The organism is Paenibacillus sp. JNUCC32 (assembly GCF_014863545.1).
Classification (GTDB): Bacteria; Bacillota; Bacilli; order Paenibacillales; family Paenibacillaceae; genus Paenibacillus_AQ; species Paenibacillus_AQ lautus_A.
This window is the reverse complement of record NZ_CP062260.1, coordinates 1,556,450-1,614,120: the sequence shown is the minus strand read 5'-3', so window position 1 is coordinate 1,614,120 and position 57,671 is coordinate 1,556,450. Positions and strand designations below refer to the sequence as shown.

44 protein-coding genes and 1 riboswitch (2 of these 45 running past the window's edge) are annotated in these 57,671 nt (G+C 52.6%); of the genes, 7 read left to right on the top strand and 37 right to left on the bottom strand.

The annotated features are described in order from the left end of the window. The 8 genes from iolD to JNUCC32_RS07440 all read right to left on the bottom strand — a co-directional run. Positions 1-1,343, bottom strand: partial view of a 3D-(3,5/4)-trihydroxycyclohexane-1,2-dione acylhydrolase (decyclizing) gene (gene iolD / locus JNUCC32_RS07475; RefSeq protein ID WP_192571528.1) — the 5' portion only. The gene continues 523 nt to the left of window position 1, outside the view; the window shows 1,343 of its 1,866 coding nt (coding positions 1-1,343); it begins with the start codon at positions 1,341-1,343; its stop codon lies off the left edge, out of view. 127 nt (positions 1,344-1,470) lie between these two features. Beyond that, a complete protein-coding gene (locus JNUCC32_RS07470; RefSeq protein ID WP_192571527.1) occupies positions 1,471-3,693 on the bottom strand; it encodes a glycoside hydrolase family 88/105 protein in 2,223 nt (740 codons plus the stop codon). Next, positions 3,690-5,465: a hypothetical protein gene (locus JNUCC32_RS07465; RefSeq protein ID WP_192571526.1), complete on the bottom strand. Its 1,776-nt coding sequence runs from the start codon at positions 5,463-5,465 to the stop codon at positions 3,690-3,692. Before JNUCC32_RS07465 ends, JNUCC32_RS07470 begins: the two co-directional genes overlap by 4 nt. Positions 5,466-5,490: 25 nt before the next feature. After that, entirely contained in the window at positions 5,491-6,366 is an 876-nt protein-coding gene (locus JNUCC32_RS07460; protein ID WP_096774181.1) for a carbohydrate ABC transporter permease, read from the bottom strand. Between the two features lie 26 nt (positions 6,367-6,392). Beyond that, positions 6,393-7,295 carry an ABC transporter permease gene (locus JNUCC32_RS07455; RefSeq protein ID WP_036660881.1) on the bottom strand — a complete coding sequence of 301 codons (903 nt, stop codon included), beginning with the start codon at positions 7,293-7,295 and terminating at the stop codon, positions 6,393-6,395. Positions 7,296-7,379: 84 nt separating this feature from the next. Then, positions 7,380-9,005, bottom strand: coding sequence for an extracellular solute-binding protein (locus JNUCC32_RS07450; RefSeq protein ID WP_430623454.1), 1,626 nt, complete (start codon positions 9,003-9,005; stop codon positions 7,380-7,382). A 460-nt stretch (positions 9,006-9,465) separates the two neighbouring features. Further along, a complete protein-coding gene (locus tag JNUCC32_RS07445; protein WP_228468892.1) occupies positions 9,466-11,772 on the bottom strand; it encodes a helix-turn-helix domain-containing protein in 2,307 nt (768 codons plus the stop codon). A gap of 199 nt (positions 11,773-11,971) precedes the next feature. Then, a complete protein-coding gene (locus tag JNUCC32_RS07440; RefSeq protein WP_192571524.1) occupies positions 11,972-13,021 on the bottom strand; it encodes a Gfo/Idh/MocA family protein in 1,050 nt (349 codons plus the stop codon). Between the two features lie 190 nt (positions 13,022-13,211). Between JNUCC32_RS07440 and JNUCC32_RS07435 the strand changes: the two genes are divergently transcribed. Then, the gene (locus tag JNUCC32_RS07435; protein WP_192571523.1) at positions 13,212-14,099 is read left to right on the top strand and encodes a helix-turn-helix transcriptional regulator; all 888 of its coding nucleotides are present in this window, start codon (positions 13,212-13,214) and stop codon (positions 14,097-14,099) included. 161 nt (positions 14,100-14,260) lie between these two features. Here the strand turns inward: JNUCC32_RS07435 and JNUCC32_RS07430 are convergent, their stop codons facing one another. The 9 genes from JNUCC32_RS07430 to JNUCC32_RS07390 all read right to left on the bottom strand — a co-directional run bounded on the left by JNUCC32_RS07430 (position 14,261) and on the right by JNUCC32_RS07390 (position 26,413). Continuing rightward, positions 14,261-16,630: a DUF4962 domain-containing protein gene (locus JNUCC32_RS07430; RefSeq protein WP_192571522.1), complete on the bottom strand. Its 2,370-nt coding sequence runs from the start codon at positions 16,628-16,630 to the stop codon at positions 14,261-14,263. Then, positions 16,614-18,848 carry a heparinase II/III domain-containing protein gene (locus JNUCC32_RS07425; RefSeq protein WP_192571521.1) on the bottom strand — a complete coding sequence of 745 codons (2,235 nt, stop codon included), beginning with the start codon at positions 18,846-18,848 and terminating at the stop codon, positions 16,614-16,616. Before JNUCC32_RS07425 ends, JNUCC32_RS07430 begins: the two co-directional genes overlap by 17 nt. Before the next feature lie 8 nt (positions 18,849-18,856). Further along, entirely contained in the window at positions 18,857-19,624 is a 768-nt protein-coding gene (locus JNUCC32_RS07420; RefSeq protein ID WP_192571520.1) for an SDR family NAD(P)-dependent oxidoreductase, read from the bottom strand. A gap of 15 nt (positions 19,625-19,639) precedes the next feature. Further along, positions 19,640-21,511: a cache domain-containing sensor histidine kinase gene (locus tag JNUCC32_RS07415; RefSeq protein WP_192571519.1), complete on the bottom strand. Its 1,872-nt coding sequence runs from the start codon at positions 21,509-21,511 to the stop codon at positions 19,640-19,642. Continuing rightward, complete coding sequence (locus JNUCC32_RS07410; protein ID WP_192571518.1) at positions 21,508-22,557, bottom strand: response regulator transcription factor; 1,050 nt, start codon at positions 22,555-22,557, stop codon at positions 21,508-21,510. Before JNUCC32_RS07410 ends, JNUCC32_RS07415 begins: the two co-directional genes overlap by 4 nt. 110 nt (positions 22,558-22,667) lie before the next feature. Continuing rightward, positions 22,668-24,245 carry an extracellular solute-binding protein gene (locus tag JNUCC32_RS07405; protein WP_192571517.1) on the bottom strand — a complete coding sequence of 526 codons (1,578 nt, stop codon included), beginning with the start codon at positions 24,243-24,245 and terminating at the stop codon, positions 22,668-22,670. 125 nt (positions 24,246-24,370) lie between these two features. Next, positions 24,371-25,243 carry a carbohydrate ABC transporter permease gene (locus JNUCC32_RS07400; RefSeq protein ID WP_036660892.1) on the bottom strand — a complete coding sequence of 291 codons (873 nt, stop codon included), beginning with the start codon at positions 25,241-25,243 and terminating at the stop codon, positions 24,371-24,373. Between the two features lie 18 nt (positions 25,244-25,261). Next, positions 25,262-26,224, bottom strand: a complete 963-nt coding sequence (locus JNUCC32_RS07395; RefSeq protein ID WP_192571516.1) for an ABC transporter permease — start codon at positions 26,222-26,224, stop codon at positions 25,262-25,264. A gap of 6 nt (positions 26,225-26,230) precedes the next feature. After that, positions 26,231-26,413, bottom strand: a complete 183-nt coding sequence (locus JNUCC32_RS07390; protein ID WP_009590941.1) for a tautomerase family protein — start codon at positions 26,411-26,413, stop codon at positions 26,231-26,233. A 271-nt stretch (positions 26,414-26,684) separates the two neighbouring features. Here JNUCC32_RS07390 and JNUCC32_RS07385 point away from each other — a divergent pair, with 271 nt between their 5' ends. Then, positions 26,685-27,878: a glycoside hydrolase family 88 protein gene (locus JNUCC32_RS07385; protein WP_096774191.1), complete on the top strand. Its 1,194-nt coding sequence runs from the start codon at positions 26,685-26,687 to the stop codon at positions 27,876-27,878. 19 nt (positions 27,879-27,897) lie between these two features. On the opposite strand, the gene JNUCC32_RS07380 is transcribed toward JNUCC32_RS07385, so the two are convergent. The 13 genes from JNUCC32_RS07380 to JNUCC32_RS07320 form a co-directional block, all read right to left on the bottom strand. Further along, a complete protein-coding gene (locus JNUCC32_RS07380) occupies positions 27,898-28,983 on the bottom strand; it encodes a sensor histidine kinase (protein WP_192571515.1) in 1,086 nt (361 codons plus the stop codon). Beyond that, entirely contained in the window at positions 28,980-29,672 is a 693-nt protein-coding gene (locus JNUCC32_RS07375; RefSeq protein WP_036660898.1) for a response regulator transcription factor, read from the bottom strand. The genes JNUCC32_RS07380 and JNUCC32_RS07375 overlap by 4 nt, the downstream gene beginning before the upstream one ends. A 160-nt stretch (positions 29,673-29,832) precedes the next feature. Next, the gene (locus JNUCC32_RS07370) at positions 29,833-30,666 is read right to left on the bottom strand and encodes a sugar phosphate isomerase/epimerase family protein (protein WP_192572613.1); all 834 of its coding nucleotides are present in this window, start codon (positions 30,664-30,666) and stop codon (positions 29,833-29,835) included. A 3-nt stretch (positions 30,667-30,669) separates the two neighbouring features. Next, positions 30,670-31,743 (bottom strand): Gfo/Idh/MocA family oxidoreductase, encoded by a 1,074-nt coding sequence (locus JNUCC32_RS07365; RefSeq protein ID WP_192571514.1) that lies wholly within the window; start codon positions 31,741-31,743, stop codon positions 30,670-30,672. A 185-nt stretch (positions 31,744-31,928) separates the two neighbouring features. After that, entirely contained in the window at positions 31,929-32,948 is a 1,020-nt protein-coding gene (mglC, locus tag JNUCC32_RS07360) for a galactose/methyl galactoside ABC transporter permease MglC (protein ID WP_096774194.1), read from the bottom strand. Further along, complete coding sequence (locus JNUCC32_RS07355) at positions 32,920-34,458, bottom strand: sugar ABC transporter ATP-binding protein (protein ID WP_192572612.1); 1,539 nt, start codon at positions 34,456-34,458, stop codon at positions 32,920-32,922. The genes mglC and JNUCC32_RS07355 overlap by 29 nt, the downstream gene beginning before the upstream one ends. A gap of 117 nt (positions 34,459-34,575) precedes the next feature. Beyond that, positions 34,576-35,601, bottom strand: a complete 1,026-nt coding sequence (locus JNUCC32_RS07350) for a galactose ABC transporter substrate-binding protein (protein ID WP_374705882.1) — start codon at positions 35,599-35,601, stop codon at positions 34,576-34,578. A gap of 201 nt (positions 35,602-35,802) precedes the next feature. After that, a complete protein-coding gene (locus tag JNUCC32_RS07345; protein ID WP_192571513.1) occupies positions 35,803-36,801 on the bottom strand; it encodes a substrate-binding domain-containing protein in 999 nt (332 codons plus the stop codon). Then, positions 36,794-38,626 carry a cache domain-containing sensor histidine kinase gene (locus JNUCC32_RS07340; protein ID WP_192571512.1) on the bottom strand — a complete coding sequence of 611 codons (1,833 nt, stop codon included), beginning with the start codon at positions 38,624-38,626 and terminating at the stop codon, positions 36,794-36,796. Before JNUCC32_RS07340 ends, JNUCC32_RS07345 begins: the two co-directional genes overlap by 8 nt. A gap of 7 nt (positions 38,627-38,633) precedes the next feature. After that, positions 38,634-40,268: a response regulator gene (locus tag JNUCC32_RS07335; RefSeq protein WP_192571511.1), complete on the bottom strand. Its 1,635-nt coding sequence runs from the start codon at positions 40,266-40,268 to the stop codon at positions 38,634-38,636. A 196-nt stretch (positions 40,269-40,464) separates the two neighbouring features. Continuing rightward, complete coding sequence (locus JNUCC32_RS07330) at positions 40,465-41,823, bottom strand: MATE family efflux transporter (protein ID WP_192571510.1); 1,359 nt, start codon at positions 41,821-41,823, stop codon at positions 40,465-40,467. A gap of 317 nt (positions 41,824-42,140) precedes the next feature. Further along, positions 42,141-43,301 carry a phosphoribosylglycinamide formyltransferase 2 gene (gene purT, locus JNUCC32_RS07325; protein ID WP_096774198.1) on the bottom strand — a complete coding sequence of 387 codons (1,161 nt, stop codon included), beginning with the start codon at positions 43,299-43,301 and terminating at the stop codon, positions 42,141-42,143. 82 nt (positions 43,302-43,383) lie between these two features. Next, positions 43,384-43,465: riboswitch (ZMP/ZTP riboswitch) on the bottom strand. A 60-nt stretch (positions 43,466-43,525) separates the two neighbouring features. Continuing rightward, on the bottom strand, positions 43,526-44,401 hold the full coding sequence (locus JNUCC32_RS07320; RefSeq protein WP_096774199.1) for a LysR family transcriptional regulator: 876 nt from the start codon (positions 44,399-44,401) through the stop codon (positions 43,526-43,528). Positions 44,402-44,512: 111 nt separating this feature from the next. Here JNUCC32_RS07320 and dapA point away from each other — a divergent pair, with 111 nt between their 5' ends. From dapA to JNUCC32_RS07305, 3 genes are all read left to right on the top strand, one after another. After that, on the top strand, positions 44,513-45,388 hold the full coding sequence (gene dapA, locus JNUCC32_RS07315; protein ID WP_192571509.1) for a 4-hydroxy-tetrahydrodipicolinate synthase: 876 nt from the start codon (positions 44,513-44,515) through the stop codon (positions 45,386-45,388). Positions 45,389-45,654: 266 nt separating this feature from the next. Next, positions 45,655-47,097, top strand: a complete 1,443-nt coding sequence (locus JNUCC32_RS07310) for a PAS domain-containing sensor histidine kinase (RefSeq protein WP_192571508.1) — start codon at positions 45,655-45,657, stop codon at positions 47,095-47,097. A 24-nt stretch (positions 47,098-47,121) separates the two neighbouring features. Beyond that, the gene (locus tag JNUCC32_RS07305) at positions 47,122-47,577 is read left to right on the top strand and encodes a hypothetical protein (protein ID WP_096774202.1); all 456 of its coding nucleotides are present in this window, start codon (positions 47,122-47,124) and stop codon (positions 47,575-47,577) included. A gap of 27 nt (positions 47,578-47,604) precedes the next feature. Here JNUCC32_RS07305 and JNUCC32_RS07300 read toward each other — a convergent pair whose 3' ends face one another. The 5 genes from JNUCC32_RS07300 to JNUCC32_RS07280 form a co-directional block, all read right to left on the bottom strand. Further along, the gene (locus tag JNUCC32_RS07300) at positions 47,605-48,237 is read right to left on the bottom strand and encodes a YdcF family protein (protein ID WP_192571507.1); all 633 of its coding nucleotides are present in this window, start codon (positions 48,235-48,237) and stop codon (positions 47,605-47,607) included. Positions 48,238-48,383: 146 nt separating this feature from the next. Beyond that, complete coding sequence (locus JNUCC32_RS07295) at positions 48,384-50,930, bottom strand: diguanylate cyclase domain-containing protein (RefSeq protein WP_192571506.1); 2,547 nt, start codon at positions 50,928-50,930, stop codon at positions 48,384-48,386. Positions 50,931-51,031: 101 nt separating this feature from the next. Beyond that, on the bottom strand, positions 51,032-51,553 hold the full coding sequence (locus JNUCC32_RS07290) for a GNAT family N-acetyltransferase (protein ID WP_192571505.1): 522 nt from the start codon (positions 51,551-51,553) through the stop codon (positions 51,032-51,034). A gap of 189 nt (positions 51,554-51,742) precedes the next feature. Next, positions 51,743-52,213: a DinB family protein gene (locus JNUCC32_RS07285; protein ID WP_192571504.1), complete on the bottom strand. Its 471-nt coding sequence runs from the start codon at positions 52,211-52,213 to the stop codon at positions 51,743-51,745. Positions 52,214-52,341: 128 nt separating this feature from the next. Further along, positions 52,342-53,256, bottom strand: a complete 915-nt coding sequence (locus JNUCC32_RS07280; RefSeq protein ID WP_192571503.1) for a LysR family transcriptional regulator — start codon at positions 53,254-53,256, stop codon at positions 52,342-52,344. Between the two features lie 375 nt (positions 53,257-53,631). Here JNUCC32_RS07280 and JNUCC32_RS07275 point away from each other — a divergent pair, with 375 nt between their 5' ends. Further along, a complete protein-coding gene (locus tag JNUCC32_RS07275; protein ID WP_192571502.1) occupies positions 53,632-54,852 on the top strand; it encodes a peptidase in 1,221 nt (406 codons plus the stop codon). A 95-nt stretch (positions 54,853-54,947) separates the two neighbouring features. Here the strand turns inward: JNUCC32_RS07275 and JNUCC32_RS07270 are convergent, their stop codons facing one another. Beyond that, positions 54,948-55,667: a YebC/PmpR family DNA-binding transcriptional regulator gene (locus JNUCC32_RS07270; protein ID WP_009596040.1), complete on the bottom strand. Its 720-nt coding sequence runs from the start codon at positions 55,665-55,667 to the stop codon at positions 54,948-54,950. Positions 55,668-56,005: 338 nt separating this feature from the next. Between JNUCC32_RS07270 and JNUCC32_RS07265 the strand changes: the two genes are divergently transcribed. After that, positions 56,006-57,214: an MFS transporter gene (locus JNUCC32_RS07265; RefSeq protein ID WP_083775418.1), complete on the top strand. Its 1,209-nt coding sequence runs from the start codon at positions 56,006-56,008 to the stop codon at positions 57,212-57,214. A 144-nt stretch (positions 57,215-57,358) separates the two neighbouring features. Here JNUCC32_RS07265 and cysI read toward each other — a convergent pair whose 3' ends face one another. Next, positions 57,359-57,671: the 3' end of an assimilatory sulfite reductase (NADPH) hemoprotein subunit gene (cysI, locus tag JNUCC32_RS07260; RefSeq protein ID WP_096774211.1), read on the bottom strand. 1,412 nt of this gene lie beyond the right edge of the window; the window shows 313 of its 1,725 coding nt (coding positions 1,413-1,725); the start codon falls outside the window, past its right edge; the stop codon is at positions 57,359-57,361.

The following is a 57,671-nucleotide window of genomic DNA, read 5'->3' as shown; positions in this document are numbered from 1 at the left end:
TCATATCCCATGCAGGAGAAACCATATTCCATGTGGTACGTTTTCGGTTCGGCCGGTCTCCATAACCGGTGCAGATCTCCCGGAAGACTGCCAGCCGCACAGACGATGACCGATGACGGGGAGATGACCTCGTTGATGACGCCGAGCGCCCTCGTCTGCGACAAGCCGTCGGGATGCTCCGCAGCGTACAGACGGTCTACCTCGCTGTCCCACTCGGCTTTCAGCTCAGCAAGCTCGCCTTTTTCGTACCCGGCTTGATAGCCTTTTTGAGACAGGATCTCCTTCAGTGCCTGCAGCCCTTCCTTCGCATCGGCGATCAGCGCTTCGCCGCCGAGCTTGGCTCCGTCCGCGCTGTTGACGTTCAGGTTCAGGAACGATACGTCCTCCCGTTGAAACGCCCATTTGGAGGACGTCGTAAAGTCCGAATAGCGGGTGCCGATGCCGATAATCAGATCGGCCTTTGCCGCTGCGCGGTTCGCCGCCAGCGAGCCGGTTACGCCCATCGCCCCCAGGTTCAGGGGGTGATTCCAGGGAAGCGCGCTTTTACCGGCCTGCGTTTCTGCGACCGGGATACCGAAGGCTTCCGCAAAGGCTGCCAAATCCCCGGTTGCCTCGCTGTAGTGCACGCCGCCTCCGGCGATGATGAGCGGCCGCTTGCTTGCTGCAAACCGCGCCGCCGCCCGCATCAGTCCATCTGCCGCAGGCGGTCGGCGGTCGATGGCGTGCACGGTTTTCTCGAACAGCGATTCGGGGTAATCGTAAGCTTCAGCCTGCACGTCCTGCGGCAGCGCGAGGGTGACCGCTCCCGTCTCCGCCGGATCCGTCAAGACGCGGATCGCCTGCCCGGCCGCCGCGATCAGCTGCTCCGGCCGGGAGATCCGGTCCCAGTACCGGCTCACCGGCTTGAATGCATCGGCGGCCGATACGGTGTAGTCCGACGAGGCTTCGATCTGCTGAAGTACCGGATCAGGCTGGCGGCAGGCAAAGTTGTCCCCAGGCAGCAGCAGTACCGGAATACGGTTCACGGTTGCCGTTGCCGCCGCGGTGACCATATTCAGCGCGCCGGGTCCGATGGAGGAAGTGCAGGCCCAGATTTGCCGCCGGTTCTTTTGCTTGGCGTACGCCGTCGCGGCGTGCACCATGCCCTGTTCGTTTTTGCCCTGCATATAAACCAGATCCCCGGCGCTTCGTTCCAAAGCCTCGCCAAGGCCGGTCACGTTGCCGTGGCCGAAGATTCCCATTACCCCGCGCACAAACTTCGTCTCTACCCCATCGACGGAAACATACTGTGCATCCAAAAATTTCAGCAGCGCCTGTGCCATCGTTAATCGAATCGTTGTCAACCGGTTCATCTCCTTTTCATCGTCAATATATCCTGTGAAGAAAGCCATTTATGAATTAAGCGCTTAACTCATCGTACCGAAACGCCTAACCAGTTAACGGTTAAGCGCTTTAATGAAAGTGTATGCCTTACTTGCCGTTCAGCATGCCTTTCAATTTCATGATCTCCGCGCACGCCAGCATCATGATCCCGATCCCGTGGTTGTCATTGACCACCGTGAGCAGATCATGCTTATAATAGTCCCCGGTGAATGAATAACGGGATCCGCTGCACACTCCGTGCACGCTGCCGTGACGGTCGATGGCCTGCTCGGTCAACCCCTGCCATGCTCGAACGGCTGCATCGGCAAAAGGTGCCGGTTCCTCCAGCCAGCCGAACCGGACGCCTCTGGCAAAGGCATAGGCGAACATGGCCGAGCAGGAAGCTTCCTCATAAGCTTCCGAATCGGTAATAACCTGCCTCCAGAGTCCTGACTCCCCCTGATAAGAAGCAATTCCGGCGCACAATTTACGGAAAAACTCAAGCAGCGCAGGCCGGTCCTTATGATCCTCCGGCAGACGTTCCAGCAGTTCCGATAAGGAGAACAGGCTCCATCCGTTTCCGCGCCCCCAAGGAATTCGGGTCGCTTTCCCGTATTTGAAATCGAATACGTGGCTCATCACGCCTTCCTCCGGCATGAACAGATACTCCCGGTACCTCAAGAACTGCCTGGCCGCTTCGTCCAGATAGGAGGAATCGCCTGTCATCCCGGCGTAGCGTGACAAGAACGGCGTGCTCATGTACAGATCATCCGCCCACATCGTATCTGCGGAATACTCCGAAACGCACAGACGATAGAAAGCGCCGTCCTCCCGGCGTTCCAGTCGGTTCACCATAAAATCCGCAATGTCCTCCGCGACTTTTACAACTTCCGGATTGCCGCTTTCCTTATCGTCTTCCAGCATCGCCGAGCCGAACGAACCACAGTTGTCCAGCATCTTGATCAGCACCAGCTGATGGTTCACGGACGGAAATCCGTAGGTATCCCGGTCCCAGACGGCGTATTCGTACCATTGGGTGCAGATGTCGATATGCGCCCGGGCATATTCCGCGATATCGGGCCGCCCCAGCGCTCGCGATGCTTGAAGAAGTCCATACATCGTCACACCGAGCGGATAGTCCCAGCGCCCGAAATTGGTGGCGGCCCCGGAGGTCCATTTGTTGCTCAGCATGGCGTTCTCATAGAACGGCCTGACCCGGTAGCCCGGCGCATCCAGGGACCAGCCGGTCAAACCGCGGCCGTCCGCACGCGGAAACAGTCTCTTGACCGAGCACACCTCCTCCGGCGTTTGCTCCTCCCCTGCGGCCAGCGGCCCGGCATACATCCACGGAGACGGGGCGCCTTGTACCGGGACGGGAAGCTCAAACTCCAGCTCTCCCTGTGAAGCATAGGCATGAAGCTCAACCCCCCATCCCGACGGCCCGCGGCAGCTGCGTACCAAAAGATCCCCGCGGCAGGCCGAAGCGGGCAGCTTGCAACCGAAGACGCCCCCCTCAATGTCCATGACGGAATCATCGCCGATCCAGATCTCCGTCCTGCCCAGAGCGCTGCCCTTGAACTCAACATGGTCGATGCCGGCAGGCACCTTAAGCCGGCTCCATGCATACCCCGCAGCCGGGGCCTCCGGCAAGCCGAATATTCTCTCGAAATTCGGTTTATCCGCTTCCTCTTCACTCCAGCCTGTGAGCGGAAGCCAATCCATGCCGGTGTCTACTTCGGACCCGTGAGCTTTCGGAAAGACGCCGCCTTCGCCGAGCGTGCCGGCAGCCAGCGGTCCGACATATGCCCAACCTGCGGTGTCCTTCCGGTCTGCAAAAGGAGACAGCACCTGCAGAATGCGGACCTTGCCCTCCACGGCTCCGAAGCGGCAGCCGAATCCGGCTTCGGTCCTCCGGACCTCAATCAACAATGTGTTCCAGCCCGGGCTCAGCACCAGCGGAATGGCGATTTTGGCATCGGGCTTCATCTCGTCCTCGGCACCCGAACGATACATCAGCCGCTCGTTCAGATAGAAGCGGACCGGGCTGTACGGCATGATCGCGGCATCCAGCGAACGTTCATCGTCGCTCCACACCAGACCAAGGGCGTAGGCCGCCTCCCCTTGCTTCGCTTCCCGGAACCGGTCGCCGAAGTTGAAGTCATAATATCCTTCCTCGGTCTGAAGAATACCCGTTTCGGCGAACGGCCGCAGCGCGAACGGAATTTCCGGATTCGCCCCGATATAGCGCCCTGCGATCGTCTTCAGTATCCCGGCATCATCGTCGCCCATCCAATACCGTATGCTTTCACGGGCTTCGATATAGCTTGTCATGATGATCCTCCCCTTTCCGTTCGGCCGAACCTCGCCGCTGGCGAAAGCTTGATATGGATCTCCTTCACGAAGGGAGTCACCACATTCAGCAGCAGCGTTCGGAAGCCGAGCGGATAAGCCGCTTCCCGGACGCCAGCCGCCGTGTGCTGCAATCCGCCCCCGCTGATTTCCAGCCAATCGCCGTCCATCTCGTAACGAATGCTCCCTTCCATCCAGAACTGGGCATCCCCGCCGGCTGGAGCAAGCTCTCCGCCGCTAAGATTGCCGGCCGCCGGAAAAATCAGCGAGATTTGCGACACGACCTCCTCCGGCTCCGTCGAGGAAATGACCAGCTTCCAGCGGTCGCTCGCTTCCACCACTTCCACCTCCACCTTGTGCCGCTGGACATGCGTCTGCGGACGGCAGTGATGCGGCAGTAGATACCAAGGGCTGACGCCTTCCCTTGCACTATCAGGCAGAGCTGCTTCCGGCACCGGTCCGTCATAACCCTTTTCCTGTTCGCCGGATAACCGGTATCCCTGCTCCAGCGTCGTCAGCCGGCTCATCTTGACAAAGCCGGGGTCGAAATAGGAAGCGAACTGCACGCCGAGAAGCCGAGCCGCTCCATGACGCAGAGAAAAGAAGGAGGACATCTCCGTGCTCACGGTCACGCTGGTGCGGCCCTCACGGATTCGCGCGACCGGAGCCCCAAAATCCGTGTGCATCCGGCTGTATCGGATAACGCCGTGATGGCCGGCACCGGCATATCCGGACAAGTAGCGCTCCCTTGGAAATTCGCCGTTCAGAACGACGCGGTAATGCTCCGGCATGGGCGTTGTCTCTGCACGCTCGCGCATGAGACCCGGATCCAAGAGCAGCCGAACGGCTGCGTTGGTCGGTGCTCCGCCGGGATGTTTCAGCAGAGACAGCGACTGTTCCGCCATCCCTTGAAATACCGGATCGCGGTCCAGGGAAGCCATCATCAGAGACGGCAGGAAGTACCCCGACATATCAAAACGCTGGCCATAATCCTGCCGTCCGGAATATTCCGTGACGATCTCCCCGTCCGGGTGGACCAAATAAGTCATCATCTTCAGATTGGCCCGCACCGGTACCAGCAGCTCCGGACGCTTCAGCAGTCTGGCCGCGTGAATCAGCATGACGTCGCTGACGACGTTGTAGATCCCGTTGCTGCGCTCGGTCCATTCTCCGTCCAAGGTGGCGTCCATGCCTTCGGCGAGCCACTCCTCCGCCCTTTTCAAGGCATCCCGCGAATCAAAAAGCTCATTCAAGAAGCCCAGCGCCGCGCAGATCACCCACCGGTGGTTCGGCGTATGGCAGCCTCCGGTAATCAGCGCAGGCAAGGTGCGCTCCAGAAACAACAGCATATCCGCAGCCGCTCCCTTCAGCTCCGCCCAACCGTCAGCCAGAATCAGCTGTGCAGCTTGCGCATATCCAACCACCACGAAGGCGGTATCCGGAGGGGAATGGAAATTCGTCCAGCCGGGCGAAATCGTACCGTCGCCGTGCTGAGCCGCAAGCATATAACGGGCCGAAAGCGCAAACCTGTGTGCCAGCTCCTTATCGCGGTAATATGCCGATGCCGGATTGCAGAGTGCTGCTGCCCATATCGCCATGGCGGTCGGCGTCCCTGTGTTATGGTTGGGCGATGGCAAACCGTTCTCCATGGTGCGCACCCCGCCGTGCCAGCGATGCGTTTCCTCTAAGATCTGGCGGTCCATCCCCTCCCGCACCCAGCTGTCATTGACTTCAAAAACCCTGTTCAGCATCATACGATCCCCCTAATATCCGTCATCCTTAACCCTTCACGGCACCCAGCATCACGCCGCTGACGAAGTAACGCTGCAGCCACGGGTACACAACAAGAATCGGCACCGTGGCAAATACGACGCTTGCCGCTTTCAGACTTTCCGTGGTTGCTCTGACACCGGCTGCCGGTCCCTCGTTGCGGGTCAAATCCGTAATCATATTGTTCTGTACCAGCTGATACAGCTTCAGCTGCAGCGGATACAGCTCTTCCTTCGTAATATAGAGCAGCGTGTCCTGGAATCCGTTCCAGCGCCCGACCGCGTAGAACAGGCTCAGCGTCGCAATGACCGGCAAAGACAGCGGCAGAATGATTCGAAGCATCGTTCCGATTTGGCTCGTACCGTCGATCTCGGCCGCTTCCTCCAGGCTTTCCGGAATTCCGTTGAAGAAGGAGATCAGGATAATCAGATAAAACGGACTGATCAGCCCCGGAAGAACAAGCGCCCAGATCGTATTCAGCAGGTTCAAGTCCTTCACGAGAATGTACTCCGGGATAATGCCCCCGCTGAAGAACATGGTCACAATGATGATAAACATAAACACTTTTCGGCCCTTCAGCTTCTTTTTCGTCAACGGGTAAGCGGCAATCATCGTCATGACCATGCACAGCACCGTCGTCAGCAGCGTCAGCATAATCGTAAAGCCGAGAGAACGGATCATGCTGGAATCCGAGAATACGGATTGATAAGCCTGAAGGCTGAACTCCACCGGAAACAACGTCACCTCGCCGGACGTTACCGCCCGGTTGGAGCTGAAGGAAATGGCGATAATATGGAAAAAAGGCGCCAGACAGAGAAGTACGAAAACCGCCAGCAGGATCATGTTTACGGAATCAAAAACGCGGCTCGACACACGCTCGCTCATGAGTGAATCTCCTTTCTGCAAAAACGTTAAATGATGGACTCGTCCGTCAGTTTTTTGGATGCATAGTTGGCGCCGAGGATAAAGACCAGCCCGACAACAGCCTGGAACAGGCCGACCACCGTAGCCAGGGTATACTGTCCGGATTCCAGACCCGTCCGGTACACATAGGTACTCAGCACGTCGGAATAATCCATGACCGCTTTATTGCCGATGACAAACGGACGGTCAAAGCCGATCGAGATCATATTGCCGAGGTTGATGATGAGGAGCGTCACAATCGTCGTTTTCAGGCCCGGCAGCGTGATATGCCAGATGCGCTTGAACCTGCCCGCTCCGTCCACTTCAGCCGCTTCAAACAGCTCCTTGTTGATGCCGGTCAAGGCAGCCAGATAGAGGATGGTTCCCCAGCCGGCGCTCTGCCACACCCCCGTCGCGAGGTACGTAATGAGCCACGTGTTTTTTTCGGTTAGAAAAGGTACCGATTCAAAACCGAGCGCCATCAGCATGTTGTTGATCATGCCGGATTGCGTGCCGAACACCTGGTATACGATGCCGCCTATGATAACCCATGAAATGAAATGGGGAATATACAATATCGTTTGGGACAAACGTTTAAACCACTGGATTCTAAGTTCATGAAGCATGATGGCGAGAATCAAGGGCGCCGGAAATGATACCACAAGGTCCAGCAGGTTGAGCATCAGCGTATTGCGGAGGGTTTTATAAAAATCCTGGGTTTGGAAAACTTCGCGAAAGGCATCCAGTCCAATCCATTCACTTCCGGTGATTCCTTGGAAGAAGTTGAAGTCCTTAAAGGCGATCTGTACGCCCCACATCGGGCCGTATTTGAAAATAATGAAATAGACCAAAGGCAGAACAAGCAGTGCGTATAATTGCCAGTACCGGCGCAGGTAAACGGTTCCTCTCATCTGTATCATCCTCTCCTTGTCCATGACGCCGGGAGCGAAGGAACGGCCTCTTGAAGAAGCCGTCCTTTCCCTTTTCCCGCTGGTTTACTTGGTTTGCATTTCCTGATAAACTTTGGTCCGCTCATCAAGAATCGCCTGGCCGCCGCTGACCATGTAATCCTTCATGGTCGCTTCAAATGTTTTCTCGAAATCTTCCGGTTTCGCCATGGCCGTCTTCACGATCATCTCTTCGTATTTGGCCTGCAGGTTCGTGCCGTATTTCGCCTCAGCCTCGATCGGACGGTCGAAATTGACCGGCTTAAACGTATCCGTTGCCGAGATTTCCACGGCCTTGCGATGCAGATCCTGGAACTTTTCCGGGAAGTTGGTTGTCAGTTTCTCCCGGTTCTGCGTTTCGTCGCCTACAAAATTACCGTTGGCGATAATGGCAATGTCGCCGCTGTTGTAAAGCCGGTCAATCACCTCTTGAGGGGCGTCGGTCTTCATGACGGGAATGCCGTCCACCATTTCGTAGTTTTCGCCTTCCACGCCGTTTTGCAGCGCCAGCAGATTGTCCGGGTCGGCCATCCAATTCAGGTATTTGATCGCTTCTTCGGCATGTTGGCTTGTTTTCGGAATCATGATGTACATGCCGTTTGGAGCGTATTCCGGCTTCGCATGCTTGCCTTCGGAGTTGGTGAATGGATCAATTGGCGTAAGCTTGGCGTCCGGCTGGTTTTTGAGGAGCGTATCATAGGTGCCGTCGGCGTAGTACATGTTCGGATAATCCTCCGTCAGGAAGCCCGTAAGACCGTTGGTCACGTCCTGGGTCAACTGCTTCTTGTCTTCGTCCAAACTGAAGTCGCGGCTGATCAGCCCTTCGTTGTAAAGCTTGTTGAAAAATTGCAGCGCATCCTTAAAGCCCGGAAGCAGCGTCGGATAGTCGTTGGCTCCGAGCTTTTGCAGCAGCGTATACTTCTGCTCTTCCGTAGTCGGCTGAATAAAGGACCAGATCAGCGGATCATATTGAGCCGGTTCGATCGTCATGCCGAAGGGAATCACCTTGCCGCCGGTTTCGCCCGGATCCTTTTCTTTAAAAGCTTTCAAAACCGCGTACAGCTCATCGGTCGTTTGAGGCACCTCCATGCCGAGCTTTTCCAGCCAATCGGCGCGGATAAAGGAAGAATACTTGCCAAGGAAGGCCCGTTTGCCGGGAACGGCGAACTGTTTGCCCATGTACTGGCCGTAACTCATCGCGTCCTCATCGAGGAATTCCTTCAGATTCGGACCGTGCTCGTTGATCAAATCCGTCAGTTCCGTCAGCCCGCCCTGCTCCGCGTAGCGGTTGAAGGTCGGCGTGTCATACGTAAATACGATATCCGGCACATTGCCGCCGCTGGCCATGAGAACGTTCAGCTTCTTGATCTCCTCGGAACGGGGGACCGGTACGAATTCCATCTTAATGTTGTTAGGGGTTCCAAAGTTGTCCTGGATATATCGGGTAAGATAACTGTCGGTGATGGTATAAGGCTTCGGTGTATTGCCGCGGTCAAAAATTTCGACCTTCAGCGTAACCTGCTTGCCGTCATTGGAGCCGGAATCCCCGCCCGAAGCATTGGTGCTGCTGCCAGAGCCTGAGGAGCACCCGGATAATACGACCGTTCCGACCATCAACATGACCAGCGTGAGCTTTGCGAGCTTGCCCCATTTTTTCTTGCTTGCTGCCATCATTACATCCCCTTTTCTATTTGGATTATGTCCCTGCCGATTTGCGCCGATCTTATTCATGATAGAAAGCTGCGGATTCATCCGAATTGCTGCGGATTCATCCGAATTGCTTCGGATCCCGTAATGTAAGCGCTTAACCTCTCGGGTGTTCTCAGTATGCCTCAAGGGCAAGCGGATGACAATAAACCAAATTCCAAACGCGAGAACCCGCTTCGTTACAAGGTTTCAACGTAGAGAAATGACGATTTTCGTTATCTAAACCGTTTTCTAATCATGACTTTAATGCTTGATATATCCGGAGTTTGTTCCGTTTGCAGAACCCTTCCACATCACCCGCTGCATTCGGTACGCATACCGACATTCTCCAGAAAATGCGAAACGGGTGCTGCTTCCGGCCGGAAACTTCTGCACCCGTTTCTGGATAAACTATAATCATAAACCGTTTTCGTTATCGAAGCGCTTTCTAGGATCCGAGCTCCGTCCCCGGAGCAGGCTTCATTTTCAGCTTTCGGTAGTCGCCCGGCGTCACACCCGACGTCCGTTTGAACACCCGCCCGAAGGTAATGGAGTTGGCGTATCCAATCTTCTCCGCAATTTCCTGTATCGAGAGGTCGGTCTGCGCCAGAAGCTCCTCCGCCCGCTTCATGCGCAGCTGTACGAGGAAATCCACGAATTTCATATCGTATTCCATCTTAAACAGATAGCTTGCATATTTTCCGGAAATCTGAAAACGGTCGCTCAGATGCTTCAGGGACAAATTCGGATCGTCGAAATGCTCTTCTATATAGTGCTTCATCTCGCTGATCATGGCACGGTAGCTCTTGGTTTCGCTAAGCGCAACATAGGTGCGGTAAATTTCCGTCAACTGATCGGTGATCCTGCTCTGCAGCTCCTCTAAGGTTGCGGCTCCAGCCAGTACGTGCTCCCTGCCCTCCGACAGCTGGTTCCTCAGCTCGTCGGATAACACACCGACCTCCCGGGCCAGCAGCTGAAGCATGCTGTTGACCAGAGAACGGATCGTATCGTCCTTCAGACGCTCTGCCTTGAATGAAACGAACATGTCCTTCAGACGGGTTCTCCAGCCTTCATTATTTAATCGGAAGTCCTTGACCAGCTCCGAGATTTCATTCAGATAAGGAAGCAGGCGGCTTAAATCTCCCCGGGGCAGCTCGTCCCCGACCAGCACGGCATGATCGCCCATCGCCAGCCTGTGGCCGAGCGCCTCGGAGGCTGATTGGTGCGAAGCGCCTATTTCATGCAGCCCGGCAACCGTGCTGCCCAGCCCGAACCTCACCGACAAACGAAGCTTTTCCTCGACCCAGCTCCGACATTCCTCAGCTGCGCGGATCAGGGAAGCACGCGTCTCCTCCTTCATCTCCGGAAGCGCGATCAGAATGCCTACGCGGCTGCCGGCGATCCATTCTAGCCAGCTGTTGAAGCCGGCATTGCGTGCAAGCTCCTGGAACACGTTCATCAAGGCAAACTTCAGCACGTTCTGGTCGCGGACGGTATGAACATCCTGAAAACCGCTGTAATCGTTGATTTCACCGAGCAGGATGACGTAACCCGCCGGCTGTTCCGGCAGCTTCATCGGAATCAGCTCTGCCATCCGGGACAGCAGTTCCTCTTCGGGCTTCTGCCCGCTGATCAGGTCCATGAACAGCTGGCTGCGCTGAAGCTGGAGATTCTCGTGCCGCTTTTTGTCATAGTCCATGGACCGGCTGATCAGGCTTTCAAGCGCACTATCGATCATGGAAAGCTCATCCTTGGCGGCCTGGGGCATGTTGAGCTGAATGGACTCGATGCGGTTCATCATGGCTTTGATCGGCTGATAATTCCGCCTGGTAACATAGACGATATAAATAACGGCAAGCACCACGGTTACGAAGCCGATCACGATCCAGATGTAGGATACGACCGACACCCAAGCATAGAGCTGCCCGACCCGGAGACCGCTTTCAAAAGTCCATCCCAGCTGATCCGATTGCAGCGTCGTCAGCACCTTGCCTTCTTTGGCCCGCTTATCCTCTCCGATTTGGGATGCTTCAAATATGAGATCTCCGCTGGAGTCCAAAATATTCAAAAAGGAAACGCTGTCATTTATCATCGGATTGATCATCTGCTCCACCCGGTACATGCTTACGTTAATGACGAGCAGCCCTTGGCTTCCGAAGGGAAGCGGCAAATTTTTATACATGGAGATGACCTGCTTCGGCTCGTTCTCCCCGAGTCCCGTCATGGATCGAACGGCGGACCACCCCCGGTAGTCGTGCTCTTTCACGGCAAACTCGATATAAGAACGGTCCGGAAAAGTCGAGAGCGGGCTTTGGCCGCTGGTGGTCAGCACCGACTGATCCGAATGACGGTATAAATAGACCGATTCGATCAGGTCGCTGCCCGATTGTAACCCGCGGAGACGTTTGACAAGCGAGTACATCAAATTTTGGTCGGATGACGGGTTGCTGAACAGATAGCTTGAGTATAGGGCACTCGTCTCCACTTCGTTCAGCACGTTCATCTCGATGGCGTTGATGGAACGATCCAGATCTTCCATAATAAAACGCGTGGAAATTCCGTTTGCTTTGGCTGCCTCTTCGCGCGAGGCCTCATTAAACATGATGAATGAAAGAAACACCAGGATCGTAATCGTGATGAGGAATATGGGAAAATAGGAGAGAAGCAGCTTGCGGTACCAGTTTTGCTGCAAAGAAGTCATTCCTTTCTCTTCCAGGTTAAGCGTTTTACTTATGCTTGTGCTATATTGTAGCATGTCCGTGTCCCTCCCTGGAAGAGGGCTGTCTTCGAAAGACGGACGCTGATAAAGCTATGAAATGAGGACATCCATTGTTACAATAAAAAAAGCCGCGATTATCGCGACTTCTTCTATGCTTATGTTCACGCCCCGCACGTAACTGCAAAGCTATTCGAGCTCAGAGGCAGGATACGTTTCGAGTACTCCTCAGCCAAGGTTAAACGCCCATTCCGTTCACGAACTCCGAAATCATGATTTTCCGTCCGGTCTTGGCGCTTTCCAATGCAGCCAGCACCATCGCCATGCTGTATACGTTGTCGCTGCAGTCGGTTTCCGGCTTGATGCCGGCTTCCAGTGCGTGAAACATATTTTCCAGACAGCCATGATGCCCCGTCTTCCCCATGGCTGGCAGCGTGCCTTCAATCCGCTCATACTTCCGAATGAAGCTTCCCGATTGATCCCCTTCCGCCACGACCTCCGCATAGATCTCGTCATGTCCGTCCCAGATTGCCGTTCCCCTCTCACCCGTGACGCGCCAGGCGGCTTCCCAGGAGGTTTGAGCGCCTTCGGCACACCAGGACCCGCGGTAATTGAACACGGAGCCGTCCGACATTTCATAGATGCATATCGCCATCGCATTGCCGGCGTACCAGGAACCGGGCGGGTTGAACTCCTGACAATATACGGATACCGGATCGGCTCCGCTGATCATGCGGGCCTGATCGAAGGTGTGAATGGCCATATCTAGCAGCAGGGGACTGTCCATCAGGTCCCGAAATCCGCCGAAATGCGCGCCAAGAAAGAAATCGGCCCCTATGAAACCGGGCTTTCCGATCGCTCCGCTATCGATCAAAGACTTGAAAGCACGTATTCGCGGATCAAATCGGCGGTTTTGCATGACGGCATGGGTTCTGCCAGCAGACTCCGCCAGCTTCACGATATCCAGACATTCCGTCATCGATTCCGCTAACGGTTTTTCGCTGAATACATGACACCCGTGCTTCAGCGCAGCCGTGCTGATCCCATAGTGGCTGGCGGGAATGGTCACATCGAATACGATATTCGCACCGCTTGAAGCAAGTGCATCGTTAATATTGTCATACGTCGGACAGGAAAGACCGTGCCGATCGGCAAATGCCTTCGCGAAAGTCTCCTGAATGTCCACGAGACCCACGATTTCAACGTCCTCCCGCCCTTTGGCATAATCCGCCCAAGTATTCGCCATGCTCCCGCATCCCGCGATAACAACTTTAAACGCCGTGGTCATATTTCCATTACTCCCCCTGAATACGTCATCGTTTGATTAACCGCTTTCAAATCATCGCCTAGTGGTTGTAATCATTCCGATATTGGCTTAATGTAGATGAAGCAACTTCATTATAATGGCGAGACACAACAATATCTCTATACAACCTTGTGCAATACCACTCTTATCTTGCGGTTCGAGGTGAATTCGTATGTCCTATCCTAGAGAGCTTCATGAGAATACCAGGCTTGGCGATAAGGCGTATCCCGTACAGGTATTTCATAACTTCTGTCCCGGTGCCAAAACGAAGGATTGCATCCTCTATCTCCACTGGCATGAGCACTTTGAGATCCTATGCATGCGCCAAGGGCGCGCCGTCTTCCATATTGATACCACCGCATATGACGTTAAGGCTGGAGAGTTCATCATCATCCCGGGCGGCAGTCTGCATGTGGGTTATGCCCTCGAGGATGGCGATGTGCGGTTTGATTGCGTCGTGGTGAATGCATCCCTGTTCAACGATTCTCTTCATGATCCGGTTCACGCGCGTTATGTCGCTCCATATATGGAAGGCCGGCTGCGTTTTCCCGTCAAGCCTGCGGAGAGTGACCCGGCTGGCGCAGATTGCTATCCGCTGCTGGATGAAGTCATTGAAGAGCTTGCCGTCCGCCGTCCGGCTTTTGAGCTCATTGCCAAGTCGAAGCTGTACACCCTGTTCGTTCTGCTGGCGCGCACATTCATGCCCGCACAGCTCGCGGAGACAACGAACGAGCCTTATTTTGCGAATCGGGAGCGTTATAAAAAGCTGATACAGCATATCGAGAACAACATCGGCGAGAAATTGCCGGTGGAGGCCGCCGCTGCGGAAGTCGGTTTGAATCCGTTTCATTTTTGCAAAATGTTCAAGCGTTTAACGGGCCGCACCTTCGTGGATTACGTCAACCTGACCCGGATGAATGAAGCGGAGCGGCTGCTTCGCGAACGGACGTTGACCATCACGGAGATTGCCGGCATCGTCGGCTGCAGCAACCCGAATTATTTTACCAAGCTGTATAAACAGTACAAGGGCATGACGCCTTCCCAGGCAAGAATGGTATAAAGCTGCAAGTTGATCCTGTTTGCTTAGCTGTTATTTCAAGCTGCTCCCTGCTCGATGATAAATTGGCACTATGCATCCTATATAATAAAAGACTCAACTCCAGCAAAGGCTGCTGTATGTTGAGTCTTTTGGCATTCGTTATCGCATCGGCGAAGCCCCACTTAATACGCCTTGGGCACCTCCACTTTCCTGGTATTCCCGTCTTCGTTCGTGAAATAGATATGAACCCCATGGTCCTGATCGTCCAGAAAATACGAGACGTATTTACTCTCATCCACCTTCATCGGCACCAGGAGAGTCGCGATGCGATGGCTTGAAGCTGACTTCGTCTCCGCATGCAGATGCCACTGATTATCCAGCCCTTCGATCTCTTCGGGATCGACGCCGGTGAATTGATTATGCTGATTCAGCGATAGATCGCCTGAGGAGCAGTACACGAATCGCCCCTCCATCTCCGCTTTGCTGCCCATCACTCGGAAGGTCTGCCCCGACAGCTTCATCCGGTTCAAGGCATGGAACAGCCACTCGATGCTGGCTGGCTTGGCAAGGTCCACCGTATCCACGATCACAACATAAGATTCGTCGAAGAAATAGATTTCGCGCACATAACGCTCCAGGTAGGGGACATTCTCCCGATAGGCCTGCGTTGCGTTCATGCGGGCGTACCCCAAGCCTGCTGCAGCGTCGACTTGCTCCACCCTGCCGCTGGCCTCGATGCAGAGAACCTTGTCTTTTCCCGCATACTGACCATGGCCATCGATAAGAATATTGTTCGTGGAGCGCGTCTGCCTACGCCAGTTCATATGCATCGTGCTGCCGAAGGCGATATAGTACCCGCTCTCGATAGCCAGCGGCTCGCCGTATGCGTGCAGCAGGAAGCCGTTCTGGTCACCGTGACTGTGGCTCATCGAGCCGTATCGGCTGCTCTTCGCAAGCAGCATGATGTGTTCATCCGGATCATCCATCCGGTGATGCATTGCCACCCAGTCAATATCGCGGAACCATTTGACGGATTGAATGGCCCCTTCATGGGGTTCCGAAGCGTCCGATAAGGCAAAGGGAACGGTATCCGATGGAGGAACGGCTTCCACCTGAGGAAAGTCATGCCGATACAGCATATCGTCAAACCGGAAATCCCACCAGCCGTAATTATAAAATTTGGAGTCGGCATCCGTATCCGATTTGGCCACTTGTTCGAAATACCATTGATACAGCCCGTTTCCCGTAATGCCTGCAAACTGGCGAATATTGAAGGCCGTCTTCAGGCTGACCGGTTCTCCGAGGTAGGACTGGTCGCCGAAGCTGGCCCGAATCGTATCCGGACTGCTGCAATATAGCGGAAAATCGCCGGTGCGTCCGAAAAACGGACGTTTATAAAAATCGATCGCTACGTAATTGCGGATGAGATTGAGCGCATCGATCACGAATGCCATGCCGGTTGTCCAATAGAGCGGCCCTTCCGCCCAGCCCCCGTCCTCTCCGCCCCATGGGGAGTAGAGGCAGGCGTAGTATTCCAGCGTGTAATCCAGCCATACCCGCGCGCTTGCTTCTTCATGAAGCATGGCGATGCAGGCGGGGACCAGAACCGAGGATAACGAACGAACCGCATGGCTGTCGTAAGGGACATGATGGATCTTCGAGCGCTCCATCACATGGAAGGCCACCTGCTCGGTACGGCGCAGCAAGGCGCCCCTGACGAGATCAATCTCCTCAGCGCCGAGGTAATCGTGAAGCCAGTCGTACCCCCAGGCAAGCGCCCCGACCATGCGGAAAGCGGCTTCATCGTTGTAATCTCGGGACGTTGTTCCCTCCGTATCCCAACGGGCCGCGTGGAGCAGCCACGTTTTCGCTTTGGCTATCAAAGCATCATCCTGCAATATAACTCCTGCCACGCTTAAATGCCGGACGGCATAGAGCGTTTCCTGGCAATCCATGTACATTTGTCGCCACAGCTTCGCGACGCGCTTGTTGCCCGGATAACGCTCCGGTTCCGGGATTAGCGGCTTATTCACCCATGGAAGGACCGATCTCTCGTAAAAGGCCTGCCAGCCGCAGTAATTTTCATCCTTGCGGAGACCTTCCCGGAACGCCTCAATCCCCTTTTCGTCCAACCATAACCGCGGATGACCGGTATGCGTGCGTTCGTACCTTTCCGCTCTGCCGGGCAGGGGAGTCTCGGGCAGCCCCGCCGGGACATGAAACATTCGGGATTGGCTCCAAGAAGAACGGTTATGCTCCAAGTCCACGGTATCCTCCACTAGCTCACCGGTCAGCAAGGCATAGCGCCAATAATAAGTACCCGGCTCCAGCGGTCGATCCGGAGTGTATAAGTTATAGGGAATCGGCGATATCGTCGTCGTGGCCCCCGTTTCATACGAGGGTGAAGTCGAGATCTGCAGCATATAACGGTCGTCCTCAAGCTGTCCCGGCATCCAGGTGAAACGGGGAGGATTCTCCAGAAGCTTACTCCCTTCGTCCGGTTGATACGGCACGGACAATAATCCGCTTTTCGGTTCAAACAAGGTTTTCATCGAGCACCCTCTCCTTCAACCCGTTGTTGGTCATTGTAAAGCTTCTTGTCGTCCTCCCATACGACAGATCGAGCCAATCCCCGTCCGCAGCATGCGTCCATCGCAAGGATATCGGCTCATCTCCGGCACGATAAACGATGATGAAGCGGGCTTTCGAATCCAATCGGTGAAGCCGGATTCCTTCCATGTGACGGCTGGGATCGTCAGCAAGCCCAGGTGATTCCACTCGTGTGCATACCGTTCCTTCAAAGGTGGCAAAGGATGCTACCGCAAGCGCTCCTGACTCGTTAGCGATATGAAGGTCAACCTGCATACCGTCTCTGGACCATACGTTAGAGGAGCGCTCTTTTACGTATGCGCGTCCGTCCTCGTTTCCCGGTTCCGCCGACCCGCTGTACTGAACCTCATCCGAAGCTTGGCGAAGCTTCCCTGTGCCGACGTAATGAAACCACCAATCCACGGCGGCCGGTTCATCCAATTCCACTTCGAACCAATCCAGCAGCCAATCTTCCGCCATGATCAGATGCCGGTCCAGAACGCCATGATCGTAGGCCTTATCGGCCCGAACCCAAATATAGGAACGGTTTGGAGCGGATTCATACCGCATGCATTTGCCTTCGGCCGGATTCTGCGAGCGGCCGCCTACGGAGACGGTGTTATGGCAGGCAGTATGGGGGTACCATTCCTTTTTCAGAACCGATCCATAAGGTACAGTTCCACGATCTGGCGAAAGAGGCTGATCCCCGGCATGAATCATCAGATTCAATTTATCAAAGTGACCATGCGATCCGCCATGGGGGCCAAAATCAATCAGCGCTTGAAGGCCTTGGGGATCGTTCGTCTTTAACAGGGCGAACCCGCTGTGAGGAAGAAAAACGGAATTAGGCGATTCGCCGTCCGCATGGTTTAAGGTACCGCCTGCGATCCCCCCCGCTTCATGAGCTGTCAGATCACGATCTGCTTGCATAGCGTCTCCCGGTCTTGGGACCTCACGGGTGACCTGTACTTCGATAATATCCCCCGTTTCCCATATCTCGCCCGATTTCAACATACGGGAGTTCCTCATGCCTGGAGCGGCCATTTCGTTTCGGCCATCCCAAGATCCCGTGCCGTACAGCAGTGCCTCCAGCATGCCGATTCTGCCGGCTTCTCCGTTCAGTTCCCGATATGCATGGCCAAGCAATCGCCGATAGCTCTTATCCCCATACGCGGATAAGCCGATCTCCGCAACTTCCGCAATTTCTCGCGCGAATGGTGCCCTGCGATAAGGACCGTCGTGAAGTGCAGGCAGGAAGCCGTTTGGGTCTGACAATCGAACCAGGACCGATAACATTCCCTGCATGCATTGGCCTTGCTCCCCTCTCAGGGAAAAAAGCTCTTCACCAACCCTGCTCCCCATTTCCGCAGCAATCAGGTAAGCACGAAGCACGAATACGTGATAGTAAATACTGCCTTCAAATTCAAGCTGATCTGGCTTGACGGCAATGGTGAGATGATGGCGCAGCCCGCCTTCCTGCTCAACCAGCTGCTTCAGCTTCTTCGTTTCGCCTTGCACCGCATAGATACAGAACAAAGCGGCGATCAGCCAAGCGGTATAGTTGTTCTCAGGATTTCCGCGTTCCCGGGACAAAATATGATGATATTCCGTCATGCTGCTCTCCAGCATGTGCAGGAACCGGTCAATCTTCCGAAGGTCCGCCTCATCAAACCATACGCCCTCATCCCGCAGAAGCAGATATCCACGAAGAAGCGTCGTTGCCCAGATGGCTTCGGTTAAAGCCTGATGGAATGCCCTCCCTTTCAGCATCCATGGCTGCGCATCCGGGTGGACAGGATACAGCGGAAATTGCTCCGCATACCGAACGATCAGCCGTTTTCCAAGATCGGCGTAAACCTTCTCCCCCGTGCCCGCATAGACGGCGGCGGATTGCAGAGCATACCGTGCCATGGCCTGATGCTTGAATACCAGCCATGCTCCCCGATACGGTTCTCCTCCCCATTCGCAGCCATACGGACAGCGAAAGGTGCTGGAGTCGTCTTCCAGAGAATCAAACAACAGCTCCGTATGATGTTCGGGACAAACGAATTGGTGCCACCAGCCGCCGGGCTCCAGGGGAACATCCAGCTTCCGGTCGATCACTTGGTCCAGCTCGGCCTTCAGGATATCGATCGTTTGCACGCTCCACGCATACGAGTTCAGCTTCGCCTTCACCTTCATCCCATCCCTCATCGCATGAACATGCCGCCGTTGATTTCGATCGTCTCACCCGTTATATAAGAAGACAGCTCCGAGACGAGAAACAGCACGGAGCCGGCGACATCGTCCGGCGTGCCCTCTCGCCCAAGCGGAATGCCCTGAATGGTAGCTTTGCGCGCATCATCCGGGGTAAAGGTCGCGTGAAACGCCGTTTGCCCGATAAAGCCAGGGGATACGGCATTCACATTAATTCCGCTTGAAGCAAGCTCCTTCGCCAAGCCTTTGGTAAAACTCAGGACGGCAGCCTTGCTCGCTGCATAAATGCTGGCGCCCGGTCCGCCGCCGTTGTGCGCCGCAACGGAGGTCATGTTCACGATGCGCCCTCGACGGGCCGCTTTCATCCCCGAAATGACGGCTTTGCTTACGAATACCGTGCTTTTCATATTGACGTCCATGATCTTGGCGTAGAGCTCCTCGGTCATTTCCGCATTGGCCAGCCGCTGGACCAAATGCCCCGCATTGTTAACCAGAATCGTCACCGGTTCGCCGAACGCCTTTTCCACTTCCGCCACAAGCGCCTCCGCCTGTTCTGCTTGCGCAACGTCTGCGCGAAAAGCGTGGGCTTCGCCGCCAAAATCTCGGATCTCGGCAACGGCCTCTTCGGCTGCCTCCTTGCTGTTCAGATAATTCAGCGCTACCTTGGCTCCGCTTCTCGCCAGCATGATGGCAACCGCCCGACCGATTCCTCCGCTAGATCCTGTGACTAAAGCGACGTTACCCGATAGATTTATTTGCATGTTGATCCCTCCTGATTAGGTTTGCAGCTGTTTCAGCCTGTTTTCTTGCTCACGCATTCTTTCCATTCGCGGCATCGTCATGACGATGCTTGTGCCTTGACTCGGCGAACTATGAACCGTTATCCCGTACGCTTCGCCGTAAACCATCTGTATTCGCCGATGGACGTTCACGATGCCGATGCCGCCTCTGCGCCGGGCGCGTTTCCCCTCTTCATCATCGACCAGGCGGTTTTCCTCGAGCCTTTTGCGCAGTTTATGAAGCTTATGGTCCGCAATGCCTGCCCCGTTGTCCTCGACTATGACCAGCAAATTGTCTCCGTCGACTCTCGTATCAATCCGAATGTAATGCCACGCCTCGATTCCTTCCGGAAAGGCATGCTGGAAAATATTCTCCACAATCGGCTGCAGGGAGAGCCTGACCATCTTCTCCAACAGGAGCTCGGGCGGCGTTGCCACCTCGATCTCAAAATCGCGCCCGATCCGATGCTTCAAGATCATCATGTAATGCCGCACATGGTTCAGCTCGTTGGCAATCGTGATTTCCTCCAGATTGGTCTGAATGGAATATCGAAGCATGAAAGCCATGGCCTCCACCATGTCCGAAATTTCGTCCGAATCCTGAACGATCGCGTAACAGTTGATCGTTTCCAGCGTGTTGTACAAAAAATGCGGATTGATCTGCAATTGAAGCGCCTGAAACTCGGCACGCTGGCGCTCCAGCTGGATGTCCTGCAGCTCCAGCTGCGTCTTCTGGTTGTGGAGCTCCGTGTCGTATACCTGCTCGATCATGTCGGACAACCGGCTGACCATGAGATTGTAGCTGTGGATCAAACCCCCGATTTCATCCTCGCGCGGTTTCACGTCGGTGATGTGCGTCCAGTTCCCCTTCTCCGTCTGCCTCATCCCGTTCTTCAAATTGCGGATCGGATTCACGATCGATTTCCCGAATCTGTATGCCAGAACGAGCGCAATGAACAAGGTGACAAAGCCTACGATAATGGTGGTGGAGCGGATGCCCGAAATCGGCGCCCGGAGCTCATCCAGCGGCATCATAATGACGAGGCTCCAGCCCGAATATTCGGACTGGCGCGAGATGATCATCGCTTTCTCGCCTAATACCGGTTCAATGAAGCGATGATCGCCCTTGGCGATAATGCGCTTCGGCAGGTCCGTGGTCGTGATGCCCTCCATATCCACGTGCTCTGGTGCATAAACGACCTCGCCTTCACGATCCAGGATGAAAAAGAAACCCTGTTCCCCGAGGTCGACGCCATTCCATAAACCCGACAGCTGATCTTCATTGAATTCTACTGCAAGCACGCCTTTGACGTCGTAGGAATTCATTCCACGGATTTTGCGGGCAACCGTAATGACGTTGTCGCGATCCTGTTCCAGCAGGCTGGTCTTCAAGATGACGATCTCCCCGTTCCCCGGCGTCTTCTCCGTCAATTCACGAAGTCGGTCCGACGGATCGATCGACATGGCGGAGAAATTCTGGTTCTGATCGAAAATCGACCGGCCATGGAACCCCAGAATGTACATCATATGGGTCTGCGTGGGGTATTGAATGAAAATCTTCTGAAAGACATCCTTTCGGATGAGATGGGTGAACCGGTAATGCTCGTAGCTGTCGCTGGGGTCCATATCCAAAAATCGCTTCACCGAATCCTGCAGCAAAATCGTATTGCTGATCCGCTCGAACATTTTCAGCTGATTATCCGTTTGCCTTGCGGCGTTCGTGATGACGGTGGTCATATACTTCTCGACCTGCTCGTCGATCGCTTCGGATGATTTCATATAGAAGAATACGCCGACCGTGGTAAGCGAGAACATCACGACGATGAAGAAGTACAGGAAGATTTGACGGGACAGGCTCTTTCGCATCATTCGATCCCCAGCATCTCCCGGTATTCGGAAGGGGTGTACCCGGTGACCTTCTTAAAGGTTTTGGTAAAATGGGGATGATCCGCATACCCCACTTCGAACGAAATGTCCGTAATTTTATAATGCGGAATGGCAAGGAGCTTCTTCGCCTTCTCCATTCGTTTCTTGATCCGGTAATGGACAAAGGTCTCGTCCGTCATCTGCTTGAACAGCTGGCTGAAATAGGACGGGTTGAGTCCAAGCATGTCGGCCACCTCATCCAGCGAGAGATCGCGGGACAAGTTGCGCTCGATATAGGCTTTCGCTTCCTCTACGGGCTCCTTCGCATTTCCTTTTCTCTTCTCGCGTATGAGTTTCACCGTCTGGTTCACGGCCAGACGAAATCTCTCAAAATAATGATGGTTCCCTCCGGGCGCAGGCCCCGATATTACCGTCATGCGTTCGAACGAATATACGTCCCTGCCGTTTAACTGCTTGATCAATTTCGCGTACAGCTCATCCAGCAGCTCCTGAAGCTGGATCGATTCGAACCGGCGCTCATTGCAATAATCCTCGATTTCCTGCAGCTTCATCTGGATATCGTTCATTTGCAAATGCCATACGGCCAGCTCGAGCTGCTCCAGCCAATCCTCCAGCTTGGAAAGCGGAAAATAGAACCGCTGCTTCTCCTGCATGGATTTTCGATCCGCCATCAATTTGTTCATGGTGTTATGTACCACCGATTTGGTCACGGGCTTGAGCAGATATTCCTTAACCCCATACGACATGCATTTCTGGGCGTATTCGAAATCGCCGTAACCGGAGATGACAACGACCGTGATATCGCCGTATGCTTCATATAACTGCTTGCTTAACTCCAGGCCGTCCATCTTGGGCATCTTGATATCCGTAAATATGAAGTCCGGTCGTGCCGTCTGGATCGCTTCCAATGCTTCCATGCCGTTTCCGGCCGTTTCCGCTTGAATCATGGCCGGATCCGTCTGCGTGATCAGTTTCGCCAAGCCCATCCTTATCATAGGTTCATCATCAACGACCAGAATGCGGTACATCACCCATTCCCCTTTCAAAACAGCGAGAGTAGTTTAGCTTTAGCAAGATACTCCTCTGCTTAGGCAAGCAGAGGAGTCATTCATCAACACTATACTAAAACATGCCCCGCCTATTCGAAAGCGTTTTCTTTTTCGTTGTATCGTTTTGTGGCTTCCTCAATAATCTCTTTACCGCCCTTGGACAGATACTCCTCGAGCACCTTGCCGTAGTTATCGATCGGCTCCCTGCCGTATACCATGCGAAGCACATGCTCCAGAATCAGCGGGGGCAGTTCATCCGACTTCGGATTCAGCTCCGGATATTTCACCATCGCCTCCAGTCTCGGGTCGAATTCTATTCCGCGGCGGCCCTCAGTCGATAACATGTTATCAAAAGCATCAATCAGCTCTTTGCCGGAATCGGACAATTCGGACACGCGTTTGTTGTACGTTGTGTCCTGCACCAGCCACAGCCAGTAGTTCAAATAACGCATCTTATCCGCGCCTGCAGCGTCCGTCGGCACCTCGAAGACCGGCTTTCCGTCGGTTACCTGATAATCCTCGCCCTCGATGCCGAAGCTGAAGAACAATTCCGCGTCCTCACTGACCATCCAGTTGAAGAACTTCACGATATCCTCCGCTTTGTCCTTCGCCTTCGCGTTGATGAAGAAGGAACGCGTGACCGGATTATAATGGGCATATCCCCCTTTACCGTCAGGTCCTACAGGCGAAGGAATCAGCGCCACTTTCGCGTCCGGCACATTCTCCTTCAGCTGGGTTCCCCAGATCGGAAGCTCGTTGGCATTCATAGACCACATGCCGGCTTTGCCGCTCGTGACGATGGATTTGAAATCCGCGCTTTCAATGGTCGCGAATTCCTTGCTGATCAATCCTTCCTCATGCATCGTCTTATAGATCTGAATGGCCTGCTTCATATTTTCTTCGTCAAAAAAGGTGGGCTTTACTTGCCCGTCCGGGAATACCTTGAATTGGTTCAGGTAACCCAGCACGTCATAGGCGCCGAAGAAGGTATCGGCATATTTGAAATTCTGACGTCCCGCATAAGGCTGCTCCACACCGGCTTCCTTGAACGCGCGCAGAACCTCCATCGTCTCTTCCACCGTCGTCGGGATCTCCTTGCCTACCTTTTCCAGCAGGTCGGTCCGAATCCACGTGGCCCGTCTGGACGGATTGGACAGGATTTCGGGAATCCCGTAAATATTGCCCGTCTTGGAATCCGTCATCCGCTTCCAGGCTTCCTCGGGGATAAACTTGAGCAGGTCCTGTCCGTGCTCCTGCAGCAGGTCGTTGAGCGGAAGAAAGACTCCGTTCTCCACGGCACCCGCCAGCTCGGGTCCGCTGATTCCGCCAGTGCCCTGCACCACATCCGGTATATCGTTCGTTGCGAACATCTGCACCATCTTATCCTGATATTCGTTATGCGGAATGAGGCGGATATCGAGGTCCGTATTCGTCATTTTCTCTAGCTCCAGCACGTACTTATCCTTGTTGATATCCGGATTCTTCTCAACGTAGGAAACGTTAAGCGTCCGCATCGAAATGGAAAATTTCGTGACTCCCGCTTCATTCCCGCCTTGGCCGTCGCCCCCGGCGTTGGCTCCTCCGCCTCCGCCATTATTGCCCGCACAGCCGACGAGCATGGCCAGTACAAGACCTGACGTAAGCGCACGTGTCCAGCTTTTTCTCATGAATACCCCTCTTTTCAAGCTAATATAGTCGCTTATAATAGCGCTTTCAAACTTATTATCAGTATAGAGAGCCGTCTGGGCGGGAACAAGGAATGTCTTTGGCTCGGTTTGTCGTTTTTTTAGGGCTATTCTTTGATCGACCCGATCATCATCCCGTGAATGAAGAAGCGCTGCAGAAACGGATACAAGAGAATGATGGGCAGCGTGGCTACCAGAATAACCGCCATCTGAATGCCCTGCACGGACTGGGAGCTTGCTTCGAACGCCATGTTGCCCGTATCGGTCAGGCCCTCGTTCACCAGAAGTTCCCTCAATTTTACCTGGAGCGGATACTTGCTGCGGTCATTGATATAGTAAAGGGCATCCATATATTTGTTCCAATTCGTTACGGAATAGAAAATCCCTACCGTCGCCAGCGCCGGCTTGGATAACGGAAGCACGATGCTCCATAAAGTACGGACCTCGCTGCATCCGTCGATTCGGGACGAATCGATCAGTTCGCCCGGAATTTGGGTGAAGAACGTGCGAAGCACAAACAGGTTGAATGCGCTGATCGCCGATGGCAGCATCAAGGACCACAGCGTGTTGACGAGATTCAGCTCGCGCATCAGAATGAATTGCGGGATGAGCGGCGCCGTAAAAATCATGGTCAATAAGATGATAATCATGATGGTTTTCCTGCCGACGTATTCGGGCCTGGAGAGCGGGTACGCCAGCGAAGCGGTTGCTGCCAGATTGATGAAGGTTCCGAATATCGTAATATAGACGCTGATCCCGAACGCCCTCCAGATGGAAACATCGTTGAATACATGCTTGTAGTATGCAAAGGTAAATTCCACCGGCCAGAACATCACTTCTCCGCGATCGATAGCGCCCGGGCTGCTGAACGACTGGGCAATGACATTGAGAAAAGGGAGCAGCATGGTGAGTGCAAGAAAAGTAAGGATGATATAGTTCAATACAAGAAACATTTTTCTGCCTGCACTGTCATATTTCACGTTGGTGGTCACTCCCCTCTAATACAGCGACTCGCCGGTCGCTTTCTTGCTGATGGTGTTTGCAATGGCGATCAGGAACAAGCCGACAACGGACTTGAACACCCCGATGGCGGTGGCATAACTGTACTGAAGCTGCTGCAAGCCGGCTTTGTAAATGTACGTGTCCAAAATTTCGCTGGACTGGATGTTAAGCGGGTTCTGAAACACGAATACGCGTTCAAACCCGTAATCCATGAAATCCCCGATCTTGAGCAGGAACAGGATCGTTATCACGGGAAGCAGCGCTGGCAGCGTAATGCTGAGGGTCTGGCGCCATCTCCCCGCTCCGTCGATTTCGGAGGCTTCGTAAAGATCCGGATTGATGCCTGCGAGCGCCGCCAGATAGATGATGGTTCCCCAGCCGACATCTCTCCATAATCCGGAGCCCACCAATACCGTTCGAATGTAGGAATCTTCGCCGAGGAAATAGATCGGTTCGATGCCGAACCACCCGAGCACCACGTTCACGATCCCCGATGATGGGGACAGGATTCCAACAAAGATACCGCTTACAATGACCCATGACAGAAAATGCGGCGCATAGAATATCGTCTGGACAATTTTCTTGTAAACGACCTGGCGAACCTCGTTCAGCAATAAAGCCAGGACGATGGGGGCCGTAAAAGCAAACAGAATGTCATATGTACCCAGCAGAAGCGTATTGCGCAGAATTTTCAGAAAATCATAGTGCTGGAACATTCGCCCAAAGTGCTCAAGGCCCACCCAGGGACTTCCCGTTACGCCCGCAAACAAATTGTAGTTCTGGAATGCGATCACGGAGCCCATTAACGGAACATATTTGAACAATGCGAAGAACAGCAGTCCCGGCAGCGATATGAAGTACAGCGCCCTGTATTTCCACATGAATCCGAGCAGCTTTCTCCGTTTATCAAGCCTTCCGTCCAGAATCGGGCTTACCGCTGCTTTGTTTGGCTCGGCCATCTGTCATCACCTCTTGTTTCTCAAATGGGCCGGTGCGTTGTCATCTATCGGAATTTCGTCAAACCGGATGCTGATAAATTCAGGCTCCCGGTCAATGATCCGCGACAGCTCCTTTGTAAAAACGTCAACGATTTCGTTCTTCTGCTCATCCGTGCGTCCTTCGTACATTTTAATCGTAATTTGCGGCATCGGCTGATCGCCTCCTTAGGAAATGGATGTGATGAATATCCTTATCCTATAGGTTTTCATGACCGGGCAGCAATGGAGGAAGATCGGTTCCTTTGTGTTTTTTTTAGGTGGATCGGCGGCTTGTGTTTTTTTAAGCTCGGCTTGTGATTTCAACAGTTTTTAAACGGCTGGTCTAGAAATTCGAAGCGTTCTGTGGAACAATGGTTCAAAGCAGATGCCAAGCAGATGCCAACACGGGCCGCTCGATGCCATCAGTTATGGGAGGTTAGCGATGAACGGACAAGTGAAGGAAGAGGTAATGACCTATGCATCGTTATGGGGAAAACTCGAAAAGAAAGTAACGCGCATGACGGGTCAGCTCCAAGGCAAAGTTCCCCATGCCACAAAGAACGGGATCTATGATTCCACCCGGATCGATTGGTGGACCTCCGGTTTTTGGCCGGGGATGCTATGGATGATGTATGATATGACCAACAAGCCGCAGTATAAGGAAAGGGCTTGGGAATGGGATATTCGGCTTGAAGAGGCGCTGATCGAAGACAGTAACTTTCATCACGATGTAGGCTTTCAATTTCTGCCGACGGCCGTCATCAAATATAAACTGACCGGCGATCCGGATGCCAGGCGGAGAGCATTGTTGGCGGCTACCCTGCTCGCAGGAAGGTATAACCCCGTCGGCAGATTCATTCGCGCTTGGAATCAGGTGAAGCCTACCTCGTGGAACCACGGAAACGAAGGCTGGTCCATCATCGATTCCACCATGAATCTCTCCCTCTTGTTCTGGGCTTCCGAGGAGAGCGGCGATCCGAGATTCGCTCATATCGCCAGAGAGCAGGCCAATACGGTTGCTGAACATTTCATTAGACCCGACGGCTCGGTTCGGCACATCTGCCGGTTTGACCCGTTGACGGGAGAATATATGGAATCGCTCGGCGGGCAAGGCTTTGGACCGGAATCGGCCTGGAGCCGGGGAGCAGCCTGGGCTTTGCACGGGATGGCGAACACCTATCGGTATACCGGCGATATTCGGTATCTCGACGCTGCCAAGCGAGTCGCTCATTTCTTCGTGGCTTCCCTTGAGGAAGATTCCATTCCGCTTTGGGATTTTCGGGCGGAGCGCAAGGATATGGAATCCCCCGATCATGACGGGACGGAAACATCCCCAATGGCACCGGTGCCAAGGGATACATCCGCGGCATCCTGCGCCGCATCCGGGCTGCTTGAAATCGCGGACCTCGTCCCGCAAGCCGAAAGCGCTCTGTACCGCAGCAGCGCCTTGCGTATCATCGACTCTTTGACGAACCGTTACGCCGAATGGGATGACCCGGATTATGAAGGCATACTGAAAGAAGCCACAGGGCATCTGCCTGCCGGACAAAATATAAACGTCTCGCTCATCTATGGCGATTATTATTATGTTGAGAGCGCAGCCAAGCTAATGGGATGGAAAAACCGGATCTTCTGATCCGGTTTTTTTGTCGCGTTTATTTATACTTTTTCGGAATCCGAATATAGAAGCAGCTGCCGCCAACATGCTCATCTCCGTTTTCGGCCCACACGTGGCCGCCATGAGCGGAAACCAGCTGCTTGACGATCGCCAGGCCCATTCCGCTTCCGCCGCTTAACCGATTCCTCGACTTATCGCCCCGATACAGCCTTTCGAATATATACGGCAGATCGGATTGGGAGATGCCCTGTCCCGAATCCCGAATCCGAATCAGGGCATCGGCCCCTTCGTCCACGAGATCGGCTTGCACCGTACCGCCGGACGGGGTGTAGTGCAAGGCATTGCTTAACACATTGATCAGAATCTGATGCATCCGGTCTGGATCCACCTCGACTGCGATCGAAGAACTGCCGGCATATTGCAAACTCACTTCTTTTTCATGATACATCGCCTTCGCCAACGTGACGGCTCTCTCCATAATATGGCTCAGATCCTGCTCGGACCGGGACAGCTGAAACTCCGGGGATTCCATATCGTGCAGCTCCTCCAGCTCCGTGACGAGCTGAATCAAACGGTCGATTTCATCCAAGCAGGTGCGGAAACGGTCTGCAGTCGGCTCCCATACCCCGTCCTCGAGTGCACGGGTGTGACTCTTTAAGGTGGTTAGCGGCGTTCGGAGCTCATGCGCGATATCTTGCGTCATGTTCCTGCGAAGCTGCTCCTGTTTCTGCAGCTGCACTGCAAGCTCATTCAGCGAAGCACCAAGCCCCGCAATTTCATCGTACCCTTCGGCTGCCACGCGGATATCCCAATTTCCCTGCGTCATCATTTCTGCCGCCCGCTTCATCTGGACGAGGGGAGCCGATATCCTTCTTGCTACATAGATTCCTATTATGGAGGCTATGGCAATCGATAACAGGCAGGTTAAGATAATCGATTGCATCTGCGCCTGCTCCAAATGGTAGTTCAGCTCATCCATTCCGCTGTGTCCGCTGGACTGCTGCTGGTACATCGCGATATGGTAATGGTTCGTCACGATGTTGATCACGGTAAACACGATCAGGATCCCTGCCGTGATGCTGATAATGATGGCGGCGAGCCTCAGGTCTAGGCGATGCTTCAAGCCCCGTCACCTCCGAAGCGATAGCCGAATCCGTAAACGGTGAGGATATATTTCGGCTGCTTTGGGTCGGATTCAATCTTTTGACGCAGATTCTTTATATGCTGATCGATGATGCGGATGTCTCCGATAAAATCGTAGCCTAATACCCGGTCAACCAGTTCCTCGCGAGAGAAGTTCCGCTGCGGGTATTTGGCCAACAGCAGCAGCAGTTTATATTCGCTCGGCGTCAAATTCACGATTTGTCCATGGCTGGTGACCTCATGCTTCATGGAATGGATGACCAATGCGCCTTCATCATATACAATGACGTCCGCGAGCAGCTTGCTGTCATCCCCCCGCCTCAAAACAGCCTTGACCCTTGCCACGACTTCCCGAGGGTCGAACGGCTTCACGATGTAATCATCGGCTCCGATCGCAAATCCGCCGATCCGGCTGCTCTGAGCCACCTTAGCCGTTAACATCACGATGGGGACCGAGCTAAACGTTCGAATTTCCTTGCATATCCGTTCACCGTCCATATCCGGCAGCATGAGGTCCAATAGGACAAGGTCCACGGCTTGTCCTCGCAGGCAATCGAATGCCTCGGCACCGTTCGCCGCTTCCAGCGTCAAGTAACGTTCTTTGTTCAAATAAGATACAAGAACTTCTCGAATATTCGGTTCATCATCCACGATTAATATGGTTTTCATTCCGGTATCTCCTTATAGAATCCTTCATCAGTACAAGTCAACTGTAACATAAGTCTCCATTGTAACTGAAACTTGTGAAGATTCCATGAGGATGAATAAGATGGTCCATGAAGCCCATGAGATTGTTGGGCTTCATGGTATACTAATGCATTTCGTTTTATCACGTGGCATTTATAAGAGACTTCAGATAAGAGACGCTTTGCGGCACCTGGCTTTCATGCAAGCCATGAAGAATCAGCGGCCCGTTAAAACGATAAGCGCGCAGGAGCTGAATGTATGCTTCATAATCCAGTTCTCCGGATCCGGCAGCCCTGTACCGGAATCCATCTACAGTCGAATAATCCTTGGCATGAGCCATAATGACATGTTCACCGAGCAGTGACAGCGCTTGATCTACTACCTCTGTCAAAGCCTTTCCGTCGTTCGGGTTGAACAAATTCGCTGCGTCCAGTACCACCTTCAACCGCGGAGTACGCATCGTATCCAGCAGCTGTCTGGCTTTAACGGCATCGCTGATCACATTGGCCGGCTCCGGTTCAACGGCCAGCTCGAGCCCGAATTCCTCTGCTATATTCACCAGTGCCTGCATGGTGATCAGCAGATCATCCCATGCTTCCGGCGAATCGTTGTCCGGATGTCTTCTCCACATATCGATTGGATCCCTCGTCCCTGTGCACAGGGTAATGACCGACGTCCCCATGAAATGGCACATCGCTGCCAAATGGCGAAACCGGCGAATGTCATGCTGCCGTTTCTCCTGATCGGGGTGGATCATATTAAAGGTCCCGGATACGGCCGCCATATGAAGATGCCGATTCTCGCACGCAGCTTGAATATGTGCCGCGGTCCCCAGATCGACGGCCTCCGGCAGCGACGGAAGAGCGGCGCAGGTAAGATTGAACTGGATGACCTCCAATCCGGTTGCTATGACAGCGTCCAAGTTTTCTTCCAGTGTCGGCCTCTCAAACGTCTTGGAGAATATGCCCAATTTCATCACTCATACGCCTCCCGATGCTTCAGCCAGCTTTACCGTCTTGCCGCTCTCAACGGATCTGGCGATCGCCGCCATCGCGCGCATGGCTGCTACTCCGTCATCCAGATTGGCTCCTCGCATGGGTGCCTGCTCCAGAATCGTATCCGCGAAGCCTTCAACCTGCAGCTTGAAGAAATGCGCATCTTCGCCTAGCGGCCTGTGATAACAACCGTCGCGCGAGGAGAACACCTCGACGTCGCTTGACTTGAAGAGCCACGGATTGTAGGTCTTGCCAACAACGCTTCCGTGTTCACCGTAAATTTGAAAGCCTTCATGCCAGTCCATCCGGACGGCGACCGTAAGATCCAGATGCCCTACAGCGCCCGATGCAAACTGAACCGTGACGAACCAGTTATATGCGCCGAATTTCTGCGTATTCCATGCCGTCACGCTCACCAGGTCCCCCCCTAAAAAGCGGGCCGTATCCACCAGATGGCTACCATGCGTCAGCATGTAATAACGCAACTTATCGAGCTTCGGATTACCTTCCGGCCTCAGGGCATTCGGACTAAGCCGCACCAACGGCTGCACGTTTTCGGTGACCGTATACCGGTAGGTGGAATCGCAGTACCATGCTTTCAGGGCCAGCATCTCCCCCATCTCTTGCTCAATAAACCGTTTAGCATAAGCGATGCCGGGATCAAAGCGTTTCATGTTTCCGATTTGGACAACACAACCGGAATCCCTTGCTCTCCGCTGCAATTCCTCACACTCTTCTACGGTGACGCCAAGCGGCTTCTCCACGAGAACATGTTTACCTGCTTCGATGGCTTTAAGGGCGGCTTTCACGTGAAATTGATCCGCGATGCCAATGATGACAGCTTCCACCTCGGGATCTGCCAGCATCTTGTCATAATCCTTGTAGGTTCGTACCGGCTGATGGATTTCGGCCATGCGGTTCAGCAAATCCTCCGCGACGTCGCATATCGCATAAAGGCGTGCATTGCGCGCCCTCCGGCAAGCTTCGAAATGTCCGTACTGCGATATGGGGCCGCAGCCCAGCACGGCTGCATTCAATGTCGTTCTATTCTCGGCCATGACAGCACCTCCTGTAGTTGATGATTATAAGAAAAACGCCGATCGACGTACTTTCTCAGAAGACAGACCGCGGTTAGAGGATGTTTTTCTTGCGGTTATTGAATTGTTCGGCTCCGCTGGAAACTAATAAATTCTATAATCTATGGCAAAAGCCGCAGGATATACTCCTGCGGCTGCATTCCCTCTTATTTTTTTGCCATGTATTTGCGAATGTCAAATGCTACCGCTGCTACGATAATAAGCCCTTTGATGATCAATTGCCAATAGGGACTGACGCCGATAAAGGTTAACCCGTAATTGATAACGCCGAAGATCAGAACCCCGGCCATCACGCCGGGCACCGTGCCGATGCCGCCAGCCGTGGATACGCCTCCGACCACGCATGCCGCTATCGCATCCAGTTCATACATGTTGCCATAGTTGTTGGTCGCACCACCGGTTCTTGCAGCCTCCAGCACGCCGGCGATGCCGTACAGTGCACCGGAAATAGCGTAGATCGCGATGAGATTGCGAGCGACATTGATCCCCGATACATGCGCAGCTTGCACGTTGCCGCCAATGGCATACATGTTTTTGCCGAGCCGGGTCTTGTTGAAGATGACCCAGCAGATGAACGCAACAAAGATAGCGATGATGACGATGTAAGGGAGTGAGTAACCGCCGCCGAAGTCGATGTAGCCGCTGCCCCACACGGTAAAATCCGGTCGTAAGCCGCCGATCGGCTGGGACTGGTTCGGCTCCATATCAAAATAGATGGAATTGACGCCGTAGATCCCGACCATCGTACCGAGCGTCGCTATGAACGGCGGCACATGCAGCTTGGCAACAATGAAGCCATTGATTAGACCGACGACAAGCCCCGCTACGATACCGATCAGGATCGGCAATAGAACCGATACCTGGGGCAAATCCGGGAAAAAGCGGTTCGCATAAACCTCCGTTTGCAGCATCGAAGCCGATACGACCGCGGTTAAGCCTACGACGCGACCTGCGGAAAGGTCTACCCCGCCAGTGATCAGAATGAATGCCGCTCCCAGCGCGATGATCAATCTGGTCGAGGATTGCTGCAGGATATCCCGCAATGTGGAAAAGGCCAGAAAGTTGGGATCTGCGACGGCAATCCCGATGACGAGCAGTATCAATACTACGAATATGGCGCGCTGCGCCAAATAATCTTTAACCTTGACGATGGCTTGCGTATTCATCGACTTCCCCTCCCGGATCGGCCGACCGCTGCTGTGCGGCCAGACGCATGATTTCCTCTTCGCTTGCTTCCTGCCCTCCCAGAATTCCCGTCATCCGCCCTTCGCTCATCACCATGATCCGGTCGGACATTCCGAGCAGCTCGGGCATTTCGGAGGAAATCATAATGATGCTCTTCCCTTGCGTCGCCAGCTGCGTAATGATGGAATAAATCTCGAACTTGGCGCCCACATCGATCCCGCGGGTCGGCTCATCCAGCAGCAGGATCTCGGGCTCCGTAAGCAGCCATCTCGCCAGCAGCACCTTCTGCTGGTTCCCGCCCGACAGATTTCGAATCTGGGTATTGACCGACGGCGTCTTGGTTCTCAGCTTCTCCACGTTCGTTCGCGCATCCTCGATGCCTCTGCGTTCATTCAGCAGGAACGCCCAATTCTGATACCTTCGAAGATTGGCAATGACCGTATTCTCGTAGACCGAGAGTACCGGGAATATGCCGGTGACTCTACGCTCCTCCGTCAGCAGTGCCATGTTGTTTTTCTTCGCATCGGAAGGCGACTTGATCTTCACTGGTCTCCCGTTAATCGATATGGTTCCGGAGGCCACCGGACGAAGCCCGAAGAGAGCCTCAACCAATTCCGTGCGCTGAGCGCCGACAAGGCCGCCAATGCCCAGAATCTCGCCCTTTCTCAGCCCGAAGGATACATTCTGAAACGAGTTCGGATTAGTGGAGCTTAATTGGCGGACCTGCATCCGGGTTTCGCCCGGAATGTTCGTCCGTTCAGGATAGCGCTCCGTCAAATCCCGTCCCACCATACGGGTAATGATCAAATCGGTCGTCAATTCTCCTGCCTGCCAGGTTCCCACGTACTTCCCGTCCCGCATGATCGTGACATCATCGGATATGCGCAGAATTTCTTCCATTTTGTGCGAGATGTAGACGATGGACACGCCCTGCGACCGCAGCCTGTTCATGATGCTGAACAGATGCTCCACCTCGTTCCCGGTCAGAGATGAGGTCGGTTCGTCCATTACGATCACTTTGGAGTGATAGGACACCGCTTTGACAATCTCAAGCGATTGGATCTTGGACACAGAAAGCGCTCCTGTCCTTGCTCTGGGATCAATATCGATATCAAGCTCGCGGAACAGCCGGAGCGTGTCCGCTGCCATCTGTTTCTCGTTCACGAATTTCAAGGGCCAGAAGCCCGTCATCGGAAATCTTCCCAGCCATATATTCTCCATCACATTGCGGTGCGGCACGGGATGAAGCTCCTGATGAATCATGGATATTCCGTGATTTAATGCATCCTTGGAGCTGTTGATGGCGACCTTGTCGCCGTTTAAGTAAATGTCGCCTTCATCAGGCTTGTAGATGCCGAACAAACATTTCATCAGCGTTGATTTGCCGGCTCCGTTCTCGCCCATGAGCGCATGCACGGTTCCGGGTCTTACCTTGAACGTTACGTCGCTTAATGCCTGAACGCCTGGAAACGCCTTCGATATATTCCGCATCTCCAGCACATACGATTCCGCCACTTTGAATACCTCCTTCGCTTTTCCGGGCCAAAAGGGTCCAATATAAAGGGACAACGCTACGATGAGCCGCTGCCCCTTCTTATAACCCTGCCATTATTTCGCGTCGGCGATATTGTCCTTCGTTATTTTTTTGTAGGCGATCCACACGTATTTACCGTCGGTAATATCAAAGCCGGTATTCTCCTTGTTCGGCGTTTCCCCTTTGGAAAGCGCGGCCGCTATGGCAACGGAAGCTTTGCCCTGGCTCTTGGCGTCGTTAAGCACGGTTCCGAGAAGGGTGCCATCTTCCAGCGCCTGGACGGCGGGAGCCGTCGCATCGACGCCCACGACCGGCATGTACTTGTCGCCGCTGAAATAACCTGCCGCTTTCAAAGCCTCAATCGCTCCGAGCGCCATATCGTCATTGTTGGCCAGCACCGCTTCAATCTTGTCGCCATGGGACGCGAGGAAGGTTTGCATCTTCTCCTGTCCTTTCACGCGGTCCCACATAGCGGTATCCACCGCAAGCGCTTCCACTTCAATGCCGGCGTCTTGAATCGCCTGAACGGAGAATTTGGTCCGCAGCTCGGCATCCTGATGGCCCGGCTCCCCCTGCAGCAGCACATACTGCAGCTTGCCGTCCCCGTTCTTGTCTGCCTTCGGATTCGCTTTCCAATAATCGACGATCAGCTGTCCGGAGATCGTGCCGGATTCCTCCGCCTTCGCCCCTACGTAATAAACCTTATCCCATTTGTTCATGTCTTCCGCGATCGGCTCCCGGTTCAGGAAAACCACCGGCGTATTGGCGGTTTTCGCCTTGTCGATAATGACGCCCGCTGCCGTGCGGTCTACGGGGTTGATAATCATAGAGCTGTATTTTTTCGAGATAAACAGATCGATTTTCTCATTCTGGGTCGGCTGCGCATTTTGACTATCCACGATATCCAGTTTGGCTACGCCATTCGCTGCATCGGACATCGCATTCCGAACGCCTGTCATAAAGGTATCGTCGAACTTGTAAATCGCCACCCCGACTTGAGGCGTGCTGCCGCCTGCCGCGTCGCCGCCCGTGCTATCGCTGCCGGTTGAACTGCTCCCGCCGTTGTTGCATGCCGCCGTGGTCAGCATCATGCCTGCCATTAGGACAAACAGCCATTTTTTCTTCACTTGGGTTGACCTCCCTGATTCATTCGATATTTCAGTGCTGGCTGCGGAACTCCGAAGCCGTATCTCACTGACTACCGCCATTATGCCGGAATGACCCTGATATTCGAATTCAAAATCCTCCTGATTTCTAGCAAAATTCTCATCATTTACCGATTGGCTTCGCGACTTCCTTAATTACTTCACAAATGGAAACAGCACCTTCTGATTATCCATCCAGAACATATTGTCGGCATCGATCACCTTGGTCTCAAGCACGATCGGCTTATCATATCTCGAACCGTCCATGACCTTCACAGCCTGCTCTACGCCCAAGTAGCCCGTGCTGAATCCGTTCTGTACCACGAGTTTATGAAGGACGCCATCCTGAAGAAGCTGAAGCTGTTCCAGATCGCTGCCGAAGGTGACAATCTTGATCTCACCTTGAACCTTCCGCCTTGCGACTTCTTTAGCCGCTCCCAAGGAAGCCTGAATATCGAGTGCCAGAATTCCGTCGACGGCGCCCTGATCCAGCAGCTGTTTGGCGGCCTGCCAGCATGCATCCTCGCGTTTGCCGCAAGCCGCGCCGCCCGCTATTTCAATTCCGCCGATATCTGACCATGCCCGTTTGGCTCCCTCTTCGCGGGCGATCAAGTCGGGGTCCTCCCTGTCGGAACGCAGGATGGCTACTGTACCCCGACCTTCAAGCAAGTCGGCCAGCTGCTCGCCCGCCTTGCGTCCGGCAGCTTCATTATTGATCGCGATCGCGGATAAGATGCCTGTGGTCATTCGTTCATCATTCAATGCAATCACGGGGGTACCCGCTGCCGCTGCCTTATCGCCTAATTCCTGCAGCACAGCCTCCGATGCCGGGTCGATCAAGATCGCGGAGGCGCCCTTCTCCAACATCTTCAAAGCGGCCTGCAGCTGCTCCTCCTCATCGTCGCTAGGCTCCAGGGAAACATAATCGAGCGCCAATCCGTATTCCTTGGCGGCCGCCTCGGCGCCTAAACGGATTGCATCCCCCTGCTCTTCGGCGTGTACGGGAGCCACAAGGGCAATATGTTGAAGCCCGGGCTCCTCATCCGGGTCCGTATCGGATGAACACGATGTTAAGAGGATCAGGACAGCGACGAGTGCAGCGAAACATCCCCTAGGTCCAATCGGTAACCGCAGCGGCCGAAAAGTTCTAATCATGCTCGCGTTCCTCCTCGTCCATATCGTGAATGACCGGAATCCGTATGCGAACGGTAGTGCCCGCCTCCTGCTCGCTCTCGAATTCCAGCCCGTACCGTTTGCCGTAATACAGGCGAATTCGGTCATGGACATTTCGAACGGCCACGCCGGAACCGGCCGTATTGATAAATTGTGCCGGGTTATGAGGCGTCTCTTTAGCGTCCAAGATTCCTTCAACCATCTCGGGCGTCATCCCAACCCCGTTATCCGTAACCGTCATTTCCAGCAATTCGCCTTTTACGGCTGCCCCTATGCGAATATGCCCCTGATCCACCATATACTCGATGCCGTGCACGATGGCATTCTCGATTAAGGGCTGAAGCACCAGCTTGAGGGTGTAACAGGATAGCGCGGCTTCGTCCGCTTCGATCGCAAAATCGAATTTCTGTTTATATCTCATCTGTTGTATGGTCATATAATGCCGTGCGTGCTCCAGCTCTTCCCGGACGCTTATCGATGTCTTCCCTTTGCTCAAGCTCAAGCGAAACAGCTTCGACAAGGAAGTAATCATCGTAATGACCTCCTCCTTCTTGCTCATTCCTACCATGCGAACAACCGAATTCAGGGTATTGTACAAAAAATGAGGGTTGATCTGGGCCTGCAAGGCTTCCAGCTCATATTTACGCTTCGATTCCTGCTCCTTCACAATCTGTTTCATGAGCTGCCTGATCTTATTCAGCATCAGGTTGAAACGGCTGGACAGCTGCACTACTTCAAGCGGTCCCTGCAACGGGAGCTCCACGTCGAAATCGCCCCGTTCCACGGCTTTCATCGTTCGGCCCATGCGGCGGATGGGCCGGGTGAGCATGGCCGAAAGAATCAGGGATACCGCGATGGCCAGCACCAAGACTATGGCAACCACCCGGACCAAATAACGGTTGACCTCTTCTCTTGTGGTCATGATCTCATCCAAATAGGATACGCCCACGATTTTCCAGCCTATGTTGACGACCGATTTGACCGTATTGAGCCGCTTGACCCCATCCGATTCATCAATGTAGCTCTCCGAGGAGGTCAGCGCCCGCTCAACGCTCTCATTCCGAAGCCCCATGTAGATTAATTGCTGCTGCGGATGGTACACGATATTTCCCGCTCCTTCGTCAATGATGTACGCATACCCGCGCTTCCCCAGACTGATGCGGCTGCTCAGCTCGTCGATCTTCTTGAAGTTGATATCCACCAGCAGAATGACGTACATCGGCTCCCCGTCATGAACGACCGTAATGCCTTTGCTCATCGTGACGACCCATTCAAACGTTTGGTCGTATAAATTCTGAACATGGGGCAGCGAGAAGCTCAGATGGTCGGAGACTCTCATGGCCGAGTGAAACCAGCTCTGTTCCGTCACCTTGGCGCTGGGCTTGACCGGAATGGCCGGATGGTTCCGCAGCATGTCGCCCTGATCATTAAACAAAGCGATGGAGACGATGTCATCTCGGCTTCGCATGATCGTATCGAGCTGTTTTGTCACCTGTTCATCGTCCCATTGCCCGTCTGCCAGCATATTTTCCTCGATCGCCCGATACAGCTGCGCCATCCCGTCCACGTAATCCTCGAGATTATAGCTAACTTGGTCCACGATTTGCTGGGCATTCAGGAATACGCTTTGCTCTGCCGATCGCGAGAATTTATTGAAGAGCAGTACGGCTACCACGATCACAATGAGCAGAATGAACGCCGAGAAGGACCACATGATGATGGATTGAATGCTGTGCGCCCGGAATCGCTTAACCCATCGTTGAACAAAAGGTAGGACCGAGTATCGCTTCGTATACGTGATTTTCACCGATGCCCTACCCCCTCGCTTGTGCCCGATATTCCTTAGGCGAAACGCCGACCTGCTTCTTGAAGCTGAAGCTGAAATAATTCGGATCGGCAAACCCGACGCGCTCAGCGATTTCGAAAGCCTTCAGGTCGGTGGAACGTAAAAGCTCCTTGGCCGTTTCCATCCGCAGCTGCATTAAGTACTGCACATAGGTCATTTTGAGCTCTTTTTTGAATACGCCGCTAAAATAGCCTGTGCTGATATGCAGGTTCATGCACAGCTTCTGCAGCGATATATCCGGGTCGCCGTAATGCTCCCGCGTGTATTGGAGCGCTTTCTCCACGATGTCTTTATAGGCATGCTGCCTAGAGCTGGAGATTTGCTTGCGGATGGCCAAACTGACATCCTGAAGCCAAGCTTTAGCCTCCTGTAGTCCGGAAAACTTGAAGATCTCGGCATGCAGCTGATACCCCGCTCCAAACATCTCCTCAAGCTCGATCCCGGATTCTTTAGCCGTTCGAAGTATGGCCGTTACGACTTCCAGGAGATAGATCTGAACCTCTTGAATCGTGCAGGATGCTCCGATCAGCTCATCGAATATGTGCGTAATCGCTTCACTTAATTCCTCCGCGGTTCCGAGCTTAAGATTGCGGATCAGCGCTTGCTCCTGCAATTCGTCCAGGCGGACCCCTTCCTGCCTCGGACTCTCCACGTCATCGATGAAGATGACTTTCTCGGCGCCGAGAATCAGCCGGTAGTCCAGCGCCAGCAGCGCATCCTGGTAGGAGTGCTTAAGATCGGACAGTGTCCGGACCCTGGAACCCACGCCGATCGTAACCGGCAGCTTCAGATAGTGAAGAATGCTTTTGAGCAAACGATCCAGTGCGACCTGCAGGTCGCCAAACCACGACTCGTCCTCGCAGCCGTCATTCGTAATCAAGAACACGATGCTATCCTGATATATGAATGCGCTTCCAAAAGAAAGGGGATCCATCAGCTCTTTCGCAATGTTCAGCATGGCGTGCAGCATCAAGTCCATATCGCCGGAATGCCGCAGGGAGCTTGATGGAGCACTCTCCTTATGCTCAGCCGCCGGATATAAAGCCATCACCGCGGCGAGATAACAGGCGCCGTTCAGCGGAAGGCCGTAATTCCGAGTTTTCTCCTCAATGATGGAGCGGGGCAATTTTCGGGTTAACAGCGAAGCCAGGAACGATTCCCGAAGCAAAGGCAGGCTTGTCCGGTAATGCTCCTTCAATTGGCGAACGTCCTCACGCTCCGCCACCTCCATATCGATTTTGTCCTTGATCTTGCCTAATAACTCCATGAAGCTTTCGGCAGAGAACGGCTTGAGCAAATACTCATCCACGCTGAGCGTAATCGCTTGGCGGGCGTAATCAAATTCGTCATAGCCGGTCAAAATCACGATTTTGCACAGCGGCTGATGCTCCCTTAGCCATGAGGCCAGCTGCAGTCCATCCTGAAAGGGCATACTGATATCGGTAATAACGACATCCGGCTCCAACCGCTCCGCAGCCTCCACGGCCTCTCTTCCGTTCTCCGCCGTCCCCTTGATCTCGAATCCGCAGGCTTCCCATTGGATTTCCTGAACGAGGCCTTCTCTCACATCGGCTTCATCATCCACTAACAGCACTTTATACAATGCGACCCCTCCCGTTTCTGTCCTGTTCGGTTGCAAACTGAATCTATAGTGATCTTACCTCGCCGCACCCAAATTGGGAATCTTCCACATTATGTTTTTTGCAACAAAAAAAAGAACGAATCCACGACTCCAGCGAAACAGTGCATCCCTGTTCCTGGAGTCATGATTCGTTCCGAATTCGATGGTACAGCATTCCTTACGCCTGAACGGGTACGGAGACGGGTTTTACCGGCGTGCTCAACCTCTTGATGCTCAGATAGTAAGCGATGCCGAGCGGGATGACGGCGCCCAGCCAAGCCAGCGGATTTGCCAGGCTTGCACCGAGGAAGCCGATCTGCGCTGTCAGGAAGATAGCAGCCAGTACCCGCATGATCAGCTCCATGATGCCCGCCACAGTGGGAATTAAGCTCTGACCAAGCCCCTGAAGCGTGAAGCGGTAGATAAACAGCAGCGACAGAAGCAGATAGGTGCTGCCGTTCGATATGAAATACAGCCTGCTGAGCGACAGCAATTCCTCTTGGCCTTGACCCACAAAAAGGCTGACGGCGGCAGGACCCGCGAATATAACCAGCAGGCCCACGACGATGCTGAATGATCCCGAGAGCCAAATACACTGCTTAACCCCCAGTTTGATCCGGTCTATGCGATTCGCTCCAAAGTTCTGAGCGGCAAAAGTCGCCATCGTAATCCCGAAGGAACTCATCGGCTGCGTGGCGAGCATATCAATCTTCTGAGCAGCGGTATAAGCCGCAACGGCTGATGCCCCGAGACCGTTTAGCGTGATCTGCAGAATAATGGCTCCGATGGCGATAATGGAGGCTTGGAAGCCCATCGGAAAACCTACCCACATATGCTGGCGAATAAATTTCCAATCGATGGACCAGTCGGCATTCTTGAATTGAAGGAGCGGGACCTTCTTATGAATGTAGATCAGACAGAGCAGGCAGGAGAACAGCTGCGATACAACCGTGGCAAGTCCGGCTCCGGCGACTCCCATCTTAAATACGAGAATGAATAAGAGGTCGAGCACGATGTTCAGAATGCTTGCAACGACCAGGAAGAGAAGCGGCGTCCGGCTGTCGCCGAGAGCGCGGAGCAGGTTAGCCAGCAAATTAAACAGAACGGCCGCGCCGACGCCCCAGTTAATGACGATCAGATACGAATACGCATCATCCAAAATTTCGGCAGGGGTGTTCATCATGACGAGGACGGGTCTCGTAAATATAACGCTCACGATGGTGAGGAATACCGTGAACACCAGACTGATCCATATACTCGTTCCCACGCTTTTGCGGACGCCTGCGATATCCTTAGCTCCAAAACGCTGTGCCGTTATGATAGACAAGCCAGCCGTCAAGCCTTGGGCAAAGCCGATGACAAAAAACAAAATGCTGCCTGTCGAGCCAACGGCTGCAAGTGCGTTCACGCCAATGGTACGTCCCACGATAAGGGTGTCCGCCATGTTGTAAAATTGTTGAAAAATATTACCGATCAAAAGCGGGATGGTAAACATGATAATCAGCTTGATCGGACTTCCTTGCGTCATGTCTCTCATGTAGATTCTCCTATGCCGTCAATAAACGTTCCTCTAGAGATTTATTTGAAATATTATGCTTCAAGCAGCGCTTATCGCATCGAATGGAAACATTATAATGGGTGAGGGTCGTTTGTATTCTTGTGTATCTTATCATGAAAGAACATAAATTTCTCCTATTTATTCCCGAAATCAAAACTAAAAGCAAGTACTCGTCATTCGAAGAGTCTGTACCCGATTTGGATCCCTGATTTCTCTATAACTGAAAAGGCCAACCGGTCATTTCGGTTGGCCTTTTCAACATGATGACATGTGATATCCCTATGGAATTCCGATGTTTATGCCTCTTCGACGGCAAGCTTATCCAAGGCCAGCTTCGCACGTGACCGCGCTTCTTCGACATCGCCGGCGGTTGACAGCGCGACTGCTACTCGTCTTCCGACCTTGGTTACCGGTTTGCCGAACATGCGAAGCTGCGTATTCGGAACGGCCAGCGCTTGATCGGCGCCTGTAATCGTATAGTCTTCCAGCTCTCGGCCGGCTTTCAGGGGGCGGCTGGCTCCCGGCGTGATCAATTCGATCTCTGGTATCGGAAACCCGAGAATGGCACGGACATGAAGCGCAAATTCGGATAGATTTTGCGTGACCAGCGTAACCAGCCCAGTATCATGCGGACGCGGGGATACCTCGCTGAAGTACACCTTATCCTCGGCCAAAAATAATTCAACGCCGAACAAGCCGTATCCGCCAAGCTCGTCGGTAATCTTCCGCGCAATATATTTAGCTTCCTCGATTTGCGCTTCAGACATATCGTGCGGCTGCCACGATTCGATATAATCTCCGCTTTCCTGAATATGCCCGATCGGCGCACAGAAGCTTGTTCCATTGACGGAGCGGACGGTCAGAAGCGTGATTTCCGACTGGAATGAAATGAATTCCTCAATGATCACCCTTCCGTTCTGAACGCGGCCGCCTTCCATGGCGATGTTCCAGCAGGACTCGATATCCCCTTCCGAACGGCACACGCTTTGACCTTTGCCGGAGGAGCTCATCAACGGTTTGATCACGCACGGAAAACCCATGTCCAGGACAGACTGCTTGAATTCCTCATAGGTATCGGCAAATCGATAGTCCGCAGTCGGCAGTCCCAACTCCTCTGATGCCAACCGGCGGATCCCCTCACGGTCCATCGTAAGCTTTGCGGCTCTGGCGGTAGGAATCACCCGAAACCCCTCATCCTCCAGCTTCACCAGCTCCGCAGTAGCCAGCGCTTCAATCTCCGGAACGATCAGGTCCGGCTTTTCCAACTCAATAATAGCGCGCAGCTTCTCTCCGTCCAGCATATCGATCACATGGCTGTGATCGGCAACGTGCATGGCAGGAGCATCGGCATAACGATCGACGGCAACGGTTTGGACACCCAATCGTTGTGCTTCAATTACGACTTCTTTCCCTAGTTCTCCGGATCCCAGCAGCAATATTTTTTTCGTTTTGAACATCGTTGTTTTATCCCCTTTTCATAGTTTCAGAGACGATAGAAGCCCAAGAAAATAATAAAGAGGTAAGGGAAATAAACTCCCTTACCTCTGCCCAGGCGTACGGCCGTTGTCATTCATGTGCTCCCTCATGGTTCCCCCATGCTACGCCAGTCACACATAAACCTATACATTGTTACATAAATGATACTGAATCTTTTCGTTAAATGCAATATCAGCCTGCGTCCTTAGGATTTAGACTTCAACATTTCGATCATATCCTGAAGCGAGTGTGACAGCCACTTCTTAGGATGAACGACAATCTGGATGTCCAGTCGAATGTCAGGGTGTTGAAAGGGAAGAACCGCCAGCTCTCCCCTCTTGATTTCCTCCTCTGCTACCATTCTCGGCAATAGGGAGATGCCGGTGCCGGACATGATATATCTTTTTATTGCCTCGGGGTTGCCCAATTCCAAACCAATACGGACGGGAGCTCCGCTGGCGCGCAGCACTTTTTCCAACATGATTCGGTAATTGCAAGTATCCTCGGTCATAATCCATTCGTAATCAGCCAGATGCTCCAGCTCGATGACGGGCAACCAGCGAAGCGGATGATCCGGATGGGCAATCAAATGGAGGGGCTCTTCCCGGATCGAGATCCAATTCAATGAAGTGTCTTCCGGTTTGTTCTCCAGAATAAGCCCGAGATCGTACTCGCCCTCTCTTACCTTACTGACGATGCTATCTTCACGATCCGTTTGCAAGCGGATGGCAAGATCTTCATGCTCCTGTCTTAGCCGATGAAGGACGGATGGAAGAAAATATGCGGCAAGCGAATCGATCGTTCCAATCGATAAGATGCCCCCGCCTTGTTTCGTCAGCTTTTCCTTAGACTGCTGGAACAGATCCAGCATTTGGACAGCATACTTGAACAGCTCCTCCCCTGACTTCGTCAGGCGCAGCCCTCTGCCATACCGTTCAAACAGCTTGACGCCGTATTCCTTCTCCAGCTTCTGGATCTGGGTGGTAACGCTGGATTGTGCATAACCCAATTCGTCAGCGGCTTTAGTAAAGCTCTTTCGAACAGCAACCTCCCTGAAGGTTTGCAGATAGATCAGTTCCATCGCTTTCTCCTCATCAATAATATTGATAATAACTATCTATTATTATAGATAACACCGATTCCGATTCCCATGGTAAAGTAAAGCCACAATTCATGAAATGGAGGAAAGATCATGTTGAGTCCGCAAGATTTGAGAGGTATTTATGTTCCGGTGGTCACTCCCTTTTCACATGAATACGCATTGGATGTTCCGTCTTATCATCGTTATTTGGAGAATTTGTTATCCCATGACATTCAAGGATTGATCATCAACGGTACGACCGGAGAGGCGCCGACGGTAACTTGGGAAGAGGTCGTTCAGGTGGTGGAGGAAACGCGAAAAGGTCTGGACGGACGGCAATTGCCGGTCATTATTGGTACGGGTACCAACGATACGTTCTCCAGCATGAAGCGGACGGAATGGGCAGGACATATCGGGGCAGACGCGGTATTGGTGGTCACGCCGTATTACAGCCGCCCTTCGATTGAGGGCATTATACAACATTTCTGCAAAGTCGCGGAGGTGGGGATACCGGTTATTTTGTACGAAGTTCCTTCGCGCACTGGAATTTCCTTACCGGTCGATGCCATTCGAAGAATCATGGAGATCCCCGGTGTCATCGGAATGAAGGACAGCACTGCGAGTACGGAGCTTATGAGAAGCTTGTCTCCATACGATACGAAGCCTGTTCTATGCGGGGACGATGTCCGCTTTCATGAGATGCTGCGTCATGGTGCATCCGGGGGCATTTTGGCGTCGGCCAATGTGAATACCGAGGCTTTTATTCGTGTGTATCAATTAGCTGCCCAAGGGGATTATTCTCGTTCCGAAAAGGAGTTTGAAGTGCTGCTTCCCGTTATTCATCAGTTGTTCGCAGAATCCAATCCCGCTCCGCTAAAATGGCTGCTTGCCAAGCAAGGCCTTATCTCATCCGACACCCTGCGCCTGCCGATGGGCACCATTACGGATGAGCTCAAGCTATCCTTGGATCAAGCACTCAAAAGCTGAGAAACTTTAAATCGTGGACGTAATAGATTTCTCCTCAAGAGTGGCGGGGCGCATACGCTGCCTTGCCTTTCTTGAATGGATGATTCGGATGCGATAGGGCGCACATGCTTTCAATCAGCAGATGATGGGATGGATGATACTGACATTTTACGCAAAAAAAGAAATCCTGCTTAAATCTATCGCTTTAAAGGATTGATGAATGAAATCGCCCCACTTATAATATGGGTACATTCAATTCCTCCCAGAAATTTGAAAGGAGACTTGCAGTGCTGCCCTATTCCACCCCTAATCATGATTTTGCCTTCGAACAATCTGTAATCGGTATGGCTTTGGTATCGCTAGATGGAACGATTCTTAAGGTCAATTCGGCACTATGTGATCTGTTGGGTTACTCGCCGCAGGAGTTAACTGCCGGGGCGCCGCAAGAAGAAAACAGCCTGCGCGAGTTATTGGATCGAGTGATTCAGAACGCTAGGGCTGCCCAAGGTCATCAGCCATCCGTCCCCCCGGTTGAACATGCTTACCGTCATCCGTCTGATCGCGAGTTATACCTTAGTGCACGCTGCAGCATTGATCACGATCCGGAGCGGGGGCCCAAGGGATACTTGGTACAATTCGAGGATCGATCGCTGCTGAGGCAGCTCATGAAACAGCTGGAGCAGAAGGAACAGAAGCTGAACGAGAAGGAAAATTCGTTTCTGCAGCTGCTGGAAGAGCTCCCTCTCTCCGTACTCATAACTAAAAAAGGCATTGTGCACTATGTTAATTCTGCCGCGCTCCGACTCGTCAATGCGACGCACTCACATGACGTGCTGGGCATTTCAACCGACGTGATCGTCGACGCATCGTATCATCAAGCATTGATGAAACGCAGGGCAACGTATGCCGAGAGCGGAGAAATCGGAAGCGTCGATTATCTGATACGCTGTCTGGACGGGCAGGAGAAGATGGTCACGGGATTTACGTTAATCATACAATATGAAGGCGAGAAAGCGGCCGTCGGCATCTTCAAGGACATCACGGAGCAGCGAATGGAAGAGGACCGCGTGATGCAATCCGAGAAGCTGACGACCGCCGGCCAATTGGCCGCCGGCATCGCTCATGAAATTCGAAATCCATTGACATCGATTAATGGATTCGTGAAGTTATTGCGATCCGCGGAACGCAGCAACGAGCTTTATTTTGAAATCATCGAATCGGAGCTCAAACGCATCGAGCTCATCGTCAACGAACTCTTGGTGCTCTCCAAACCGCAGGGCGCCCACGTGAGCGGACCCATCGACGTGTCGGCCATACTGGATCAGATCATTACGCTGATGAAGGTGCAAGCCGCTCTCAAGAATATAGAGATCATTCCCCATTATCCACTGGTTCCGATCTATGTACAGGGCGAAGTCAACCAGCTCAAGCAAGTGTTCATCAATCTGCTGAAAAACGCGATGGAAGCGATGAATCACGGGGGAAGCATCACCTTGGACATTGTGCACAGCGGTCCCGAGGTACAGATTATCGTGCAGGATGAAGGAGTTGGGATGACGCAGGATCAGATCCAATCACTGGGACAGCCCTTTTTTACAACGAAAGACACCGGCACGGGACTCGGTCTCATGATTACCAAGAATATTATTCATAATCACGGCGGTACGATGAACGTGGAGAGCACTCCTGATCATGGGACAACCTTTACGATCCATTTACCTGCATTATAATGCGTACAATCGGAGGACATAGGCATGGACATTCAAGATTCAAACTTACATAAACAATTTGCAATAAACTGCTTCAATCAGGTCTGGGATATCTTGGAGAAGAAGCAGCGGACGACGGAAGACGAAGAGAACATGATTCACATGTGTCATGCTTCCTTTTGGCATTGGAGCCGGGTGGCGGATCATACAGAGCGCAACCTGTCTATCGGGTATTGGCAGCTCTCCCGAGTATACGCGGTAACGGGTCAGGGCGATCAAGCACTGCATTATGCCAAGCGCTGCATCACGATCGGGTCATCGGCTAACCTCGAACCCTTCTACATCGGTTACGGATACGAAGCGGAAGCCAGAGCCTATCTGGTTCTGAGGAACAAGGAGCTTGCATTGGCATCCAAGCAAAAAGCGGCAAGTTATCTCGACAGGGTAACGGATAAGGAAAGCCATCAGATGCTTGCCAACGATCTCGGAAGTCTGGACTAACACGCAAACTGCGCATTATCGGATCTTTTATCGAAGGGGTTTCGCCAGATGATAACCGATATAATAAAAGACCTCTCTGCATAAAAAGGGGAGCTTGCTTCTTACGCTTTGGTAAGCGCTCCGTGACGCGGGATAAGGATTGGCTTCGAGACCCATATCTTCAGCCATCGCCATCGCCCGCTTCATGTGCAGCGGATCGCTCACGATAATATATGAGGACAGCCCTGCCGCATCGCCTATCTTGTTCGCATAATACAGGTTTTGCTCGGTGATCGTCGAACTCGTCTCTACCAGGATGTCCCTCTCCGGAACGCCGTGTTCGATGGCATATTGTTTGGCCGCTTCCGATTCGGCTACTTCCTCTTCGGACCCGCGTCCCCCTGTAAAAATGAGCTTGTCTACGTATTGTTGATCATACAGCCATAACGCATGATCGATGCGCCCCTGAAACACAGGCGAAGGTCTCCCCTCCCATACTGCTGCACCCAGAACGATCGCTGCATCGGAGGGAATATTCACCGTTCGCCCTGCATATTTCCAAATCGTGTATCCCACATTTATCGAATAAACCAGCATGATGGCTATCAGTCCCAGCAAAACTCTCAACAAGACGCGCTTTCTTCTGCTTCCTGCTTTCCGCGGCTGCATCAATCGGGTCATGCAACACCTCCAACTTCCACTCGTTCAACTCCAGTCTTCATTTTAGCATCATATGTACAGGGATATAATACAGCAAAGAAGCCTGCAGCTCCATAATCGAGCTGCAGGCTTTTGATTATCCAACTTCCTCTTGGTTCCAACGGACATCAATCCGTTTCATATCCATATAGCGTGACTCTGTTCTTCCCCTTGCTCTTGGCAATATGCATGGCTTTTTCCGTTTCGTCAGTCAAATGGGAAAGACTCAGCATGGAGGTGGGCGTTAGGCAAGCCGCTCCTACGCTTACCGTCATAAATCCGTCTTCCTCCGTTCGGTCCTTGGGGATGCTGAGCGCCAGGACGCCTTGACGTATCTTCTCAGCCACTTCATAGGTTCGGTCGGGATCGGTATCTTTGATCTTCAATATAAAGGTTCCGCCGCCGTAACGCGAAATGGCCGCTCCATAGTATTCGCCTATGATTTTCAGTGCGTCGGCAATCCATTGCAAACATAAATCGCCGCCATATAGACCATGAAGCGTGTTATACACCCGGAAATCATCGATATCGACCATCAGCAAGGCCAGAGAAACCTGGTTCTGAACGCTTTCCTCCCAATCCGTCGCCAATTCTTTTTCGAAAGTAGCCGGATTGGGCAGTTCGGTCAATGGATCTGTTGTCACGTAGCTCTGAAGCTGGTTCAATACATCGGAGTATACGCGATCGGGGCCTCCATCCGGGGTACCTTCTCTCAAAATGACCATAATGGACGATTTGCGTCCCTGATGAATGGCTGCCAGCATATATTCAAGCTCCATCCTCTTTCCATCCAGCGTATCAAACCAGCCGCTGCCGGAAACGAGCTGGGCCTGATTCTGATCCATCCGTTTGATTTGCTCTCTTAGACCCATGCGGGAACCATCGCTAGCCAAGGTGTATATTTCAAGCTGGAGCAGTTCCTCCGGCCTCGTTGCGCCAAACAGCGTCTCGGCCCGCGAATTGCAATACACGATGGTTCCCGCCGTTGTCAGTGACAAGAAGGCTACGGGGGAGTGGCCCATAAGCTGCAAATACCGCTCCTCGTTCTCCCTGAATATGCGTGCATTTTGAATGGCCTGTTCTTTGGCTTGTCTTAATTGAAAATCGGTTTGCTTGCGGACAATCGATTTCAATTGGGGGAGAACGCTTAATTCCTGAGCCTTCCATGAGTATGAAGTGCCCTCCACCACCTGCCTCCATTTTTCGAACGATTTTCGAGGGGATAAACGCATTTTATCCTCTTCTTGTATAACGGCTTTGGCCGGATCGCCAGCCCAATCCACGATTTCAACAACCTCCGGCCTGAACCACATGACATAGTTTTGTTGACCTGGCGACAGGGCGAGATACAATACGCCGGAGGCCGCACCCTTGAATGCTTTGGCAGGCTCATACTCTGCGCTGAGTTTCGAGCTGTGGTACGTATAATCCTCTGCTTGGGCGGATAACCAGCCGGCCAGCTCCATGACTTGCTTCGAAGTGGGCGTCGTGCCATACAACATCAAATTGTCCTGGTAATAGACGGCGGCACCGGTAGCGCTCATTAAATCCAGCAGGCCCTGCTCTTCGGTCTCAAGCTGCTCAAGCACCTGATAGACATCGGTGTTGCCGATGAAAATTTCGGTGAAACGGGCGGATAAAATTCGAAGCCTGAGCTCGGTTTGGTAATCATCGAGCTGCTGGCGTTGATACAGTTCGTTGGAGAAAAAGGATCCCAGAAAATTGCACAAGTTGCGGGTGCGGTGAGATACGTATTTTCGGCTGTAGTGATGGCAGGTGATTAATCCCCATAACTGGTTGTCATGGATAAGGGAAATCGTGGTTGTCGCGCCGACCCCCATATTATGAAGGTACTCAATATGAAGCGGCGACACGCTGCGAAGAACGGATAAACTGAGGTTCAGCGGCTTTCCGGTCAAAGGCTGCACGGTGGGGATGATCTCGACCGGCGTATAACCCACGTCAACAATCGTACGCAGCCAATTTCTCAAATACAGTTCACGGGCTTGCCGAGGAATATCCGATGCCGGATAATGATGGCCCAGGAAGGATTCCAGCCCTTGCTCTTTGGCTTCGGCAATCACTTTTCCGTTCCAGTGATCATCGAATTCATACAGCATCACACGGTCATAACCCAGAATGTCCTTCACGAGCTCGCAAGCCACTTGACTTGCTTCAACCCGATTCTCGGTTCGTTTCATCCGACTGAAAAAAGTCTGGATCCATTCAAAATCATCCGTAAAGGGCACGGTATCTTCCGAAACCGGCTCCAGTTCCAGCAGAATCAGCCCTTCGCTTTCGTGAAGAATTCCGATAAACTCAATCGGCTCATCGGCAACCGAAATCGTAAGATTGATATATTGTAAGTCCGGTGTCGCTATTGCTTGAAGGTCTCGGCGAATCATAAGCTCAAATTGCGTTTTTCCGATAAGCTCCTCAAGGCTCTGTCCCAAAAGGGATTCGGCGCTGATCCCGAGCAGCTGTTCCGTATTTCGGCTGCACTGCGCGATCCTGAAATCGTCGATAGGATTAATGGCAAGTAGTACGCCATGGGGCTGAATGTATCCTGGAATGTGAATAGGTTCTTTTTCGCAATTGGTCAGGTCGATCGGTTCATCCGTTACATAATCGCCCTCCGTCAGTAACTTTCGATTAAGTGCATCCTGTTCAGTCATTGCTTATCAACTTCCCTTATTCACAGATTTAAAACCAAATGCCCAATGCATCTCATTGTTATAAAGAGATACATTGGGCACAGCATATTATAACAACAGGTCTATGAAATTGTACGCCATTCAGACTCTAGGATAGCATAGTAATACTCATCCCACCAAACTTCGCCTCGAGGGATACACTGCCTAAAGCAGCCTTCTCTCCTCATGCCAAGCTTCTCCATCACCTTATACGAAGGCGTGTTCTCTGGCTGGCATGTCGCGATGATCCGGTGTATTCCCAATGCTTCAAAGCCATACTGAAGCAAGGCTCCGGCGGCTTCCGTAGCATACCCCATACCGTGGTAGGCTGAATGAAAGACCCAGCCGATCTCGTAAGTATGTTCGCCAAAGCAGGGATGAAACACCATGTGTCCGATCACGCGTTGTTCCTTTTGCAGGATGACGGCATAATGATGCGCCTGCCCGCCCTTGTTCTGCTCCAGAAATTCCTTCACCGTCTCTTCCGTATGGACCGGCTCCGGCATGTAAAACATCACCAAGGGATCGGATGTATATTGAAGAACATCCTGCCAATCTCCTGGTTCAAATTCGCGAATCACTAATCTTTCGGTAACGATATGCATTTGCCCGACTCCTCTTCAAGTTGTATTTCCGTGTCCTCTCTGCTCACACTTCAATACAGGGACAAATGCGATTCGCCGTTTATCCATTTCTTTGTCTTTCCTGATAACGCCGGGTCACCTTCTTTCATGCTGCAGGCTGTTTTTACTTTATTCGACTTTATGTATGAAACTCCTTCATAAATTGTAAAATCACTGGATATTTTGACTTAATATCGATTTGATTTTATCAAAATGCATGCCTTCATGATATAAGCAGAAGCTTAAGAATTCTTCTATCTTGGATAACTTTAAACCTTTGGATGTCGTGTAGGGAGACAAGACGGTATCTTGCAGATGTGTTGTGTACCTCTGTTCGATCCACTGGACTTGACCTTCAAGCCGTTCGATAAGTTCGCTCATGGAAGGCCATGAAGCGTTGATCTCCCTTGGTTTGGAGCCCGTCTGGAACAGCTCGGTATAATGCTCGGGGAGGTGCATGGTCTCGCCATTCACGCCGAACGTAAACCGTTCCAGCGTCAAATAGATATGTCCTGCATTCCACTTCACGTGGTTGTTCATTCCGCTCGGAATCCATTCCGCCATATCATCCGGGATATCCCTTACAAGATTCAAGGTTTGTGCACGTACAAATTCCAAATGTTCAAAAAGGTATGGTCGCATGTACCTCGCTCCTTCTCATCTGATCTAGCATCCGCTTAACCGAGTGTACCCTATATAATAAAAAAGGAATAATACCGATTACGCTTCGTTTCATAAAAAAAATGGATGAATCAGGCGCGAGCCGTTCATCATCCATGGATATCGTAGTGTCTTTCGCGGATATCCGCCTGGATATAGGAAATAAAAGAACGGATGTGTGCGGGTATCGCTTCTAGCTTTTTGGTACACACCCGTATGGGATGCGGGATCGTTACGCCTGTTACCTTTACCTTGCTAAGTTCGCCGGAAGCCAGCTCTGTCTTGATGGATAGAGCCGGGACCAGGGCAGCCCCGTAACCCGCTTTAACCGCCTCAATGGTTTCGTTCAACCCCTCTATCGTGATGGAGGAACGAGGTCCCCGGATGCCTGAGGCCTCAATCAGAGACATTAACTGTTTTCGTGTGTAACTCCCTTCCTCCCTCAGCACAAAAGGCTCCTCCATAAGCTCGAATCGAGTAACTTCTCTGCCGGCTAGGCGATGAATTGCGGGTACGGCAAAAATCAATTCGTCCTCCATAATCGTAAAGGACTCAATGACCTCGTCTTCTATGGACCAACTGCCGCAAACGATCGAGATATGTACCGAATGATCCCGTAATCGCTGCAGCGCTGTGTTGGAATTCCCTTTCAGCAGCTCCACATCCATGCGTGGATTCTGTTGTTTATATCCAACCAGCCATCCGGGAAGCAAGGCGGTCTCCGGCAGCTCCGTCGCACATATCCGCAAACTTCCCTCCCGGCCAGATTTAATGGCTTGCATCATGTCTTCCATCTCGGCTTCCATCGCAAATAACCGCTGGGAATGCGCGGCCAACGCTTCACCGGCTTCTGTCAATTGAATATTGCGCCCATTCGCCTCAATCAATTTCAAGCCGAGTTCCCGCTCCAGATTGCGGATTTGGGCGGTAACGGCCGGTTGGCTTAACATTAGATTGCCGGCCGATTTCGTAATGCTTCCCGTTTTGGACACATCATTAAATATGCGGAGTGCATGAAGATTCATGGATCCATCCCTCGATTCTTGAACGATTCACTGTGATAAAGAAGGCTTCCGATAAGGTTTGATCGGTTAACGACATCCCGACTGGTGTCAGCGAGTATTTCATTCTATCGTGCGGATTACAATAACCATAGGCAAGCCTAAACTTTCGTTCGTCAGCTTGCACAAATCTGTCACGTGCTCCAAGTTCATATGTTCCATGGCTGCCCCCGTCTTCTAGTTAAATAACGGAATCGTTCAGCATGTTTTTCCGCCCGTGCTGCAACATTTCTACAGATCTCCCGTCTATAGAGGTGCAGCAAGTACATTTTACCAATTCGCGCATGGCTTGGCTGTATCCTAGCCTTTAGGATAATCTACACTTGGAGGATACCTATCATGAACAAAATCTACAAAGTATTAACAACCGCTACAATTCTGGCGATGGCAGCACTGCCGGCAGCCGCTAATGCACAGGACGCCCCTCCTGCTTCAGTCCATACGGGGCAAGGCAGCATCGTGAATCAGGCAAAGAAAAGCGTTCCTGGAACCATGGGTTATATAACGGAATACGTAAACGATAAAACGGGCAAATGGATTACGGTCACCGGCCGCGGTCTCGGTGCCACCGATCAACAAGAAATCAAGCTATCCATTTCCAAGGACACTAAAATCATCGATGCCAAAGGAAACAAAGTCCAACTCCAAACGATTGTGGACAAGAACAAAGCAATTAAAGCCTTCTATGGCCCGAACATCACCAAGAGTCTGCCTGCTCAAGGCTCAGCGCTTACGATCATCGTTCAGGATAAAGACTTTGCGGGTATTGATGGAACCATCGCTGAGGTAACCAAGCAAGGCATTCTGGTGGAGGGTACCAATCTGTACAACGACAGTGAAGAGACTATCCTGCTTCATCTGGATCCAAAAGCGACAATCATCAATACAGACGGCAGCAAGCTCAATGCGGGTGGCCTGGAAGCCGGCATGAGCATTCGCGCTTTCTACGGACCTTATGTGGCGTTAAGCATGCCGCCTCAATCGTCAACCAACTACATTCGGGTTCAAGCCCAAGCAGAAGAGCCTGTACAAGAAGAACCTGCCGGCACGAACGGAATCATTACGGACAAGGCAGATAACAAAATCACCGTCATGGGTCAGGCACTGGAGTCGGGCGGCGTCAATTACGTCATCCTTACCGTAGACGAGAATACGGAGATCGTCGATGCGAAGGGTAAACCGCTGACGGCTGAAGCTTTGAAAGCAGATCTCCGCATCGAGGCCTATTACAGCCAAGTGATGACCCTGATTTATCCTGCCCGGACTCACGCTGATAAGATCGTGGTTTCGGAAACGACCGCTCCCAAAATCGAAGGCACCGTTGCAGCATCCGACCGCACGACCAAAGACCAGCTGTATATCAATGTAGGCTCCGACCAATCAACGGAGAATGACGTCATTCTTAACGTTACCGAAGACACGCAAGTGATTGCGGGGCTCAGCACGGAATCGGAACTGAAGCCGGGTGCGAAGGTCGTAGCCTACCACTCGCCTATCATGACCAAGTCCATTCCAGCCATCACCTCGGCCGAAGTCATCATTGTTCAATCCGGCCAATAAGGGTTAATCCAAAATAATAGCTATGCAGCAAAAAACCATCGTACGCAGGACTCCTGAATACGATGGTTTTTTAATAGGATATCGATCCGTATCAACTATTCCTCAAACTCCACGTTGTGATAGACTTGCTGAACATCCTCAAGGTCTTCCAGTGCGTCGATCAGCTTCTCGAACTGCGCCTGTCCTTCTTCCGGCAGGGACACAAAATTCTGTGCCAGCATCGTCAGCTCGGCAACGGTAAAGTCCGTTATGCCAGCAGCTTTGAATGCTTCCTGAACCGCATGGAACTGATCCGGTTCAGCGTAAACGATCACGGCTTCTTCCTCTTCCAAGATGTCGCGGACATCCAGGTCGGCTTCCAGCAGCAGATCCATGACTTCCTCTGCCGTCTTTCCTTCCACTCCGATGACGGCCGTTGGATCAAACATATAGGACACCGAACCGCTGACGCCCATATTGCCCCCGTTCTTGTTAAAGGCAGAGCGCACGGCAGGCGCCGTCCGATTGACGTTGTTCGTCAATGCATCGACGATGATCATCGATCCGTTCGGACCGAAGCCTTCATAACGAAGCTCTTCATAGTTCTCGTCCCCGCTGCCCTTGGCTTTATCCAGGGCGCGGTCAATGATCGCTTTCGGCACATTGTATGTTTTGGCACGCTCTAGTACAACCTTCAGCGCACGGTTGGATTCAGGATCCGGCTCGCCTTTTTTGGCGGCAACATAAATTTCCACACCGAATTTCGCGTATACGCGACTTGTATTAGCATCCTTGGATGCTTTCTTTTCCTTAATATTATTCCATTTACGGCCCATACGTTTCGACTCTCTTTCATCATTGAATCTGAAGCCGGTATTCAATAAATACCCCTGTCCATTATATCTCTATTAAGTCCCTTGAACAAGGTTAAGAGCGTAGATCCGGAAAATAGACACATACCCGTAATAATCATCAGGTTCGAAGGCACTTCAAGCGCATGAACCGATGCGGGAAGTGCCTTTTTGGCGAGCGATTTATAGACAACACAAAATATATGTTGATTATTTATAGACAAAATATTATTATGTCTATGTATTAATCAACGAAATGCGCATTCGCTTGTTTTTTACGATGTCCGGCCTGCACAATGCAGGTCACGAAAGGAGAATCATTCATGATGCTTAACAACCCGTATGTCCGAACCGTTGTGTTCTCACGCGTACTCTTGAACCTCGGCATTTGGGTTCGCAACTTCGCCATTCTGTTATACGTTACGGACATGACAGGCAATAATCCTGTGTATGTATCTCTCATATCCGTAGCCGAATTTGCCCCTATTTTCTTGTTTGCCTTCATCGGCGGTACTTTCGCGGACCGCTGGCGTCCTAAACGTACCATGGTCCGTTCGGATGTTTTGTCCGCGTTATCGGCATTTCTCGTGCTGATCGCCGTTCATAACGGGTCGTGGCAGGCATTGCTGGTACTCACGTTCTTCTCTGCCACCGTGTCACAATTTTCCCAGCCCTCGGCGATGAAGCTGTTCAAACAGCATGTGCCCGCTGAACAGCTGCAATCCGTAATGGCCATGTTTCAATCCATGGTTGCCTTCTTTACGGTCATCGGCCCGATCGCAGGCGCATTTGTATACCAGAAGTACGGCATTGAAATATCGCTGATCGCCACAGGCGCCTTATTTCTGGGTTCTGGCTTGATTCTGACTTTATTGCCTCGCGATATGCTGGAAGAGACACAATCCAAGCACCAGAACCTCCAGCAAGAACTTATCGAAGGCCTTCGTTATGTATGGAGTAATCAAACGCTCCGAACACTAGGTGCGACCTTCGCCGCCGCTGGCTTGGCATCGGGACTTATCCAGCCGCTCGCGATTTTTGTGACGATTGAGAACCTCGGGCAGGATAAATCATTCTTGCAATGGCTGTTAACCGTCAATGGGGCGGCGATGCTGGTCGGAGGGGGATTCGTCATGGCATTTGCCAAGAAAATAACCCCTCAAACCTTACTGGCTCTCGGACTGACCGTTAGTGCTATCGGAAACCTCGGTATCGGCTGGTCAACAAACATCATGTTTACGCTGCTGCTTCTGGTGCTTAACGGATTCTTCTACCCCGCCATCCACATTGGAATCAACACCCTGATCCTAAACAATGCGGAGGGGCCATATATTGGTCGGGTGGGCGGCGCGCTTACCCCGATCTTTATGGGCATGATGGTGCTGGGCATGTCGCTGGGAGGATTGCTCAAAGACCAGCTGTCCCTGTTCTTCGTCTATGCGGTCAGTGCACTCTTGCTCCTCACAGGATCGGCGTTACTGATCCCATTATTTAAAAAGAAAACGAGCACGGCCGGCGTATTGGAGCAATGAGCAGCGAAAAAGAGCCGCCTCCCATTTCGAGAGGCGGCTCTTTGGTTTGAAATATGGGGCGAGACGGACAATGAGGTGCGATGAACGTAACAAACCGGAGTTCTTCTTTAAGAAGGGCTCCGGTTTGTTAATAACTTAGTAGAATTACGCGTGAAATTGTTGACCGTCCAATACTTCCTTCACGTAACCGGCGCGAATGACATAATCGCCCAAGCGCTCGCCGATCTCGCGTTCTTCTGCGTACTGCTTCATGATCTGGCGAAGGGAGTCCAGAATCTCAGCCTCCCCGATGTTCTCTTTATAAAGCTTGTTTAGCCGGTGTCCGGAGAATCCGCCGCCCAGGTACATATTGTATTTGCCCGGTGCCTTACCGATAAACGCGATTTCGGCCAGCATCGGTCTGGCACAGCCGTTCGGGCATCCTGTCATTCGAATGACGATGTCCTCTTCGCTCAGT

Bases quoted from the DNA above. Each gene is read 5' to 3' on its own strand.
- JNUCC32_RS07470 (WP_192571527.1), bottom strand. From the start codon at position 3,693: ATGACAAGCTATATCGAAGCCCGTGAAAGCATACGGTATTGGATGGGC.
- JNUCC32_RS07465 (WP_192571526.1), bottom strand. From the start codon at position 5,465: ATGATGCTGAACAGGGTTTTTGAAGTCAATGACAGCTGGGTGCGGGAG.
- JNUCC32_RS07460 (WP_096774181.1), bottom strand. From the start codon at position 6,366: ATGAGCGAGCGTGTGTCGAGCCGCGTTTTTGATTCCGTAAACATGATC.
- JNUCC32_RS07455 (WP_036660881.1), bottom strand. From the start codon at position 7,295: ATGAGAGGAACCGTTTACCTGCGCCGGTACTGGCAATTATACGCACTG.
- JNUCC32_RS07450 (WP_430623454.1), bottom strand. From the start codon at position 9,005: ATGATGGCAGCAAGCAAGAAAAAATGGGGCAAGCTCGCAAAGCTCACG.
- JNUCC32_RS07445 (WP_228468892.1), bottom strand. From the start codon at position 11,772: ATGCTACAATATAGCACAAGCATAAGTAAAACGCTTAACCTGGAAGAG.
- JNUCC32_RS07440 (WP_192571524.1), bottom strand. From the start codon at position 13,021: ATGACCACGGCGTTTAAAGTTGTTATCGCGGGATGCGGGAGCATGGCG.
- JNUCC32_RS07435 (WP_192571523.1), top strand. From the start codon at position 13,212: ATGTCCTATCCTAGAGAGCTTCATGAGAATACCAGGCTTGGCGATAAG.
- JNUCC32_RS07430 (WP_192571522.1), bottom strand. From the start codon at position 16,630: ATGAAAACCTTGTTTGAACCGAAAAGCGGATTATTGTCCGTGCCGTAT.
- JNUCC32_RS07425 (WP_192571521.1), bottom strand. From the start codon at position 18,848: ATGAAGGTGAAGGCGAAGCTGAACTCGTATGCGTGGAGCGTGCAAACG.
- JNUCC32_RS07420 (WP_192571520.1), bottom strand. From the start codon at position 19,624: ATGCAAATAAATCTATCGGGTAACGTCGCTTTAGTCACAGGATCTAGC.
- JNUCC32_RS07415 (WP_192571519.1), bottom strand. From the start codon at position 21,511: ATGATGCGAAAGAGCCTGTCCCGTCAAATCTTCCTGTACTTCTTCATC.
- JNUCC32_RS07410 (WP_192571518.1), bottom strand. From the start codon at position 22,557: ATGTACCGCATTCTGGTCGTTGATGATGAACCTATGATAAGGATGGGC.
- JNUCC32_RS07405 (WP_192571517.1), bottom strand. From the start codon at position 24,245: ATGAGAAAAAGCTGGACACGTGCGCTTACGTCAGGTCTTGTACTGGCC.
- JNUCC32_RS07395 (WP_192571516.1), bottom strand. From the start codon at position 26,224: ATGGCCGAGCCAAACAAAGCAGCGGTAAGCCCGATTCTGGACGGAAGG.
- JNUCC32_RS07390 (WP_009590941.1), bottom strand. From the start codon at position 26,413: ATGCCGCAAATTACGATTAAAATGTACGAAGGACGCACGGATGAGCAG.
- JNUCC32_RS07385 (WP_096774191.1), top strand. From the start codon at position 26,685: ATGAACGGACAAGTGAAGGAAGAGGTAATGACCTATGCATCGTTATGG.
- JNUCC32_RS07375 (WP_036660898.1), bottom strand. From the start codon at position 29,672: ATGAAAACCATATTAATCGTGGATGATGAACCGAATATTCGAGAAGTT.
- JNUCC32_RS07370 (WP_192572613.1), bottom strand. From the start codon at position 30,666: ATGAAATTGGGCATATTCTCCAAGACGTTTGAGAGGCCGACACTGGAA.
- JNUCC32_RS07365 (WP_192571514.1), bottom strand. From the start codon at position 31,743: ATGGCCGAGAATAGAACGACATTGAATGCAGCCGTGCTGGGCTGCGGC.
- mglC (WP_096774194.1), bottom strand. From the start codon at position 32,948: ATGAATACGCAAGCCATCGTCAAGGTTAAAGATTATTTGGCGCAGCGC.
- JNUCC32_RS07355 (WP_192572612.1), bottom strand. From the start codon at position 34,458: ATGCGGAATATATCGAAGGCGTTTCCAGGCGTTCAGGCATTAAGCGAC.
- JNUCC32_RS07350 (WP_374705882.1), bottom strand. From the start codon at position 35,601: ATGGCAGGCATGATGCTGACCACGGCGGCATGCAACAACGGCGGGAGC.
- JNUCC32_RS07345 (WP_192571513.1), bottom strand. From the start codon at position 36,801: ATGATTAGAACTTTTCGGCCGCTGCGGTTACCGATTGGACCTAGGGGA.
- JNUCC32_RS07330 (WP_192571510.1), bottom strand. From the start codon at position 41,823: ATGAGAGACATGACGCAAGGAAGTCCGATCAAGCTGATTATCATGTTT.
- purT (WP_096774198.1), bottom strand. From the start codon at position 43,301: ATGTTCAAAACGAAAAAAATATTGCTGCTGGGATCCGGAGAACTAGGG.
- JNUCC32_RS07320 (WP_096774199.1), bottom strand. From the start codon at position 44,401: ATGGAACTGATCTATCTGCAAACCTTCAGGGAGGTTGCTGTTCGAAAG.
- dapA (WP_192571509.1), top strand. From the start codon at position 44,513: ATGTTGAGTCCGCAAGATTTGAGAGGTATTTATGTTCCGGTGGTCACT.
- JNUCC32_RS07305 (WP_096774202.1), top strand. From the start codon at position 47,122: ATGGACATTCAAGATTCAAACTTACATAAACAATTTGCAATAAACTGC.
- JNUCC32_RS07300 (WP_192571507.1), bottom strand. From the start codon at position 48,237: ATGACCCGATTGATGCAGCCGCGGAAAGCAGGAAGCAGAAGAAAGCGC.
- JNUCC32_RS07295 (WP_192571506.1), bottom strand. From the start codon at position 50,930: ATGACTGAACAGGATGCACTTAATCGAAAGTTACTGACGGAGGGCGAT.
- JNUCC32_RS07290 (WP_192571505.1), bottom strand. From the start codon at position 51,553: ATGCATATCGTTACCGAAAGATTAGTGATTCGCGAATTTGAACCAGGA.
- JNUCC32_RS07285 (WP_192571504.1), bottom strand. From the start codon at position 52,213: ATGCGACCATACCTTTTTGAACATTTGGAATTTGTACGTGCACAAACC.
- JNUCC32_RS07280 (WP_192571503.1), bottom strand. From the start codon at position 53,256: ATGAATCTTCATGCACTCCGCATATTTAATGATGTGTCCAAAACGGGA.
- JNUCC32_RS07275 (WP_192571502.1), top strand. From the start codon at position 53,632: ATGAACAAAATCTACAAAGTATTAACAACCGCTACAATTCTGGCGATG.
- JNUCC32_RS07270 (WP_009596040.1), bottom strand. From the start codon at position 55,667: ATGGGCCGTAAATGGAATAATATTAAGGAAAAGAAAGCATCCAAGGAT.
- JNUCC32_RS07265 (WP_083775418.1), top strand. From the start codon at position 56,006: ATGATGCTTAACAACCCGTATGTCCGAACCGTTGTGTTCTCACGCGTA.